The organism is Arthrobacter oryzae (assembly GCF_030812315.1).
Lineage (GTDB): Bacteria > Actinomycetota > Actinomycetes > Actinomycetales > Micrococcaceae > Arthrobacter > Arthrobacter oryzae_B.
This window is the reverse complement of record NZ_JAUSSM010000006.1, coordinates 227,891-282,743: the sequence shown is the minus strand read 5'-3', so window position 1 is coordinate 282,743 and position 54,853 is coordinate 227,891. Positions and strand designations below refer to the sequence as shown.

Genomic DNA, 54,853 nt, shown 5'->3' with positions numbered 1-54,853 from the left:
GACGGTGCCGTTGCTGGCGTCCTGCAGCACGGCCGCGTCCTCGAGCGCCTGGCAGGCGCCCTGGGCGAGGTACTGGAGCATCGGATGCGCGGCGTCGCCCATCAGCACCATCCGGCCGGCCACCCAGTTTTCGATCGGGTCACGGTCGTACATGGGCCAGCGCATGCTGGTGCCCAGGTTCTTGAGCGCTTCCTGGACGGCCGGGACACAATCCTTGTACGCGGCCTCCAGCTCGTCCACTCCCCCGTACTGCTCTTCGCCACGTTCGAAGGAAGAGGACTTGAAGACGGCCACGGTGTTCAGTAGCTCGCCCTTGCGCAGCGGATACTGCACGAGGTGGCAGTCCGGTCCGAGGTAGACGATGACGTCCTCCAGGTCGGCTTTCGGCGTGTTTTCGGTGATCGGCACGGTGCCGCGGTAGGCAACGTAGGCGGAGGAGACCGGCTCGTCGCTGGCCACGAGCGGGCGCAAGGTGGACTTGAGTCCGTCGGCGCCGATCACCACGTCGGCCTCGTAGTCCACACCGGCTGTAGTGTGGGCCACGCCGCGGCCGTTCACTGTTTCCACGCTCTCGACCGAGACGTCGTTGACAAGCTTGACGCCTGCCGCCTCACAGCCTTCGAGCAGGACCCGGTGCAGGTCGCTGCGGTGGATCACGACGTACGGTGCGCCGTAGCGTTCGGCGAATTCCCCGCCGAGCGTCTGCCGGGTGAGCTCCTCGCCGGTGACGGCGTCCCGGAAGACCAGGTGCTTGGGCTGGACACCGATTTCCAGTGCCTTTTCCAGCAGGCCCCAGCGGCGCAGGACGCGGGAGGCGTTGGGGGCCATCTGCAGCCCCGCGCCAACCTCGCCGAATTCGGGGGCCCGTTCCACGAGGGTTACATCGGCGCCATTTTCACGCAGCGCGAGGGCTCCGGCCAGTCCGGCCATTCCCCCTCCGATGACAAGGACATCGGTGGACGTGGCGTGCTCAGACATTGCTTGCTCCTGTTAGTGAAGGTGAGATTGGGAGTTTTGACTTGAGTTTCAGGCCGACGGCGGCCAGCAGCACCGCAGCGATACCGGCTGCCCCGGCGAAGGCCAGGAAGTTGGAATTGACGCCCAGCCCGGCGGCCAGCAGGAGGCCACCCACCTGCGGTGCGACGACGGCGCCGATACGCCCGGTGCCGAGCGCCCAGCCCAATGCAGTCCCCCGCAGGTGTCGGGGATAGTGGCTCGCGACGGCGGCGATGATCAGGCACTGCGTGCCGTGGGTGCCGACGCCGGCGAGGACCAGCATGAAATACACGACGCCGACGGGCGGCCCGATCACGAGTATCACGAGCGCTGCTGCGGCGACGGCGGCAGCGGCGATCGCCGTCGGAATCGGACCGAAGCGGGTGCCAGCCCAGGCCGTGATGACCGAGCCGGCCACCGCCCCGAGGTTGAGGGCCAAGGCGAAGGTCAGGGCGGAGCCCAGGTTGTAGCCGGCCAGCTGCATGAGGTTGGGCAGCCAGGTTCCCAGGCCGTACCAGGCGAAGAGAGTGGCAATTGTCGCCACGGCAAACAGCACACTGACCCCCAGGTAAGGGGCCCGAAGGAGGGAACTGAAGCCGGACGCTTCCTTGACGGCCCGGCCGCTGCTGGCGGTGTTTCCCGGGGCCAGCGTTTCCGGAATGTATTTCAGCCCGAGCGGCACCACGATCACCAAGGCAAGTACGGCCACCAGGAACATCGACTCCCAGCCGAAGGCCGGGATCATCTGAATGCCGGCGAGTGCGGCGATGGAACCGCCGATCGGGACGCCGGACATCATCAGGGTGGCAACGGTGGACCTCCATTTGGCGGGCACCAGCTCGGCCACAAGGGCGTTCGCTGACGGCACCAGGCCGCCGAGGCCGATGCCGGCAAGAAGCCGCAACACGCCAAAGACGGCGGCGTTGGGAGCGAAGGCGCACAGGATGGTGAAGATCGAGAAGATGACGGCGCAGCCCAGGATGGTGCGGCGGCGACCCCATGAGTCGGCCATCCGGCCGGCGAAGATCGCCCCGATCATCATGCCGAGGAAAGCCATGGAACCAATGGTTCCGGCCGTGGCCTTGCTCAGTCCCCAGCCGGTCTCGGAGATCAGCGAGGACTGGACTGTGCCGTAAACGATGAGGTCGTAACCGTCGAAGACCACCAACAGCCAGCAGACCAGAACGGCCAGAGCCGAGGCTTTGGAGAACCGCGGTGCGGTGCCGGGAGTGTCAGCGGCGACGGCCCCGGGTGAAGACCGCCGCGGCTCTGCAGCGGGAAGTGTGTGATTCATCCCACCACTTTCAGGTGAACGCCGGGCGAAGCACCATACAATTCTGTTGTGCAGAAGAAGCCGGCATCGCAGTCCCGAAAGCCCGTGCAAAAGCGGCCCGCCTATTCGATCGAGGCAGTTGACAACGCGCTGCAGCTCCTGCAGCTGCTCCGGGACGGCGGGGCACTGCGGCTCAAGGACGCCGCCGAGGAGCTGGGCGTGGCTCCATCCACCGCCCACCGGCTCCTGGCGATGCTGGTCTACCGGGGGTTCGCCGTACAGGATGAAAACCGCCGTTATGTGCCCGGTCCGGCAGTGGGGGTCGGGCCGGCCGGGCTGAGCTGGACCAGGCTGCTCCGCTCGCTCGCGCAGCCGCACATGGAACTGCTGTCCGCGCAACTCAACGAGACCGTCAACCTCATGGTCCGGGTGGGCACGAAGGTGCGGTTCCTGGCCACCGTGGAAGGGGACAACGTGTTGCGGGTGGGCGACCGGCAAGGGACGGTGATGCCGGCCAACAGGACCTCCGGAGGCAAGGCCATGCTCGCCGAACTGGAACCCCCAATGATCGAGCAATTGTTCCGCAGCCACAACGCAGAAATCGGCGGCGACACCATCCCGGACACCGAGTACCCCGCCTTCAGCCGCGAACTCGAGGCCATCAGGAACAACGGCTTCGCGGCCAACTTCGAGGGCACCGAGGAGGGCGTGAGCGCACTGGGCATCGCGCTGCACAACCGCCACGGCACGGTAGTGGGGGCACTCAGCGTTGCCACGCCTGCCACGCGGTTCCGGAGGGTGTTCGACGACGGTTTGGTCGCCGCCCTGCGCGAGACCTGCCGGCAGCTGGAGATCGACATCGCGGCCAACCCGGCCGAGCCGGACTGAACCCCACACCACCGGGGGCGGGGTCCGCCGTCAGGGGTAATTCTGCCCAGCAGAATATGCTGGGGCTCACACGCGCACATCCGTAGGGTCGAACTACGCCAAAAACTGTTCGGACCTATCGAGGAGGCCAACGTGTCCATCAGCGCCGAGAACACGACCCATGAATCTGTGGCCGTCAGCCACGCGTTGCCGGAGCCGACTCCGGAAGAGGCTGCCCAGCTGGAGCAGCTGTACAAGGACTTTGACAAAGAGAACCTGATTCCGTTGTGGACGGAGATCGGCGATCTGATGCCGATGGTCCCGTCGCCGAAGGCCGTGCCGCATGTCTGGCGTTGGAGCGATCTGTACCCGCTGGCCGCGCGTGCCGGTGACCTGGTTCCGGTGGGCCGGGGTGGCGAGCGGCGGGCCATAGCCCTCGCCAACCCCGGCCTGGCTGGTACCCCGTATGCGACGCCGACGTTGTGGGCGGCGATCCAGTACCTGGGTGCCCGCGAAACGGCGCCCGAACACCGCCACTCCCAGAACGCCTTCCGCTTCGTGGTCGAGGGCGAAGGCGTCTGGACCGTGGTGAACGGGGACCCGGTGGCGATGCGCCGCGGGGACTTCCTGCTGACGCCGGGCTGGAACTTCCACGGCCACCACAACGACACCGATGAGCCGATGGCCTGGATCGACGGCCTGGACATCCCGTTCGTGCATTACGCCGACGCCGGGTTCTTCGAGTTCGGCGCCGAACGCGTCACGGACGAGGCCACCCCGGACATCTCACGCTCCGAACGGCTCTGGGCCCACCCGGGCCTGCGCCCGCTCTCGGGGCTGGATGACACCACCAACTCCCCGATCGCCGCCTACCGCTGGGAACACACCGACCGTGCCTTGGCCGAGCAGCTTTTGCTCGAGGACGAGGGCCACCCGGCCACCGTCTCCCAGGGCCACGCCGCGATCCGTTACTCGAACCCCACCACCGGCGGGGACGTGATGCCCACCATCCGGGCCGAGTTCCACCGCCTCCGCGCCGGCGCCACCACCGAAGCCGTCCGTGAGGTCGGCTCCAGCGTCTGGCAGGTCTTCGAAGGCACCGGCACCGTGATCCTGAACGGCGAAACCAGGACCCTCGCCAAGGGCGACCTCTTCGTCGTCCCGTCCTGGCAGGAATGGTCCCTGCAGGCCGAGAGCCAGTTTGACCTCTTCCGGTTCAGCGATGCCCCCATTTTCGAACGGCTGAACTTCAACCGCACCTACACCGAAGGACGCAACAAGTAATGAGACTCCTCACCCTCCGCACCGGCACCGGCACCGGCCAGAACACCGTGGCTGTCCGCCAGGACGGCGACACCCTGACCGAAATCGACGGCTTCGCCGACGTCGGCGCACTCCTCCGCACCGAAGGCTGGGAGTCCATCGCCGCCGCCGCCAACGGCGCAACGCACCCGTACGACGGCGCGGACCTCGCCGCCGTCGTGCCCTTCCCGGGCAAGATCATCTGCGTGGGCCACAACTACCGCAACCACATCAACGAAATGGGCCGGGAAGTCCCCGAGTACCCCACCCTGTTCGCGAAGTACCAGGAGTCCCTGATCGGGCCGAACGATGATCTGGCCCTGCCGCAGGAATCCGATACGGTCGACTGGGAGTCCGAACTCGCCGTCGTGATCGGGAAGAAGGGCCGCCGGATCAGCGAAGCCGACGCCGCCGGGCACATCGCCGGGTACTCCGTGCTCAACGACGTGTCCATGCGCGACTACCAGTTCCGCACCATCCAGTGGCTGCAGGGCAAGACCTGGGAGAAGTCCACCCCGTTCGGACCCGCCCTGGTTACCAGGGACGAGTTCAGCGGCGGCCTCATGACCACCGCCGTGGACGGCGAGATCCAGCAGAGCACCCCCACCAACGACGTCGTCTTCACCCCGGAGTTCCTGGTCTCCTATATCTCCACCATCATCACGCTGAACCCCGGAGATGTGATCGCCACCGGCACCCCGGGCGGGGTGGGCCACGCCCAGGACCCCAAGCGCTACCTGCAGGAAGGCCAGGTCCTGGTCACCACCATCGAGGGCCTGGGCCAGCTGCGGAACCGCGTCATCAAGGAAGCCTGATGATCGCCCGCACCGACCGGACCACGGACCCGGCGCTCCTGCAGGGACTGCTGCAGGCGCGCCGGGGCACCGCGTTCTTCGCCCGCAAACTCAACGAACTCTCCGACGCGGACCTCGACGGCGATTCGCTCCTGCCGGGCTGGACCCGCCGACACCTCACCGCGCACATCGGCTACAACGCCCGGGCCATCGCGCGGCTGGTTGAGTGGGCGGCCACCGGGGTGGAGACACCGATGTATGCCTCCCCGGAGGCCCGGAACCACGAGATCGAGTTCGGTGCCACGCTCTCGCCGATAGCGTTGCGGCACCTTTTCGACCACTCTGCGGTGCACCTGAACGTCGAATGGCGCGACCTGCCGGAAGACGCCTGGCACCACAAGGTCAAAACGGCCCAGGGCCGGACCGTCCCGGCTGAGGAAACGGTCTGGATGCGCACCCGCGAAGTCTGGATGCACGCCGTCGACCTGGCCAACGGCGCCACCTTCAGCGACATCCCGGAACCCGTACTGGAAGGGCTCCTCACAGACATCACCGGCGCCTGGAAGACCCGCGGCACCGATAAGGACCTGGTGGTAAAAGTGACTGACCGCGGTCTCACGTTCGGGGACACGACGTCGGACTTCCCCACCGTAGTAACCGGACCCCTGGCCGCCGTCGTCGAATGGTCCGCCGGCCGCGGCACCCAAGGCGTCACCGCCACCGGGCACCGCACGGCAGCCACCAGCGGCACGGTTCCTGCCGCCCCGAAGTGGATCTGAGCCCTTCCCCACCTGATATAGCGCAGTAACCCGGCGGCAGATCTCGTGGGCGGCGATCCATCAAGACGGAGGGGTCGCGCCGCCCGCGGTCTGGACAGTGGGGACCGGACTCCGTAAATTTTAAGCAGTCCCACATCTCTCTGGATGGGGGCCTTTGGCGCCGGGTGCACGGCGGCAAAGAGAGCCGCTGTAGCCGAACGGTGGCACATTGATGCACCTGCGGAAAGAGCCCACTCATGGCCACCTCGCACTTCGAACGATTCCTCCTCGATGCCACCGTTCCGGATGAAACTCACTGCCCTTTGGGACCGGATTGTCTTTACGGCCTGTACACAAGCTGGTGCCTGTTGCACAGCATCACACCGGTAGGCGACATCACCTTCCGGACAGCCATGCGGCACCATGGCATCGACCTGCACAATAGCCGGCGGCGGATGACAGGACCGGCCGCCGCAGACTACATCCTGGCCAGCTACCCGGCGACTGCCTGACCGCATCCACCGAAGTAAGGCCTAAAGGCCCTCGTATGCCGTGTCGGCCTGAAGTTAGGTTGGAAGCACCACCGGTCGCGCGGGCACAACGATGTGGGCGCATCCTGTGGCAGGCGGCCCGTCGAATATCATGGAGCCCTTCGCGGGCCGCCGCACAACCCTCTCTTCCCGTCGGCGGCATGGGTGCGGTGCGCCGGCTGGTTCAACCTTGCTCGGACGGCCTGCTACTGCCCGGGTGCCCGGTACGCAGGTGTCTTGCCCACTGCTGCATCAATATCCTCAGGCGTCATGAGCGGAGTGAGGTGCAGATTCACGGCGCCGGTGGAATTGATCATCAGGGAAAGGGCCACAGCGCTGGGCTGATCGGGGATTTCGAAGACCCCCAGGACGTCCGTCTCGCCGAACGCGTAGTAGATGCATTCCAGTGATCCCCCAACGGATTCCAAGGCCTTGACGACAGCGTCCCGACGCTTGGACCCGCCCTCCTCCATCAGGCCTTTGATGCCCTGGCCCACGTAGTTTGCTTGGAAAAAATACTTGGTCATGGCTGACTCCCGTTCTGCTTCTGCCCAGAACACGAACCTATCCGCACGCCCAGAACATCGGATGAGTGAAGGGTTCTGGAGTTCTCCCCGACTGGGGTTGTGGGCTGAGTCTAGGCCACTCCCCGCGAACTGACAACGGTCGTTAGAACAGCCAGGCGGGGCTCCGATTGAACGGAACCGTAAGGCAGCGCCCTCACCTGTTTGGGCGGGGGCGCTGCCTGTTTTGGTCGGCAGTCTTTAGCCGAGGAGGGTGGTGATGAGCCTCAGGGATGAGGCGATGATGGCGATAAGGCCGATGGCGGCGAAGAGGTTGTGCCACCACTTGTTGCGGAGGCTTCCCATCACTGCCGCCTTGTTGCTCATAATGAACAACAGGACGCCCAGTAGCGGGGCGATGAGCACGGTCAGGGATTGGGCGATGACGATGAGTCCCACGGGTGAGGCCTGGAACGAGATGGTGATGGCCAGTCCGAAGGCCAGGATGACTCCTGTGAAAATACGGGCGGTGGGTGACCCTGCCTTGGCCCCGCGGCCAAGGGCGTCGGAGAGCATGGTGCCGCCGGCGGTGGCATTGGCGATCATGGATGAAAACGCCGCGCCCGAGAGGCCAAGGGCGAAGAGCATCGAGCCGACGGGTCCTGCCAGAGGTGCGAAGATCGATGCGAGGGCGCCGATTGAGGTGGCTTCACCTCCTGTCTGGCCGAGTACGGCGGCGGCCACCATAATGACCAGTGCTGTCATGATGCCGGGGGCGACGATGCCCGGGATAGTGTCGACGAGCGTGATGTCGCGGTAGTCGGCGCGGGTGCGGCGGTTTTCCTTGATGCCGTACGAGGTGTAGAAGGCGGCGTTGATGGAGAAGTTGGTTCCGACGAGCGCCACGATAAGGATCTCGCTGCCGGGGGGAAGCGTCGGGACCATGCCTTCCATGGACCGGTACCAGTCGGGTTGGGCAACGACGGTACTTGCGATGAAGGCGATGCCCATGAGGACGACGATGGCGAGCAGGGCTTTTTCGACGATGCCGTAGACGTTGCGGAAGGCCAGGACGAACCCGACGGCGGCTGTACAGACCACTGTCCACAGAACCGGGGAACCTCCGAAGACCAGGGACAGGCCCAGGCCGGAACCGACGGCGTTGCCGACGGAGAACATGAGCGTAATGCCAAAGACGCCGAATCCGGCCAGGACGCCCACCCATTTGCCCAGGTGGTCCTTGATCGAGGTGATCAGCGAGGTGGGTGTTGAGATGCCGAGCCTGACGCTCATGTCGGTGAAGAAGATCATCAGGATGGTGGAGACGGCGATAACCCAGACAAGGGTGTAGTCGTATCGGCTGCCGGCCTGCACGGCGGTGGTGAGGTTGCCGGGACCGAATTGCCAGGCTCCCACCACAAAGGCCGGGCCCATGAGGGCCAGGTAGCCAAGGAAGGTCCGGCGCTTGGCTGGTGGCGCCGGATGTGATGCGCCGTCGGGGGTGACCGTCTGCACAGGTTGTTCCTTTACTGCAGAGGCGATCTTGTTCGGCTCGCGCATTGCGAGTCCTCCTTCTCCAGCTGCGGTGCTGGGGGTCGTCGTTGACCTAATTGGAGAATAAAGCATTTGGATAAGGATGGCGGTTGCCCGCCATCCTTGAGAGATCCGGAGATCCGGAGATCCGGAGATCAGGCGGGAACGGTGACGCTGCCCAGGTTCGCGGACTTCAGGGCCAGGGCGATTTCATCGCCGGCTCCTTCGGCCAAGGGAAGCAGCGGAGGCCGGACCGTGGCATGCTCAAGGATGCCGCGGGCGACGAGGCCTTCCTTCAATGCCACGGTGCCTTCCATGTGGGACCCGCGGTGGTAGACATTCTTGGTCACCGGCAGGAGGCGGTCGTGGATCGCACGGGCGGCCGCGTAGTCCTTGGCCTTGCCGGCGGCGATGAGCTCCACCAGGGGTTCGGGGGCGAGTCCGCCGTAGCCGACGAGCGCGCCGTCGACGTCGAACATGGTGTGCAGCAGGTACTCGTCGTGGCAGGTGAGGATCTGCAGCTCGGGGTAGGTGGCGCGCAGCACGGGAATCTCGGTGTCCCAGCGCTTCATGTTCCGGACACCGTTCTTGGTGGCGAACACGCCTTCCTGTCCCGCGATCTCAAGCTGGGTTTCCAGGTCGTAGGTGGCCTTGGTGGCGTCCGGGTACTGGAAAAGGATCAGCGGCAGCCCCGAGGTCTCGTAGATTTCCTTGTAGCGGGTCTGCGGGGCACCCTTCTGGTAGCCGAAGCGCAGCCAGCCGTGCGAAGGGTAGACGAGTCCGGCCTCGGCGCCTGCGTCAACCGCGCGCTTCGCTTCCAGGGCAGCGACAGTGTTGCCCTCGCCGGTGATGCCGGCGATGATCGGGATCTCGCCGTTGACGGCGTTCTTGAACTCACGAATGACGAGTGCCTGCTCGTCCTGGGTGAGGAAGGTCCCCTCCCCGGCGTGGCCCAGGACCACGAGGCCCTTGACGCCCTCAACGCTGCCCAGCCAGCCACCGAGGCGGTGGATCGCGTCGACGTCGACGCTGCCGTCGCGGTTGAACGGGGTTACAGGTGCGGGAACGAGCCCGCGAAGATCGATGGTCATGAGAGCTTCCTCTGTCTTGTGGTCGGTAGTCCCGCTAGAATGTGAGAACGTTTGCGGGAACGTTTTCATTCTGCGGCGTGGCCCACGTCACTGTCAAGGGGCAAGTTCCGAACAAGAGGAAATAGAGTGTCTACTAAGACCACCCCGAACAGGAGAATGCGCATGGAACCGGCCCCAGGCACGACCGTCACCCTGAGGGACGTCGCGGCCGCCAGCGGGGTGAGTCTTTCGACCGCCAGCCGCGCACTGGACGAGCGCGGCACAGCGTCCCGGTCTGCGGCAGCCGTCCACGTCCGCAAAGTCGCCGAGGAGCTCGGATACCGCAGGAACTCCTTCGCCTCCAGCCTGCGCAGGGGCGAAACCCGCACGCTCGGAGTGCTCGTGCCACGCCTGAGCGACACGGTGATGGCATTGATGTTCGAGGAACTGGAACGCGCTGCCGCGGCCCGCGGATACTTCGCCATGGTGGCCACCAGCGGCGACGACCCGGACGACGAACGCCGCGCGGCGGAAACACTCCTCGACCGGAATGTGGACGGCCTCATCCTGGCCACGGCCCGGCTCGACGACGAGCTCCCCCGGCTGCTGCGGAAACGCGGCGTGGCCCACGCCCTGGTGCTGCGCACCGACGGTGAGAGCCCGTCGGCCCTGGGGGACGATGAAGTGGGCGGCTACCTGGCCGTCCGCCACCTCATCGACCTGGGCCACCGCGACATCGCCGTCGTCACCGGCCCCGCCTTCACGTCCACGGGCATCGCCCGCCTGGCCGGCGCCCGCCGTGCGATGGGAGAAGCAAGGATCGACGCGCGGGACGATTGGCTGATCGCCGCTGGCTACGGCATCGAAAACGGATTCACGGCAGGGGAAACCCTGCTGGCGAAAAGCGCCGGGAAGCGCCCGACCGCCGTGTTCGCCGCGAATGACAACATTGCCATGGGGATCATGGCAGCCGCCCACCGATCCCGCATTACCGTCGGAGCAGGCCTTGCGCTGGTCGGCTACAACGACATACCGCTCTCGGCGAGGCTCCCCACCCCCCTGTCCTCTGTTCGCGTCCCCCTCGACCAGATCGCCGGCACCGCCATAGACCTCATCGTCAACCCAGGCAAGGAACCCCACATACGCCGGGCCATGCCAACACTCATTCCCCGCGAATCCAGCGGCCCGCCCAGGCACGCCTGAGCAACGCGCCCGGGGAGGGTTCCCTCACTGTTCGACCCTTCCGGGAACACAAGCAAAAACCCGCCGCCCCACTTCGGGGACCGCGGGTTTTTGCCAGGCGTGGATCGACTGCTAACCGACCGGAGGAGTCAGGGTGAAGGTCGATGCCTTGTCGCCGAAGTCATCGGTGATCGCGATAGTCGTCGGACCATTTTTGATGTCGAACGCAATCACCCCGCCGTGGACCTGTCCCGCTTGGCTGTCTTCAGTCGGCAGGGCCCCCTCCTCCAGGTAGATACGTTCGCCTTCCTTGCCGTCCGCATCGTATGCCTCGAAGTTTGCAGGGTTGGAGCTGCTGGTTCCGGCCAGCGTCTCCCAGGAGACTTCTACCAGGAGGAATCCTCCGTTGTTCGGCTTCAGGTAGGACTGAGTGGGAATCTCAGTGACATAGACGGAGTCAATGACGCTGACCTTCACCGTGTTCCCCTCGGACACGGTGACCACGAAGGAGTTCGCGTCGTTGGCGGTTCCCGAGGACGGAGCAGGCGCCGCTTCCGTAGCTGCGGGGTCCTTTGCTTCGGCAGACTGTGTCGCCGGGGACTTCTGGAGTTCATCCACCATGGCCGCCGCGGACGCAATGGATGCCAGCGTGACAACGGTTCCCACGATAATGCCGACGACCCAGACGACACCGGTGACGATCCATGCCATCTTCTTGTTCTCCGGGTACCCTTCCAGCGGACGGCCGTCCTTGTCCCTGGCGCTTCCGGTCAGAGTGATGATCAGGTCCACGATGGACCAGATGCCGAATCCGCCGCCGGTCAGCAGCTTGGCGATCCCGGTGCCGATCTTGCCAAGGTAAAAGCGGTCCACACCTAGCCCGCCCAGGAGAAGGGACAGGATCCAGGTGGTGACGAAGGACTTCCCCGGACCATTGGCGTAGGGAACGTGTCCATAGGGGCCCGGGCCGGGTCCTGGCTGGTAGCCACCCTGTCCACCCGGGTACTGCCCTCCGAAGCCGGATGGCGGGATCGGGGGAGCTCCTGCTCCGGCGTCATGCTGGGGCGAATGAGGGTAGCTGGGGTGACTCATAGTTCTTAGATTCCCGTTTCTGTTGGCCGATGGCGCTCATAGCACGGGGAATCCATGATCGGCTGCCCCAAATACCGATGATGCTCCGTAAAGTCTAGACGACGGTTCGGCGCTTGCAGTCCTCAATAACAGCACCCATGGCGGCCTGGCTCCCTACGGCACTTCCGGTTTCACCACTGTGTCGGCGTGACGGTGAGCCACCTTCCACTCCCCCTCTTCGCGGCGGTACACCTGGGTTACGCGGAGGGTGTACGTCCTCGGTTCTCGGTTCACCGAGGCACTCGTGTGCTCGTAGCCAACGGTGTAGGCCACATCCCCGATCACGTCGGCCGCAACTACCTCGTGCGAGTAAGACGTGCAGTCCGAGAAGGAGCTTTCCAACTGGCGGAAAATGTTCCCCACTTCCTCGGGTCCGCTGCCTGACATCCAGGCCCCCAGCACAGTCACCGGCTCCCGACGCGACCAGATCGCAAGCCGGACTCAGGCGGCTTGCAGCCTGCAGGCCCAAGTGTGGCGGCTAGTGCCTGGCGGCCAACTAACGGAGCTGCGTCCCAAACATCGCCGCGGCCCCGAAACCGGCCACGAGGAGGCTCGTCGCCAACCGGCCCTTGGAGATGAACCGGACCGGGCGGGTAGATTCAGCGGGGTTGGCCGGGTTGTACATCACGGGAATGATAGTGCCGATGATCTCCTGGTCCGGGCCGTAGGTATCCGCCTGGCCCAGCCACCGCTGGCCGTGGGCGTCTTGGAACTCGTAGGTCGGGGCGAAGCGGTGCATGCCCTTGCTGGCAGGGCCGTCTGTGCCGTGCATGTTTCCGGTGACCGTGGCCTGCGCCAGTATCCAGCCGCGGAGCAAGCGCCGCCGCCGGAATGACGCGACCAGGGACAGACCCGCTTGGACCAGGCCCAGCACCAGCATCAATCCGGTCAGCAGCACGAACGGCGATGTCATCGGATCCACGCCTCAGCCCCGCCCGAAGAGAGTGATAAACACGAACGAAACAACAGCGAATACCGCGAAGAAAGGGATCATGCAGCCGATCGCGATTTTGTTCTGGGACGACACCTGGAATGACTGGTTCGGGTTGAGGGGGTTGTACGTCACCTCTACGAACGTTCCCGGGACAGGCTGGCCGGCGGAAGACACCTCGGATTCGCCGGCAAACAGTGTCCCGTAGGAGTCGGCGAACTGGTAGGTGGGGAAATAGCGACGGCGGCTGGTCGTACCGCCGGCTCCGTTGCTCCGTCCAGCCACACTTCCGGTCACAATGGCCTGCACCCTTGGCCAGCCGGCCGTCAACCGTTCATGGCGTCCTGCCTTCCGCACAATGCGGACGAATGAAAAGGTGGCACCGCCAACGAACAGCGCCCAGATCAGGTAAGGCTCGATCGTCATGTGTCCCCCAGATTCCAGTCACCAAGAAGTATGCCACCCTACGGACGCCGCCGCGGACCGCAGAACATGAGCTCAAGCGACGAGGCGCCGGCCCATGATAAGGAGCCAGAAGATGATGGCAACTTCGCCGACGAACCCGAATGACCCGAAAACGACCGGGAAGTCCACACTCAAGGCAGTTCCAACGGCGTCAGCGATACACCCGAGCCCGGCAATGGCCAACAGGATGCCAAAGATCCCGGCCATGAAACCGGAACGCACGGCCAGGTAGCCGATCAGCAAGAGATGGATGCCGAACAGGCCAAGGCTGATGAGCCACATGCTGTTGAACTGCTGAATCGCCTGCAGCGCCATCCGGTTGACCGAGGAGGCTGAACGCATTCGCCAGATGACCGGCGGCCAACATGAACAGTCCAGCGAAGATGACGCGGACCCACGCTGCAACAGCGGACAGCCTGCGATTCGTGGGCTGGAAGAGTGCATACCAGGCAGCGGCGACCACGATGTCCAGCAGGGTGACGACGAAGATGCAGGCCATGACAGCACACGCGTTTTCCGCCCTGGACGCGTACATTTACGGCTTGGCAAAACAGGAAAAAGGCTTGCCGTTCGACTCCGGGGAGCAAGCGGCTGCGATGGCACAGTTGATGCTCGCGAATTTGCGCGCCGACGAATATCCCCATCTGGCGGAACTTACGTCCCGGCACGTCCTGCAGCCGGGTTAAAACTTCGCCGACGAGTTCATTTTTGGACTGGATCTGGTCCTTGACGGCCTGGAAAGGGCTCGCGACCCGAAAAGCCATGACGCTCGAGTAGAGGAGTACCGAACGAGGTTGTAAATGCGAACCATTCTCATTTAGAGTGGTGGAATGCTTCTTACAGTCGTCAGTTCCCTCGACACCCTCTGCCGCCAGCGCGCCTGCGAAATGCTGGCTGCAGCGCACCCGGTGGCCGTTCTCGTTGTGCATGACCTGCTGGACGACGGCGTCGTTGTCCGTCGCGTCTTCGGCCCCGACTCGCCTGTGGACCGGGAAGAGAACAGCCTGGAGCACGGGTGCCTGAGCTGCACAGTGCGCCTCGACGTGGTCCCGACCGTTGAACGCCTGCTTGCCCGCGGCGTGGAGCACATCATCATCGCTTTGCCTCCGGCTGTCCCCGCCATGGCAGCCGTCAACGCCCTGAAACAGGGTTTGACCAGCCGTTTCACCGTCGGTTCAGTGGTGCTGGCATGTGCTCCGGACGCCTGCGAGGACCAGATCTGGGACCACCACACCCTGTTCGAGTCCGGATTCACCCCGACGCCGGAGGACCAGCGCACCCCCGGAGAGTTCCTCATTGGTGAACTTGCCTTCAGCGACACCGTCCTGCTGGCCGATCCGCTGCTGTTTCCGGTGAACCCGGACCATCGCGCGCGTGGCGGGCAGCTCCTCGGCGAGCTGGCACCACACGCGCGCATCACTGACATCGCGGACGCCGAACAGCGCGGCAGCCACGACTACGCCGAGGCGATGGGAAGGACCATCCCCGGCTCCGTGCGCATCCCCGCCGGGGCATCCGCCTCACCATTCATCACTGTCACCCAAAGAGTCCGGCGCCCACTCCACGCCGAAAGATTCCGGCATGCCCTGGCAACCCTCGCCGAGGGGTGCTGCTGGCTGCGCGGCCGGCTGTGGATCGCGACAGCCCCGGGGTGCAGGATTGCCATCCAGGGCATCGGACCGCGCATCTGGCTCGAAAACACTGGACCCTGGCTGGCCGATCAGACGGCGAAGCCTTCGGCCGGTCGGGCAACGGACAGCGACGCCTACCTGGATTGGCACCCCGACAACGGCGATCGGGGAACCGTGATCGCGGCAACCGGTGAGCACCTCGACCCGGCGGAATTCGCCCGGCTGCTCGAGGACTGCCAGCTCACCGACGCCGAAATGGACGCCGGCCCCGCCGACCTGCCCGACCCGTTCGACTTCAGCCTGACTTCGTAGCCAGGGCAGGCCGCTCCCCCATCCCAGCCCAACCAAGTAGGAGAAACCCATGAAAGTACGAAACTCACTGCGGGCACTGAAGAAACTACCCGGCGCGCAGATCGTGCGGCGCCGCGGCAGGACCTTTGTCATCAATAAGAAGAATCCCCGGATGAAGGCGCGCCAAGGCTAGGTCCGCTGCGCTCAGCTGTCCAGCGACGATCCGAGGTCGGCCTCAGGACCGGGCACGCCGCCTACCGCTGCGACCAGGCGTTCCCGGGGCCGGCTCAGGTGCTCATCCAGGAATGCACTGGCAGCCGCGCCGTCACCGGACCCGATGAGGTCGAGCAGGTGCTGGTGCTCCCTGACAATACGTTCGGGTTGCACCAGCTCCAGGCCTTGCACCTGTGCCATACAGAGCCTGACCTGCGAAACCAGCGATTCGTACATCCGGCTTGTCCGCGGGCTGCCAATGCTGTCCACGAGAGCCATGTGGAACCGCATGTCCGGGTCGACTATATCCAGGCCGGAATCGGAGTCAATCCGCTCGAGGTCGCGCTGGGCGGCGACGGCGGCCGGCGGCACGGTGCGCGACCCTGCCAGCTCGAGCAACACTGCCTTCTCCAGCCGCCCCCGGGTGAGATAGATGTCCCTGACGTCGTCCGGTCCCAGCTTGATGACCTTTGCGGTCTTGTTCGTGCGCCGTTCCAGCAGGGCTTCGGCGACCAGCTTTTCGATGGCGGCCTTCGCCGTGGGCCTGGCCACCTCGTACCGGGCGGCCACGTCGGTCTCCGTGAAAGACGTGTCCGACGGATACTCCCCGCGCAGGATCCTTGTACGGATATCGTCGGCGATCGCCTGAACGGCGGATACGGTCATCAGTTGCGCTGCCACGGCATTCTCCTCACTTTCGGACCAAACGTTACGCCGATCCGAAAGGCGAGACTACCTGCCAGTCATGTGTACTTGCTAGACAATCTTAGCTTGACCATGTGTACTTGTTAGACAATCCACCCCGATAGTGCCAAAACAACGACCACACCGGAGACCACGAGCATGCTGCAATCCGCCAACATCACCCACGGAACCGAAGATTTCCGCGCCGAGGCCCTTCGGGACGCAGCGCGCCCCGTCCGGATCCTGATTGCACCGGACAAATTCAAGGGCTGCCTCACCGCGATCGGCGTCGCCGACGCCATCCGGTCAGGCATCGAATCCGCTGCAAACGGCACCCGACTGGAAGTCAGCGTCCTGCCACTGGCCGACGGCGGGGACGGCAGCGTCGAGGCGGCGGTCTTCGCCGGCTCGCAGCCGCGAACAGTTGACGTGACCGACGCTGACGGAGGAATCAGTGAGGCGCAGATCGCGTTTGACGGGACAACCGCCGTCGTCGAGGTGGCCGGGACGTGCGGCCTGGCCACCCTTCGGGGACCACTGCGTCCGCTGTCGGCCTCCAGCCGCGGCCTCGGTGAGGCGATTCTGGCAGCGGCCCGCCTCAATCCGCAGCGCATCGTGGTGGCCATGGGCGGGAGCGCCAGCACCGATGGCGGCGCCGGGATGCTCGCCGCCCTGGGCGCGGAGTTCCGGGATGCCCACGGCAACCTCGTGGAACCGGACGGCGGTTCGCTGGACCGGATCACCCAGGTAGACCTTGGCGGCGTTTTCGATTTCGGCGGAACAGCACTCATCGGCGCCAGCGACGTCACCAACCCGCTTCGGGGGCAGCAGGGTGCGGCCCACATTTTTGGGCCTCAGAAAGGGGCGGACGCTGCTCAGGTCTCGCTGCTGGACCGGGGACTGGACGTCCTGGTCAACGCCTGCAGGCAACTCCCGGGAATCGACGCCGATGCCCTCGCCGGCACTCCGGGTGCTGGCAGCGCCGGAGGCATCGGCTTCGGACTGCTGCTTCTGGGCGGATCACTCGTTTCCGGAGCTGACTACTTCCTCGACCTCCTGCGCTTTGATGAGCAGGCGCAGCGGGCCGGCCTGGTGGTGACTGGGGAGGGCCGCCTCGACGCGCAGACATCGGACGGGAAACTCATCTCCGCCGTCTGCGCGCGCGCCGCTGGCACTCCGGTGTGGGCCGTTGTCGGCACCTCGATGCTCGGCGGGTCTGCCGCCGGCCATTTGGGCCTCTCCGGGGTTGTGGCCCTTACGGACATCACCGCCCAGGACACCTCCAAGGACCCTGATTTGGCGGCGGAAGCCCTGAAACAGGCCGGCCGGAACCTCGTCCAGCACGTCAAGACACACGGCAAGGTGTTTGCAGCCGAATAGCCAAAACACACAGCGCCCGGCGGTTGTGGTCAGAGTTGAGGACCACAACCGCCGGCGGGCGTACGCTGGTTTTCAGGCCCTACGACGTGGGGTGCAGCGCCTCTGCATGCGACGCAGTCAGCGCCGCGTCAGCGTCCCGCAGGACCCTGGCCGCCACCTGCAGGCCTTCGATCCGGCCCAGGGAAACGTCCTCGTGCTCGATGTTGACCAGCATGTTGGGGTCCACCTCGTACAGCGCGCGCAGGAACTCGGTCCAGTAGGCGGTGTCGTGCCCGCGGCCGAGGGCCACGAAGTCCCAGGCGGAGTTCCTGGGCCACTCGTTTGCCCACTCGTCGCCGCCGAGGTTGGTGCGGTTTTCATCCGGCGAGAGCCGGCGGAAGCTGTTGTCGAGGACACCGTAGAGCGCGGCGTTCCCGGTGTTGACGCGGACGTCCTTCGCGGCGGCCTGGAAGACCAGCGGGCCGAGTTCACGGACCACGGCGACCGGATCCATCTGCTGCCAGAACAGGTGCGAGGCGTCCAGCTCGACGCCCACATGGGTTGCGCCGGTGAGCTCAATGAGCTTGTGGACATCGGCGGTGTTGAACACGATGTTCTGCGGGTGCAGCTCAAGGGCCACCTTGACGCCATGGTCGGCTGCGAGGCGGTCGGTTTCCTTCCAGAAATCGGCGGCGATGCCCCACTGGTAGTCGAGCACGTCCAAAGCGGCCGAGTTCCAGGCGTTGACCACCCAGTTGACCGTGGTGGCTCCCGGCTCACCGCCGGGCAGGCCGGACATGGTCACCACGCGGTCCTGTCCCAGCCGGTGTGCCAGCCGGATGGAGCGGCGGATGTCCTCGGCATGCTTTTCGCCGATCTCACGCTTCGGGTGCAGGGGGTTGCCGTTGCAGTTCAGGCCTGCGATCGAGACGCCGGTCCCCTCGAAGATCGCCAGGTAGTCGTCGCGGGCCGCGTCGCTTTCCAGGATCTGGTCCATGTTGGGGACGTGGACGGCCGGCAGGAATCCGCCGGTGTTGATTTCGATGCCGGTCAGGCCGAGGTCCGCAATGACCTTGAGGGCCTCGGGAAGGGGTCGATCGTGCAGGATCGCGTTGTAGACTCCGAGTTTCATAGCGTGATCTTCTTTCCGTTGCTGAGGGCGGATTCCGTGACGGCGCCGAGCAGTTCCATGTTGCGCACGCCTTCGTCGAAGCTGGCGCATCGGGGCAGGGATTCTTCTTCGCTAAGGCCTGCAACCTCTTCGAGGAACGCGCGGGCCTGGTAGCCGAAGGCGTCGTTCTGGCCGAAGCCGACTTCGGGGGCGTCCATGGCGAGGCCGCCGGCGATGTAGGGGTGGCCCGGGCCGAGGATCACCTGGCGGTAGCCGTTCTCGTTGCCGGATCCGTCGTTGAGGAAGAGCTGGATTTCCGAGGGCCGGCGCTGGTCGAACTTGGCGGCACCGTTCTCGCAGAACACTTCGAAGTTGAGGCCGTTGGCGTGGCCGGCGGCGACACGGGAAACCTCAAAGCTGCCGGCGCCGTTTTCAAACCCTGCATTGAAAGCTGCATAGTCGTCGTTCTCCACGGCCTCGAAGGTGTCGCTGACGGCAACGTGGTCGTGCCCCATGACTGCTGCGAGGGGCAGGGGCCGCTTATCGATCACCGTGCTGAGGCGGCCGCCGCTGATGGACTTGATGTCGCCGCAGAGGAACTCGGAAACGTAGGCAAGGTGGCTTCCGACGTCGGCAAGGGCACCGGAACCGGGGCCGCCCTTGTACCGCCAGCTCATGGGAGCGGACGGGCTGAAGCCGTAGTCGGTCCAGTAACGGCCGCTGAAGTGCAGCACCTTGCCCAGGACGCCGGTGCGGATGAGGTCGCGGATGTAGGCAATGCCGGGCGTGCGGCGGAAAGTGAAGCCAATACGGGCGATACTGGAGGCGTTGCTGGCGGCGTCGGCCATGGCGCGGGCGTCTTCCAGCGAGTCGCTCAACGGCTTTTCGCACAGCACGTGCTTGCCGGCGGCAAGCAGGCCTTCCACCACTTCGCGGTGGAGGGAGTTGGCGATGACCACGCTGACGACGTCGATGTCGTCGGCTTCGGCGATTGCCTGCCACGACGTGTCGTTGCGCTCGTAGCCAAAGCGGCGGGCAGCCAGCGAGCCGAATTCGGCGTTGACGTCGCCGATCGAGACCAGCCGCACCGGCGGAAGTACGGGGCTGTAGAGGGCGGATGCCGTGCGGTACGCGGCAGCGTGGGCCTTGCCGGCCATGCCTGCACCGATGACGGCGACGCCGAGGCTTTCAGCCATTGATTTCTCCTTTGAAATTCGGCCAGGCCCATCGCCTGTCCGAAAAATTGTAGCGCTACAAAATGTTCACTGGAAAAAGCGTAGCTTTGTCTTTATGTCCTGTCAATCATCGTGAGGCTATCCTCGATAGCGAGACACGAAAGGCTCTCCCATGCCCCTGAACGCCCCCAAGTCCCGCCGGCCCACGATCTATGACGTCGCCAAAAGTGCCGGCGTCTCCCCGTCGCTGGTGTCGCTGGTCCTGCAGAACCCGACGAAAGTCAGCGACAAGCGCCGCGAGGCGGTGCTGGCCGCCATGTCCGAGCTCGGTTACCGGCCCAGCCGCGCCGCAACAGCCTTGGCGAGCAGCCAGACCAAAAGCATCGGGCTGGTGATCGACGACTTCCGGAACCCGTGGTTCGTCGATCTCTTGCGGGGCATGGAATCCGCGCTATCGGTGCACGGCTACCAGGTCACCGTGGCGGACTCGCGCCCCGGGCAAAACCGCATCAAAGAGGCGACGGACGGCCTGCTCGCCATGCACGTCGCGGGCCTGGTGATCGCCGCCGAACCGAGCGAGGCCATGCTCTCGGGCACCTGGGTTCCCACCGTCGTCGCAGGCTGGCGCAACGGTGTCCCGGCCGGCGCCGACCTCATCACGAACGACGACGACGGCGGCGGCCGCCTGGCGGCAAACCATCTGCTGGAGCTCGGCCACACCCGCATCGGGCACCTTTCCGGCTCGGATGGCGCGGCGGCGCACCGGCGTGAGGGTTTCCGCGCACGTATTGTCGAGGCGGGGCTTGAGGTCCGGATCGCGGGGGAATCCCACGGAACGTCGGAGGAGGACGGCTACGCGGCCGCATGCTGGGTGCTGGACCACCAGCCCGACACCACTGCCTTGTTTGCCGCAAACGACACCATGGCACTCGGTGCCCTGGCGGCCGCGAAGGCCAGGGGCCTGTCAGTGCCGGACGGGCTGTCGGTCATCGGCTACGACAACTCCCAGCTGGCAAAATCCCGGTATCTCGACCTTACGTCCGTAGACAACCGGAGCGACCTTGTGGGAGTCGACGTCGCAGACACGCTCCTGGCACGGATTCAGGACCCCGCCCTCGGCCCCGGGCGCAAGCTGATCGAGCCGGCCCTGATCGTGCGGGGCACGACGGGCCGCGTCGCTGGCTGACGCGCCTTCCGGCTGACCGACCCGGACCCGGACCCGGACAGGAGTTTTTGTCCAGATAACGCGCCCAAATCGCGATTTTGCGGTCGTTATCTGGACAAAAACTCCTGGGACCGGGGGTTCGGCAGGCCTTGCTAGGGTGGAAGCATGAAATCCAGCCTCGCCGCCCTGTCCACTGCCGCCCTCATCGTTGTGCTGACCGGTTGCGGCCAGGTTCAGGAAGCAACCGAAAAAGCCGTAAGCGACGGAGCATCCCAGGTTGCCACCGCGGCCGCCGACCAGGTCAAGGGCCAGATCTGCGCACTCGTGGAAGACGGGCTCGTGAGCGTCAAGGACAAGGAACTGCTGGGCGGCCTTGTGGCCGGCGCGGAGACCGCGGGCGTGCCCTCGGAGATCACCACTCCCCTGCGGCAGATCGCCGAAGCCGGCGACCAGGTGCCCGCTGAATCGGTCACGGCACTGAAGGACGCCTGCGCCGCCTAAGGCCCGCCGGTTCAAAAACTGCGCCCGCCGGGGGCAGCGGGTTCAAAAGAAAGAAATGCCTTAGCGTTTGCCCTTCTTGCGCGAACCCTTCCCGCGGCCCTTGTCCGGATTGGGGGCGTACCGCTGGGCGACCTTGGGCTTCTTGACGCCCGTCCCCCGCCGGTCCGGCTTCGGCTCCTTCTTGGGCTTCTCAACCTGCGCCGAAGGCTGGCGGGAGCTCTGTGCGGTCCGCCCGCGGACAATCCCGATGAACTCCTCAATCACCTCATCAGCGGCGTGGTCCTTGGTCTCGCTGGGCCAGGCAAGCGCAATCTGCGTGGTCGGGGCGCCGGTGAGCTTCCGCGCCACGGTGTCCTTCACGTTGAAGTGGCGGGCCACGGACATCGGCAGGATGGCGAGCCCCGCGCCGGAGGCAACCACCTGCAACGCCGTTTCCGGTCCGCCAAGCTCGGCCACGTCCAGGAACGTTTCCGCGGCAAGGTCCGCCAGAGCCACCTCTTCGAACACCGAAATTTCGTGGCCCTTGGGGGCAACCACCACGGGCTGCTCCTCATACAGGGGAATCACGTTCAGCCCCTCGCGCTCCACCGGGAGCCGCACGAAACTGAGGTCCGCGGCGCCGTCGCGCAGGACTGACAGCTGCGCGCCGTCGTCGGACATAAAGGCGTGCAGCGGAACATCCGGCATCCGCTCTTCCCAGCGGCGGATCCATTTTCCCGGCGTCACGCCGGCAACGTACGCGAAGCGCAGCTCCCGCCCTTCCGGTTCCGAAGGTGCGGGTGCTTGCGGGAATTCTTCTTCAGCGGACACACGTTCACAGTACCGCCAGAGGCGGAAGATGGCCCCGCGCCTGCGGGTGGATGGCGCCGGCCTCGTGCCTGGTGGCACTCCTTGGGACACCGTTGCTGCCGTATTGGTGCCGTGTTGGTGCTGTGTTGGTGCCTTGCAGGCGGACCGCCGGATACCCTTGAAGTATGACCTCTGCAAACTCCCAGTCCATGAAGCCGGCCACCGTTGCCAAAAAGCTTGGCATCTACCTGCCCGCAACACCCCAGGAGTTCCAGGATTCGGTTATCACCCGCGCCGATTTCGCCGAGCTCCAGGCCAACCCGCCGGAGTGGTTGGCCGAACTCCGCCGCAACGGCCCGCACCCCCGTCCGGTGGTGGCACAGAAACTGAACGTCTCCATCAGCGGCCTGGCCCGCGGCGGCGTCGAGGAAGCACTCACGACGGCGGAAATCACCGCGCTGCTGCAGGCACCCCCGGCCTGGCTGGTCGCCGAGCGCTCCACACACGCTGCAGTCCGCGCCGAAGCCCAGCGTGTGAAGGATGAGGCCGCCAAAAAGGATGCCAAGAAAGCCCGCGCCAAGGCCGAGTAGGTATCTGCCGCAAGAATCCCGGGCTTGTCCGCGGATCCGCGCTTTGAGGGCAAGGGTCTGCCTACAGGCGGCCTGCAGCTGACCTGGCGGATAGGGAAATGGCGGGTAGGGAATCTAGCGCACGGGGCGCAGTTCGTCCGGGTCGCCCCGGTGGAACATCCGCCGCGGTGCGACGCCTTCGAAGAGCACCCACACCGTGGAGGCATCCTCGGTCATTGCGTCCACGATGCCCGAAGCCGTAACCCGGTTGCCGCGCACTATCGACACCTTGTCACCGGGGCGCAGCTCGGACCAGTCGGTTCCTGTCGGCAAGGTCCCGGCTTCGGAGTCCGCGGCTTGTCCGTGCGGGATCTGCGGCGCCGCCCCGAACAGCCACGCCGAAACGTCGCTGCGCAGGACAAGATGGGGTCCGCCCGTTGCGCTCACGCTCCCGGTGGGCACGTAATAGCCGCGGCCCGCACCCGACCCGCCGGCCGCTCTGTCCAGGGCATCGATGAGTTGCCTGGTCAGGTGCCCCTGGGGACCAAGGGCCCGGAGCTCGTCGAGCTCTTCCGGGGTGAGCCGTCCCAGCACAGCAGCTATATCGGCCATGATGGATCCCTTCTAGCGGATGGTGCCTGAGGAACCACACTAGAAGTCCGGCGTTAACGGCGGATGAAATCCGGACGGCTAACAGCGAACAAGTTCCGACGGCTCCTGGACCCGTCCGCCCCGGGCCGCGCGGAGCCAGCGACAAACCAGGAACCTCACATCCGGCGCGTTCGTCGGGGACAACAGGGGCCAGTCCCTCGTTGAAGTCTTTAGACCCTGCCGCCCCCGCCTCCGCCCTCGAACCCACAAACAGCGGCGCACGAGTTGCCCGCCCGACGAAACGAGCCACCCCTGCTGATTGTCCTGACCGGAATTGACGGTGCCGGAAAGACCACTGCTGCGCGCGGAGCCGTAGAAGCCGCACGCCGGGCCGGCAGCAAGGCGTTGCTCCTGCGCAACCATGCCGGACGCCGGAACCTGACGCAGTGGTCGGCCCGCACCGGAGTTCCGCTCAACCCCCACCTGGCGGATGCCCTGGAGACCGTGATCCGGACCTTCAATGTGCTGGTTTCACATGCCCGCGCCCATACTTTTCCCGGCTTGGTAGTGATGGACCGCCATCTCTACTGCCAGCTTGGGCTGCGCAGCGTTCGAGGACTTCGACACGGCCGGTTCGTTCCCTGGCTCCTGCGGCGCCTGCCCGCACCGGACCTCGTGATTCATTTCGACATTGCACCGGAGCAGGCGCTGGAACGCATCCTGCTCCGCGGAACGGACACCGAAACGCTCGAGGAACTGACGGCGCTCAGCGACGGCTACCGTGCCCTTCCGGAGTACCCCGACTTCCACCGGATCGATGCAGGCGGCGCCCCGGACGAGGTGCTGGACGCACTCACTGACGCGATCAACGGCGCAGCCGCCGGGGCTGGATGGATCAGCGCGAAACAATCGACGCCACTGCGCTGACGAAGAGGGGCAAGGCCGCCACGGCTGCCACGCTGAGAACCCCGCGCCCCGCCCAGTCAATAGCATTTCCGCGGCGGGCGGCACTTGGCGGGCTGACAGCAGGTGCACCGTTGCCGGCACGCACCCGCCTGGCCCGAACGACGGCAGCCAGCTGGGTCCACACCATGACCAGCAGCGCACCGATGCCGAGCACCACACCTGCGGGCACGAACAGGACGGCCGCCAGCAGCGGCAGATAGTACTTCCAGTTCTGTCGGGACGGTAGCGGAAGGCGCCCGCTGAACGCGCCCGCCACTGCGGCCACGACGGCACCGTGGAGGACGGCCAGCGTGGAGAAGAGCGCCACGGACAGCCAGCCCGGCCCCACAATCGCAAAGTCGATATTGTCGGCCCGGAACGGTTCCACGGAGGCGCCGAAGACCAGGAGAAGCAGCACTCCAAGCACGGGCCCCGCCCACCTTCCGGAGGGCAGCCAACGGCGGAGCAGCACATAGATGAACGCGGCGGCGAAGCCCGCCGGGAGTCCCCCGAAGAACAGCAGGGCTATGCTGCCCTCAATGGTGGGAAAGCCCACGTTGGCCTGGGCCTCGGTCAGCCGCCCCTGTGCCGACGACGGCGAGGTGGCGGCCAATACGCGCATCGCCAGCCTGCCGCCGGCCCATGCCACCAGGATCCCGGATGCGAGGGCGGCCACCGTTGCCACGTTTGCCCACCAAAGGTAGCGGCGCAGGGCGGAAACCTGGGCATCCACCACAACATCCCGCGCGGGCACTGATGAAGGCACGGCGAAATCCGCCGTCGAAGCGGGCCCCAACTGCATCCTTACGGAGCGTCCTCCCCAGGCGATGACCATTGCCACCGCAACAAACAGCAAGAGCGTGCAAACAACCACGACTGCCAGCGCCACGCGTCATCACCACCAAGGTAAAGGTGGACTCATTGTGCTCCCACGGAGAACAGATGGACAGGGCCCCCATGGTTAGTCAATGCGGCGCTGGCCCAGGAAACTGACCATGTGGGGGTCCCGATGGTCGAAGAACAACGACGCATCGGTGTCCATGGCCGCGATGAGCGCCAATTTTCAGCGCTCAGTTCGAAGTTGAAGACGTCGAGGTTTTCGGCCATCCGTTCGGGTCGCACGGACTTGGGGATGACCACAACGTCATCACCAGCTGGAGCATCGCCCAGCGGCCATCCGAAGGTGCCGCCTCAGGACAGGGAGTCACTCCTTGGGCATGACGATCCACAACGCGATGTAGACCAATTCACCCACACCGAAGAGGCCAAACAGCACAAAGCCAATGCGGACGAGGGCTTTTGAAATGCCGAACCTGGCTGCGAGGCCGGCGCAGACGCCGGCTATCATCTTGCCATTCCTGGGCCGAACCAAAGCTGCAGTCATGCCGCCACAGTACGCTGGCGCAGAGGGCGGGTCCAGAGCCCGGAGCCGTTCGTCCCGCTCTCAGTCCTGGTGCAGCTGCACGAAGTTCCCGCAGCCGTCGTCCAGCACCGCCGAAATGCCTGTTGGGTCCTCGGTCGGTTCCGCCTGGAAGATAACCCCCAAGGCAGTTAGCCGCTTGTACTCGGCCCGAACGTCGGGGACGCCGAACACGATGGCCGGCATCCCGGCGTCGTGCAGGCCGTTCATGTAGTTGGCCCCAATGGGATTATCGCTGGGCTCCAGCAGCAGCCCCACGGAACCGGAATTTCCCCCGTTGGAGCCGGGATCCTTCACGATGTACAGGTTGTATTCGGGCATGACCATGAGGGTCTCAAAACCCAGGGTCTCCGTATAGAACTGGTGGGCCGACGCCGGATCCTTGACGTGGATGCTGCACATTTTTAGTCGCATGGTGCCTAGGCTACCCGTGCGGGGCCCACCTCGGAACGGAAACGTCCGGTAAAGGACAGGGCCCGGGACCCGTCGGGAGTCCTGCCCATTGACGGCCGGGCCTGCCGGGATTCCAATTGAATTAGCGGAACCCAGCCACCCCGGTCAGGTTCGGTTGGAGGTGGAACGGTGTCTGTCATCACGGAATCGGTCCCCATGGGACCCCTGCAGCTGGCCGTCTGTGCCGTCGTTGTGGTGTGCGGCGTGGCCGGTGCGGTCTTTGCGGCGCGGTACCACGCCAGGCGCGACGCCGGGCAGCTCGACGCCGTCTTCTGGGACGCCTTCGCAGGCCTGGTCATAGTGTTCCCCGCCGTCCTGATCCCCTCACTCGCATCCCCGTGGCTGGGTCTGGCAACGGGTTCCCTCGCCGCATTCACTGCGGTGGCATCGTTTGTGTGGAGTCCCCGCGTGCTGACCTGGCAGGAAGAGCGGCTGCACCGGGCCGCCACACACCAGGAACTGGAGGCGGCCGCCGCACGGCACCGGACGGCGCTGGCCCGATGGCAGCGTTACGAGCTAGATCCTGCGTGCTGTATCGATTTCCCGGCCATGACCGACGTACGCCGGCCCGAAACTGCGGCTCTGATCAAAGCCATGAAAGAGGCCGAACGCCTTCGGGCCGTCGAACCCGCGGGCTACGTTCCCGCCGTCGCCCGGCTGGAACATGCCCTGGGTCGGGCGGAAGCCGCAGCAGGCGTCCCGTCCCTTTGAGTCGCCTTGATCCGCGGCACATTAGCCGCCGGGACGTTAACCGGTGTGTCGGTGACATTGGGACGGCCCGAGCCGGCGGCGGTAGCATCCCATAATGGAGCCTTTAGTCACGGACACACGAGACCAGCACGGCAGGTTGCGATCGGACCGGGGAGTCTGGCGGCAGGCCACCACGCTCGCAGCCGCCGGCGAACTCACCGCCCGGTGGCTTGAATCCCGGAGCGAATACCAGCCCGGCACCTTTGCGCCCAGCTTCGACGAGGAGACCCGGCCCATTGCCGCCGACCTTGCGGAAATCAACCGGAACGGACTCTTCACGAAGGAATCCCAGCCGGGCGTCCGCTTCGACGACGGCCATGCACAGCGCCAGTACGTGACCGGCTTCTGCAGCGCCGCGGCGGCGGCCGAACTCATGGCCCTGTCCACCAGGTCCGAGCTCATCACCATCGGCCATGCCCCTGGCGAAACGAGCGCTGCCGCGGTACCGGTCACGTTCGACGGCGCCGACGTGGTTACGGTGCTCGGGTCCAGTGAAAACCCCGTGGACGACGACCAGCTCAGGGACTGGTCGGATGAGACCAACGAAACGCTGGCCCTGGTACTGGCCGATTCCTGGTACGTGGAGGTCCTGGACCCCGTGTGGGGACGGAACGATGTGCTGCTGCCGGAGGTGCTGTCAGCACTCCGGCAACAGCAGTGAGGCCTACAGGTCCACGGTTCCGCTCTCACCGACGCTCATGCGGCTGTGCGTCACTTTGGACTTGATCCACTGAAGAACGGTTGCCGCCCTGCCGCCGGGGCTGGTCCAGTACTCCGCCGAATCCGAGTCGACCCGCAGCAGGACTACTTCCGGCGTGTCCGGTCCGTCCGGGAACCAGGCCTCAACCACTTGGTTCCACATGTCATGGATCTTTTGCCTGTCCGTGACCACTTCCGCCGTTCCGGCCACCGACACCCACTCGGTGTTCTTCCCGAAGGACACGTTCACCCGCGGATCGGCGCGGACGTGCGCCACCTGGGAAGTTTCCGATGACGTGAAGAACCACATGTCGCCGTCGTCCTTTACTTCCTGGACGGCAAGCGGCCGGCTGACGAGGGCGCCTTCTTCGTTGATGGTGGTCAGCATCCCGATGCGCGAATCGTTGATGATATCCGTGACTTTGCTGATGTTCCCAGTGTCAGACATGCTTTCACCCCGTTCTGGTCCAAGCTGGGGAACTTCCCCGCCGGGCCCAGCCTATTAGTAAGCGTGCTTACTTTCAACGGCGGGCTAGATTTGGCCGGCCCGATGCACACGGCCTGATTCGGCACCTGATTTGGCGCGCCTGATTTGGTGGGGTGCACTGAACAGGAAACACTTACGGAGGACAGGCACGGCACTAACCCGCCCAGCCGCCTCAGCCTCAGCCACCGCACCCAAGCCCAAGCCCAAGGAGCAGTCATGACCACGCCGAACACCACGCCCAAGCCAGCGCGACCGGATTGGCTGATGCCGGTCATCGCGTCCGTTGTGACCGGCGCGATCGGCATTGTCCTGGTCGCCTTGAACGGTCTCTACTGGATGTGCGCTGTCATTGCCGTGGTGGATGCGATCGGCATTACGACGATCATCAGGGCCTCGCGGGCGCGCGCCAAGAACCAGCGCCTAACCTCAGATCCCGTCTGACCCTCCGATCCCGTCTGACCCTCAGATCCCGCGGGCCAGGACTTGCCCCTTGAAGAACTCCGGGCGGAGCCTGGCCATCACCAGCATGAGCACCGCGCCCAGCACGATCACGCCCATGCCGAGGATGAACACCAGCCCCACCCCGCCCACGGAGGACCCGGAACCGTAGTCGGGATCCATGGAGTCATAGGCCGTCTTGACGAACATAACCAGCAGGATGACGCCGCCGAGCAGGGGCGCCAGCAACTTGAACAGGAACGCGCGGGCTCCGCTGAAGGCCTGGGCACGGAAGAACCAGACACAGGCCAGGGCCGTGATGCCGTAATAGAAGCAGATCATCATGCCCAGTGCGGTGATGGTGTCCCAGAGGGCATTCTCGGACGTGGTCCTGGTGATCACGTAGAATCCGGCAGCCGCCACGCCCGCAGCCACCGTGGCGTAGCTCGGGGACTTGTAGCGGGGGCTGACCCGGCCGAACTTCAGCGGGAGCGCCTTGTAGTGGCCCATGGCCAGCAGGGTCCGGGCCGGCGACACGAACGTGGACTGCAGGGAAGCGGCCGAGCTGCTCAGGATGGCCAGGGACATGAGGATGGCGAACGGACCCATCACCGGACCGGCGAGCACGGCGAAGATGCTTGACTGGTTTTCGGGGTTTCCGGCGCCCAGGCCTTCCTCTCCGATACCTGCGAAGGACAGTGTGGCCAGTGCCACCGTCATGTAGATGACTACGATCACCAGCACCGTGACGGTCGCGGCCCGGCCGGGCGTCTTTTCCGGATTCCGGGTTTCCTCGTTCATGGTCAGCGTGACGTCCCAGCCCCAGTAGATGAAGATCGACAGCGACACACCGGCGGCGAAGGATGAGAAGGAATCCACGGCGAACGGGTTGAACCAGTCCGGTGAGATGGCCGTGGCATCGAAGGCCGAGCCGTTGGCAACGTGGCTGAACGCAGCCACCGCGAACCAGCCGAGCACCAGGAGCTGGAACGCCACCAGCACATACTGGACTCCCTTGGTGGCCTCCATGCCGCGGTAGGAAACCCAGCAGGCCAGCGCGATGAACACCAGGGTGGTGGCGATATTGAGGGGCAGGTTCTTGCTCAGCTCGCCCAGTTCAGGGTTGCTGAAGAGCTGGGCCAGCATGAGGTAGAAGAAATCCACGGCAACGGCGGCCAGGTTGGACAGCACAATGATGGTGGCAGCGATCAGGCCCCAGCCGCCCATCCAGCCGATCCACGGCCCAAAGGCGCGCGTTGCCCACGTGAAGGAGGTTCCGGCGTCGGGCATTGCGTTGTTGAGTTCGCGGTAGCCCAGCGCAACGAGCAGCATGGGGATGAAGCCCACCAGGAAGATCGCCGGGAGGTGGACACCAACCTCAGATACGGTGGGACCGAGGGCTGCCGTAAGGGTGTACGCCGGGGCAATGCAGGACACCCCGATGACGACGGCGCCAATCAGCCCCACCGATCCGGCTTTCAGTCCCTTTTCACTCAGGGTTTTGCGTGCGGCCTTGCCCGGCTGGGTTGCGGTTGACATGCGGGTTGCCTCTCAGGAGGATTCATTCGACGTTGAATGGTTGGGGCGCCCGGTTCCGGCGGCAGGCGGCCGCCGGAACCCACTCCCTACGCCGGGGCCGTAACCCTGGCGACGGCGACCACGCGGGCGGCGGTCAGCTGCCCCATCCGAATGGCTCCGTCCACGTGTTGGTAGCCCTCGGCAGCGAGGTCGGACGAGCTCCAGTAGATGGGCCCCACCGGCTGGTGCTGGTCTTTGCCGTAGCGGTGGAGGCCGCCGAGGTCGTAGCTGGAGGCGTAGGCCCCGCGCGTCCATTCCTCGGAGCCCCAGTCGGACTCGTAGTACACCTCAGGCTCGAGTGCCTTGTCCCCGAGGAAGGCCGCGATGGATTCGAGGATGGTGCGGCGGCGGTCTTCGGCACTGAGCTCAAAGACGGCGTCGGCTTTCTCATCGGAAATAAAGCCCACCAGCGTTCCCCGGGAATCGCCGTGGTTGGTGTTGTCGTAGACCTCCTGCACCAGCGAGCCGGCGCTGAAGCAGGTCCCGGACAGCCCGTCCTCGCGCCAGAAGGGCGTCTTGTAGACGGCGTGTACCTTGATGACCAGGCCCAGCGACTGGTGCTGGTGCATCTGGTGCTGGCGGCGCGGCAGCGGCGGGTTGAAGGAGACGCGCGAATACAGGTTCGGCGGCACCGCCATGATCACGTAGCGCGCGTTGACGGTGGCCCGTTCCGACAGCACGGTGACGCGCGGGCCGCCGTCGCGCTCTTCCGTCCAGTTGATGGTGCGCACGGGGCTGTTAAGCACGACGTCGTCACCCAGTTCCCGCGCCTGCAGCAGAGAGACCTGCTGCATTCCGCCAACCACACGCTTGTCCAGGATGAAGTCTTCATCCGTCAGGTGGGTGAACGATCCCGCGGAAGCCGCCATCAGCACGGCCTGCAGCGCGGAGAATGCGTGCGCGGGCTTGGTCAACATGCCGCCTGCGATGAACAGGCCGATGTTGTTGCACGCCTCTTCGTCCGGGGAGTTCTGGCGGAGCCAGTGGTGGAAGGAAATCGTGTCCAGCTCGCGCGCCTTGGGGTGTGCCCAGGGTTCGGTGGGTCCGATTTCTGCCGCCAGCCCGTCCAGCAGGCCAATCAGCTTGTCCATTTCGGCCGCGGTGGTTTCACTGACCGGAAAGGAGTCCCCGGTGTAGCGGGTTTTCTTCCCGTCCGCGCCAACATAAATGGATTCGCCGTCGCGGTAACGGGAGTAGGTTTCCAGGCCCAGTTCGTCCAGGAGTTCCAGGAGTACCGTCTGGTCCGGCGAGACCCACTGGCCGCCGATTTCCAGCATGGCGCCGTCGATTGTGTCGGTCCACGTGCGGCCGCCCACGCGGTCCCGCGCTTCCAGCACGGCGACACTGAGGCCGGCCTTCTTCAGTTCGCGGGCTGCCGTGAGGCCCGAGGGGCCGGCTCCTACGACAACGACGTCGCGATCAAGTTCCAGCATGATGTCCTCTCTGTGGCCGCCGGAGTGATGCGAACCACTAAATGAATGCCATTCATTTACGAAAACTATAGCGGGTTCCGCGACGTCACGGAAGTGGTCAATGGAATAATGCTGGGGACCCCGCCAGCAGAAAGGCCGACGATGCCGGCAACCGCACGCCCAGCCACGGACTCCCGCCAGCCCGAAATCCCGGCCAAGCGCCGCGCGGGAAGGCCGTCCTCGGCGGTACTGGACCAGGCGGTCATCACGTCTGCCGCGCTGCGGCTGATCGGCAAGAGCGGCTACGACGGCCTCACAATGGCCGCACTGGCGCGCTCACTGCACGTGGCGCCGTCGGCCCTTTACAACCACGTGACGTCCAAACGGGACGTCCTCGTCCTGGTGGAGGACCACCTGGCGTCCTTGGTGGACGTGTCCGCCTTCGGCGCGGAACCGTGGGACGAGGCCGTGCGGCAGTGGGCGTGGAGCTACCGGGACGTCTTTTCCAAGCACACTCCGCTGATCCCGGTCATCGCGGTCCTGCCGGTTACGGATGCGCCGCAGACCCTGGCTATGTATGAGAGCGTCAGCGAGGGACTGCGCCAGGCCGGGTTCCCCCAGGAGCGCATCGTCTCCTCGATCGTGGCGTTGGAGTCGTTCATCTTCGGCTCGGCCTACGATGTCACGGCTCCGGCGGACATCTTCGATCCGGGCAGCATGGCGGAATCCACGCCGAACTTCACGGCAGCGGTGCGCAGCCTCGCGGAACAGGGCCACGAAAAGCCCGCGGACGTCGCCTTCAGCCTGGGCCTGGAGGCGCTGATTTCCGGGCTGGGGGCACTGCGGAGGTAGGACCGGCTTTCGCCTTCCGATCAGTCGACTGGGCGGACGCGGGGCAGCCGGAGAACGGTGTATCCGTCGCTGTGCAGGAACATGGCGCGGCCACGGCCGTCATTCTGGACAACCCAGAACACACTGCCGTCGAGTGCGAGCATGTCCACCCGGCCGGACGCGACGAGTTCTCCGTGGCGGTGGATCTCTACCTCATCCTTGCGCGAAAGCTTCATCCAGTTGGGCATCGGCTCCAGGGCGCGGGCTCCAGCGCGGGGCGGGCGGGCTGGGTGCCGTGGGCTGTTCGAGGCCCGGGCCGGTGCGTTCAAACCGGGTGCATTCAAAACAATGGTCATGGTGTCCTCAGGAAGTCGCTTTGTGGTGGGTGCGGCAAGGGGCGGCCGCGCACCAGTGAAGGTCGCGTGCCGCCCCTTGAGTGCGGAGTGGCCGGTTGCAGGGCAGCCGGTTGGCGGAGAGCCGCCAACCGGCCGGGATTCCGCGTTTGAGGTGCGTGCTAGAAGTGCCCGCCGTCGGCTTTCACTGCCAGGACCGGGCGGTCGGCCTGCATCAGGATGCGCTGGGCGTGGCTGCCCAGGATGAATTTGCCCACCTGCGAGCGGTGCCGCAGGCCAATAACGATCAGCGACGCATTCGCTTCGCGGGCAATATCCAGGAATTCGTCGGCCAGATCATGGTGGTAGGGCGGCTGGATGACCTTTGCCGTGACGCCGGCTTCCGCCGCACGCTGGGCGGCCCGGGCCAGCACATCCTCCCCGGCCACGGACTTGTCCACTAACGCACCCTCCCGGGCTGAGTTGACGATCACCAGGTCCTCATTGCGGAGGGTCGCTTCGGCGATGCCCGCCGTGAGTGCGGCCTCGCCCGCTGGGGTGGGAACGAATCCTACGATGATGCTCATACCTTCTCCTTGATTTTGGCCGGTGCAGGCTCGGCTGCAGCGGAGGCCCTGCGCTTGGCCAGCATGGCCCTGACACCCGGAAGCACAGCGACCAGGACGAACACCACAATCAGCGTGGCCGAGATCGGACGGCCGAAGAAGCCCATGGGGTCGCCGCCGAACACGAGCAGTGAGCGCCGCATGGAGCTTTCCAGCAGTTCCCCGAGCACAAACGCGAGCACCAGCGGCCCCGGTTCGAAGCCGAACTTCTTCATCAGGTAGCCGACGATGCCGAAGACGACGACGAGCGTGACATCGAACATGCTGTTGTTGATGGTATACGCGCCCAGCAGGGTGATCAGCGCGGTGACGGGTGCCAGGATGGCGGCCCGGACTCGGAGGATCTTCACGAAGATGCCCACGAGCGGAAGGCTCATGATCAGCAGCAGGATGTTGCCGATGTACATGGAGTTCACTACGCCCCAGAAGAGCTCCGGGTTCTGTTCCACCAGCTGCGGTCCGGGCGTGACGCCCTGGATGAGCAGGGCGCCGAACATCAGGGCCATGGTGGCGTTCGCGGGGATGCCAAGGGTCAGCAGCGGGATGAAGGACGAGGTTGCCGCGGCGTTGTTGGCCGTTTCCGGGCCGGCGACGCCCTCCGGGGCGCCCTTTCCGAAACGTTCAGGCTGCTTTGCCCGCTTCTTCTCCATGGCATAGGACGCCATGGATGCGATGGTGGCCCCGCCGCCGGGGAGGATGCCAAGGAAGAATCCCAGGATGGAGCCGCGCCCGATCGCACCGGATGCCTGCTTCAGGTCCTTCCGTGACGGCCAGACGTTTGCCACCTTGGAGGGTGCTTTCGCGGCCCGGTGGCGTTCCTCGAGGTTGTAGAGGATTTCGCCGAGGCCAAAGATGCCCATCGCGATCGGCACGAAGTCGATGCCGTCAGCAAGGGGCAGGCTGCCGAACGTAAAGCGGCTTTCACCCGTGAAAATGTCCCTGCCGACACTGGCAAGCAGCAGTCCGAGGGCAGCGGCGACAAGCGCCTTGGCCTTGGACCCGCTGCTGATGGTGGCCACCAGGAGAATGCCCAGCATCGCCAGGGCCGTGTACTCCGGCGGCCCGAAATCGAGTGCGAAGCTGGCCACGACGGGCGCAAGGAACGTCAGGCCGATGATGGCCGCGGTGCCGCCGACGAATGAGCCGATGGAGGCCAGTCCCAGTGCGGTCCCGGCCCTGCCCTGCTTGGCCATCTGGTAGCCGTCGAAGACGGTAACCACGGAGGACGCTTCGCCGGGCAGCCGGAGGAGCACCGACGTGATGGTGCCGCCGTACTGGGCGCCGTAGAAGATTCCGGCCAGCATGATGATGGCGGTGACCGGCTCGACGTTGTAGGTAAGCGGAAGGAGGATGGCGATGGTTGCCGCGGGCCCCAGTCCGGGCAGCACGCCGATCAACATGCCGATCACGACGCCGATCAGGCAGTACAGGAGGTTGGTGGGCTCCAGGACAACCGCAAATCCGTTGATAACGGGATTCAGAAAATCCACGGGGGTCTCCTAGAAGAGGTGGGGGACGGAGGTGCCGAGCGCCAGGACAAAGATGCCGTAGAACGCCGCGACGACGATGGTGCTGATGAGCAGCGTTGACCGCCAGGTCTCGCCGCCCAGGAAACGCATCCAGATGATGCAGAGCACCAGTGCGGGCAGTTCAAAGCCGATCAGCGGCATCAGGGCCACCATGGCGGCGAGGCTGACCAGGCCGGTCAGTGGGGCAGCGGACATGCGGGTGAACTTCTCCGCGTCCCTGTTGTGGCGCCCCGCAATGAGCTGGAACAGGCCCAGGGCCACCATGACGCAGCTGATGATGAAGGGCCACAGCCCGGGCTGCGGTGCTGACGGAGTGCCCAGGCCCATCGCGATGGACAGGACCATTGCACCGATGCCGACGCCGAGCACCACCAGGGAGGATGCCGCGTTGGCAAGGGGGCCGGCAGCCGGCGGCTTCTCCTCTTCCCATTGCGCCGCAAGCTGCTCCGGCGTCAGGTCATCCAGGACGTCGTCAGGGAGCGAGCGGGGGGCATCCCCGCCGGAGGCAGCGCTCTCGCTGCTGCCTCCGGCGGGTGCTGCGGGTGTTCCTGTCACAGGAGTCACTTGTTTCCGCTGAGGCTGATGTCGTACTTCTCCACCAGCTCCTTGTACTTCGCCGCGTAGGCCTTCCACTCGGTGACCACTTCCTCACCGGAGATTTCCTTGGGCGTCAGCAGGTTCTTTTTGTTGAACTCCTTGTAGGCGTCCGACTTGAAGGTTTCCTGGAACGCTGCGAGCAGCTTGTCCTTGACTTCCTGCGGAGTGCCCTTCGGGGCGGCCACGGCGCGGTACTGCGCAACCGGGACGTCGTAGCCGGCTTCCTTTGCCGTGGGCGTATCGGGCAGGAAGCTGGTGCGCTCCTCCGAAAAGACAAGGAGCGGCGCCACCTTTCCGGCCTCGATCTGCGGCATCGCTTCGCCGAGCTGGATGGTGGCGAGCTCAACCTGGTTGCCGAGGACGGCCGTGAGGGCTGGCTTGCCGCTGTCAAAGGGGATGTCCGTGCCTTTGACGTCGGCCTGCTTGAAGAGCACAGTCTGGGCCAGCTGGCTGCCGGTGCCGACGCCCGTGGTACCGAAGGTGACGTTGCGTCCGGCGTCGGCCACATCCTTGAACGTCTTGAACCCGGACTGGGTGCTGGCCACCAGGACGTAGTCGTCTTGGGACAGGCCGGCAATGATGTCCAGGTCATCAATGTTCACGGCTTCATCGGCGGAGACTGCCAACGGAGTGATGGTGATCAAAGAGGCGTTGAGCAGGACCAGCTCCTGGCCGTCTGCGGGCTTGCCGGCCACTTCCTTGGTGGCCAGGGCACCGTTGGCCCCGGGCTTGTTCACCACGGGCATCGGCTGGCCGAGGGTCTTGGAAGCACCTTCGGCCAGGGCGCGGGCGATTAGGTCAGTACTTCCGCCGGCGGCCTGGCCAACGGAGAGGTTGACGGGTCCTGACGGGTATTTGGATGAATCGGCCGTGCCTCCGCCGGCAACGTTGCCGCAGGCAGTCAGGGCCAATAGCGTAATGGCCGAAGCCGTCCCGAGAACGGCTCGGCGGGTGGGGAAGTGCATCATTGGAACTCCTCGTTAGCACTGTGGGGCATCTGCCCCGGGCGTTTGTGAACCGGATCACGGCCGGTTAGCTGTATCGAGTGTAAGAAGCCACTATGATGCATGTCTAAGCCCGAATATGCATCGAGTGATACCCGGAAGGCATCATGTTTACTTTTGACCAGCTTGCAGGATTCATTGCCGTAGCGGAGGAACTCCACTTCGGGCGAGCTGCCGAACGCCTCAACATGACGCAGCCGCCCCTGAGCCGCCAAATCCAGAAGCTGGAAAAAGCGGTGGGGGCAGAACTACTGGAACGCGACAACCGGAAGGTACAGCTCACGGCCGCAGGCCGGGCCTTTTTGGACGAAGCCCGCCGGCTGATGGCACTGGCGGACCGCGCCCCCATTACAGCCAGGCGGATCGCCTCCGGGCGATCGGGCCTGCTGCGGATCGGCTTCACGGCAGCCAGCGGCTTCAGCATCCTCGGCCCCCTCCTGGAGGAAATCGCAGCCACCCTCCCCGACGTCGACATCGACCTGCAGGAGTTGGTCACCGGCGAGCAGATCGCCGGGCTGCAGTCCGGCGAACTCGACCTCGGCCTTGCCCGGCCACCCTTTGACAACGAGGTCTTCGATTCCCATCTGCTGTACCGCGAAGCGATGGTGCTGGCAGTGCCGTCCGGCCACGCATTGGCGGACCTCAGCAGGGACGTCACCGAACAGGATCTCCGGGACGAGCCGCTCATCATGCACTCATCAACCCAGGCACGGTATTTCTACGACCTCGTGGTCCGGATGATCGCCATCCAGCATGCAAACGTGGTCCACACCGTCAGCCAGATTCTCACCATGGTGTCCTTGGTCGCCGCCAAGCGGGGTGTCGCATTCGTGCCTCACTCGGCAACCTTGTTGGGCGTCCACGGCGTCGAATTCCTTCCGTTGAAAAGCAGCGTCGACGATCCCGTGGAACTGCACGCCATCTGGAACCGCACCATCACCAACCCTGCACTCGCCCGGGCGTTGAGGTCTTTGGACTTCCAGGAGAACTGACGCGGCTACAGGGCACGCGATGCACGGATGGTATCAATGCATACAAAAATGAACTTAGACATGCATCATCAGGCTCCCTAGGCTGAAGGAGAAGACATCAACTGCCGCATCGACGCGGCACCGACATGGAGGACTCATCGTGGCCAAACATTCACCCCAGGAACTTGCCAGCGTTCTCAAAGACGGGCTGCTCTCCTTCCCGGTGACCTCGTTCGACTCGCAGCTCCAGTTCGACGAGGAGAACTACCGCAAGCACCTGGCTTGGCAGGCCAGCTTCCCGGTGGCAGGCCTCTTCGCCGCCGGCGGCACAGGCGAGGGCTTCTCCCTCACACCGGCCGAATCGGCCCGCGTGGTCCGCGCCGCCGTCGAGGAAGTGGGGAACATCGTTCCCGTCCTTGCCTCGGCCGGAGGTTCCACCGCCCAGGCCATCGAAAACGCCCAGGCCGCCGAAGCAGCCGGCGCCGACGGCATCCTGCTCCTGCCGCCCTACCTGACCGAAGCTGACCAAGGCGGCCTGATTGACCACGTCAGCGCGGTCTGCAGCTCCACCTCGCTCGGCGTCATCATCTACAACCGCGCCAACGCGATCTACAAGGACACCACCGTAGCCACCCTGGCCGACCGTCACGAGAACCTGATCGGCTTCAAGGACGGTGTGGGCGACCTCGAACACGACGCCCGCGTTTACGCCAAGCTCGGCGACCGGCTGTTCTACCTCGGCGGCCTGCCCACCGCGGAAACCTTCGCCCTGCCGTTGCTGCAGCTGGGCATGAGCACCTACTCCAGCGCCATGTACAACTTCGTCCCGCAGTTCGCCCTGGACTTCTACCAGGACGTGCGCAACCACGACCGCGTCGCCGTCAACAAAAAGCTCAACGACTTCGTGATCCCGTACCTGGACATCCGCGACAGGGTCAAGGGCTACTCCGTGTCCATCGTCAAGGGCGGCCTGGACGCCATCGGCCGCTCGGCCGGAGGAGTCCGCCCGCCGCTGCAGAACCTGGCACCGCAGGACCTTGCCGACCTCAAAGCACTCATCGCCACCGTCTCCTGATCCACCATCTCTTAGGAGTAACCACAGTGACACTCACCGGACATTCCCTCATCGCAGGGCAGGCCGTCGCAGGCGAAGGCAAGACAGCCTTTGGCTTCAACCCCGCGAGCAACGAACAGCTTGAACCTGCGTACACCCTGCTCACCGAAGAGCAGCTCAAGACCGCCACTGCTGCGGCCGCCGAGGCGTACGCGTCATTCAGCACCCTCGATCCCGAGACGCACGCCGGCTTCCTGGAAGCCATCGCCAGCAACATCGAGGCCATCGGCGACGAGCTCATCATCCGGGCCGGCCAGGAGACAGGCCTTCCCGCCGCCCGGCTGCAGGGCGAACGTGCCCGCACCACCGGTCAGCTCCGCCTGTTCGCCTCCGTGGTCCGCCAGGGCGACTTCCGCGGCGTCCGCATCGACCCGGCCATGCCGGAGCGCACGCCACTCCCCCGCGCCGACATCCGCCAGCGCCAGATCCCGCTGGGTCCGGTGGCTGTCTTCGGCGCCAGCAACTTCCCGCTGGCCTTCTCGACGGCGGGAGGGGACACCGCCTCGGCCCTCGCGGCCGGCTGTCCCGTGGTCTTTAAGGCCCACAACGCCCACCCTGGCACCAGTGAGCTCGTCGGCCAGGCCATCGCTAAGGCCGTCCGTGACTCCGGGCTCCACCCCGGCGTCTTCTCCTTGATCTACGGCCCCGGCGCCAGCATCGGCCAGGCCCTTGTGGCGGACCCGGCCATCAAGGCCGTGGGCTTCACCGGCTCCCAGAGCGCCGGTATCGCCCTCATGCGCACCGCGGCGGCACGCCCGGAGCCCATCCCGGTCTACGCGGAAATGTCCTCGCTCAACCCGGTCTTCGTCTTCCCCGGCGCCCTGAACGGCTCCGCCGAACAAATTGATGCACTGGCGCAGCAGTACGTCACCGCTGTCACCGGCAGCTCCGGACAGCTCTGCACGTCCCCCGGACTGCTGTTCGCCCCGGCCGGCGAAGCAGGCGACAAACTGGCTGCCGCCGTCGGACGGGCAGTATCCGCCTGTGCCGGCCAGACCATGCTGACCGAAGGCATCGCCGCGTCCTGGAACGCCGGCGCCACAGCGCTCGGATCCGCCGACAACGTGACCGTCGTCGGCCAGGGCTCGGCCGGTCCCACCGAAAACGCTCCGGCGCCGACCATCTTCGGGACCGACATCGCCGATTTTGTCAGCAACCACGTGCTGCACGCCGAGATCTTCGGCGCCGCGTCCCTCGTCATCCGCTACAGCACCGTGGAAGAACTGGTCGCGGCCACCAACCGGCTCGAGGGCCAGCTCACCGCGTCCCTGCAGCTCACCGAAGAGGACTACCCGACGGCGGCCCAGCTCATCCCTGCGCTCGAGCAGAAGGTGGGGCGGATCATCGTCAACGGCTGGCCCACCGGCGTCGAAGTGGGCCACGCCATGGTCCACGGCGGCCCCTTCCCCGCAACCTCCGACACCAGGACCACCTCCGTGGGAACACTGGCGATCAACCGTTTCCTGCGGCCGGTGGCCTACCAGAACCTGCCCCAGGAACTGCTTCCATCACCGCTCCAGGACGCCAACCCCTGGCACCTGAACCGCCGGATCGACGGAACGGTCGAAGCCGCAGCCGACGCAAAGGACGAGGTCAACGCATGAGCACCCAGCCCACGATCGCCAAGGTTGAGGTAGTTCCTGTCGCGGGCTACGACAGCATGCTGATGAACCTCAGCGGCGCACACGGACCATTCTTCACCCGCAACGTGGTGATCATTACCGACTCGGACGGCCGCTCCGGCCTCGGCGAGGTCCCCGGTGGCGAGAAGATCCGCACCACCATCGAGGAAGCCGGGGCCTTCATCTCCGGCAAGCCGGTGGCCCGCTACCGTTCCCTGCTGCGCGAGATCGCGGCGGAGTTCGCAGACCGTGACGCGGGCGGCCGCGGGCTGCAGACCTTCGACCTCCGCACCACCGTCCACGCCGTCACCGCCGTCGAATCGGCCCTGCTGGACCTCCACGGCCAGTTCCTGGGCGTCCCGGTCGCGGAACTGCTCGGCGACGGGCAGCAGCGCAGTTCGGTCCCCATGCTCGGCTACCTCTTCTTCATCGGCGACCGCCGGCGGACGGATCTGCCGTACCTCGTGGAGGATGCCCCGGCAGACCGCTGGGAGAGGCTGCGGCGGCAGGAGGCCATGACACCTGCAGCGGTGGTTGCGTTGGCGGAAGCCGCGCAGGAACGCTACGGGTTCACCGACTTCAAGCTGAAGGGCGGCGTGCTGTCCGGCGACGACGAGGTGGACGTCGTCACCGCACTGGCCAAGCGCTTCCCCGAGGCCAGGGTCACCCTCGACCCGAACGGCGGATGGCTGCTGGACGAAGCCATCCGGCTGGGCAAGCGGATGCAGGGCGTGGTGGCCTACGCCGAGGACCCCTGCGGCGCCGAAGGGCGCTTCTCCGGGCGCGAAGTGATGGCGGAGTTCCGCCGCGCCACCGGGCTAAAGACTGCCACCAACATGATTGCCACGGACTGGCGCGAAATGTCCCACGCCATCCGCAGCAACGCCGTTGACATTCCCCTGGCGGACCCCCACTTCTGGACCATGCACGGTTCTGTCCGGGTGGCGCAGCTGTGCCATGAATTCGGGCTCACCTGGGGCTCGCACTCGAACAACCACTTCGATATTTCGCTGGCCATGTTCACGCACACCGGGGCAGCCGCACCGGGCGAGATCACCGCGCTGGACACGCATTGGATCTGGCAGGACGGGCAGGGGCTCACCAAGGAACCGCTGCAGATCAAGGACGGCGCCATCGAGGTTCCGAACGTTCCCGGGCTGGGCATCGAGCTGGACCGCGATGCCCTGGACAAAGCACACCAGCTGTACTTGGAGCGCGGCCTGGATGCCCGCGACGACAGCATCGGCATGCAGTACTACATCGACGGCTGGGCCTTCGATCCGAAGCGCCCCTGCCTGGTGCGCTAACTCCTGGTTCGCCCAGGTCCCAACTTCCGCACGGCCGGCCCTCCCCCCCCCGCAACAGGGAGACGGCCGTGCGGAAACCCACCTCGGTGGTGCTTACGATTCATGCAACACCTAAATAGACAGCTAAATAGAAGGGCGCATTTTGGGCGGCGTTGTCTCCGGAATACTGATCATCTCCGCCGTCATTGCCGTGGGCTATTTGGCAGCCAGGCTCCGGATTCTGGGGCCTGAAATACAGGGCGCCCTGACCCGCACCGCCTACTACGTCACCAATCCGGCACTGCTGTTCACAGTGGTTGCCGGCAGCGATATCCGGGCCGCACTCGGGACGGACGCCCCGCTGGCGCTGCTCTCGGCAGCGATAGTGGGGCTCCTTTATTGCCTGGCAAGCTTCCTGTTCTTCCGCCGCCCGGCAGCCGAAACTGCGGTGGGCGCCATGGCCAGCAGCTATGCGAACGCGAACAACATCGGCATCCCGGTGTCCCTCTACGCCGTGGGCACGGCACAGCACGTTGCGCCCGTGCTCCTCGTGCAGATCCTGGTGATGGCGCCCTTCTACCTCACGGTGCTGGGCGTGGCCTCCGGCTCCAAAATCTCCTGGAAGAAGCTTCTTCTTCAGCCCTTCGCCAACCCGATGATCATCGCCTCCGGCCTGGGCGCCGCCGTCGCACTGACGGGCTGGACCGCCCCTGAGCTGCTGCAGAAGCCCATCGACATGCTGGCCGGTGGAGCCGTTCCGATGGTGCTGCTTGCCTTCGGACTGTCACTCGCCGGGCGGGCCCCGCTGCAGAAGGGTGACGGCCGCACTGAAACCCTCGTGGCCACGTTCCTGAAGATTGCCGGGATGCCGCTCGTTGTGTGGGTCCTGGGCCGCTTCGTCTTCGGGCTGGAGGGGCAGCACCTGCTGGCGAGCGTCATCATGGCTGCGCTGCCCACTGCCCAGAACGTGTTCCTTTTCGCGTCACCCTACGGCCGAGGAATGACCGTTGCGCGCGACGTGATCCTCTGCACCACGCTGTTGAGCATCGGCGCGCTGCTCGTGGTCGCCTGGTTGGTTCACTAGCTCCTTGGTTCAGTGTCTCCGGGGCGGCCTTACTGTCATACCCCCGCGGCAGACTTAGTTCATGGAAGCCGTGGGGGATTCTGCAGCAGGAGGGGCATTGCGGTGGGCCAAACTGCCCGCTGCCGGTTCCGCTGTTCAGCCTCCTGCTGTTCAACCGCCGGCTCCTCAACCGTTTAACGCGCGCGTCCGCGGCCTTCGCAGTGTCCCTGCGGGACGCCAGCATCCACTTGAAGCAGCGTCCGACGGCGGCGGGTCCGGTGATCTCGCCAGGAGCCTTGAGCTGCTCAAGGGGATCGGTTCGACGGCGGCCGAGGACGCCGCGCTGTTGAGCTTCCGCGAGGCTGCGGACTTCGCCGGCCACGTCGAGGAAGTCTCCCGGGTAGTCGAATACCTGCAGATCGTCGCGGCCGGGGCAGTGGACCGGACCCGGCGTGAAGCCGCAGCGGCAGCGCGCTCGGCCGCAGTCGGCTCAGGAGCGGCGGGGTCAGCGGGCTCGGGCGGGGCTGGCCGGGCTGCCGGCTGGGTCACGGGATGGGGCGCAGAAACGACCGAAACGGCCGAATCGGGCGAAAAGGCCGAGACGGCCGCTTCGCCCCAGGCGCCGGCCGCCGCCGGCCAAGCGTCAACCGTTGCGGGACCGGACCCTGCCGATGACGGGTGCCGGAACGCTGCGGAGTTCCTCCGGTCCAGGCTGCGGATCAGTGTCGCCGAGGCCCGGCGCAGGATGGCTCTCGCGGCCGATCTGCTGCCCCGTGCCGGGTTCGCCGGTCACACCGGGCCTACGGTGCGGCCCGAACTCGCCGCCGCTGTTACCGCCGGGACCGTCGCGTCCCGGCCCGCGACCATCATCACCCTTGCCCTGGAGCGGGTCCGGCACCACGCCGACGAGGACACCACTGCCCGGATGGAACATGCCCTGACCCGCACCGCGGCCGAAAACGACACGGACTTCCTCACCCGCGTCGCCCGGCAATGGACCGACGCGATCGACCAGGACGGATCCGAACCCTCCGAAGAGGAACTCCACCGCCGGCAGGGCGTATTCCTCCGCCGCGCCCGCCGCGGACTCCACCATCTGGAAATCTTCGCCACCCCGGACCAGTACGAATCACTGCTGACCGTGATGAACACCGCCACCAACCCCCGCACCCGGGCAGGCGGCACCGACGGCGCCAACGCGGAGGGCGGCGGTACCCGAGCAGACGGAACCGCCAGGCAGGACACCAGCGAAGGCCCGGACGCGGCCGCCAGCAGAGAAGCTGCCCAGGACCAGGACCTGGACCTGGTTCAGGGCCAGGATCTGGACCGGCGGACCCGGCCGCAGCGGCTCCTGGACGGCCTCGTCGGCGCCTGCAAAGCGGCCCTGACCACCGGCGCACTCCCGGCCGCGGGAGGACTCCGCCCGCAGGTCATGGTCACCATCGACTACCGCGACCTCCTGGACCGCCTCGAGCACACCACCGCCCAAGGACCCCGCCACCGCACCCCGGCCGCAGGCACCGGAACAAGTACCAACGACAGCCCCTCCATCGGCGGATTCCCGGCGAGCATCCCCGGCATCCCGGGCACCGGGTCGTTCACGTTCACCGGACCCATTCCGGCCTCCACGGTCCGGAAGATCGCCTGCGACGCCGACATCATCCCCGTCCTGCTCGGCAGCGAAGGCCGCATCCTGGACATCGGCCGCACTTCACAAGGATTTTCCCCCCGCACATCCGCAAAGCCATCACCGCCCGCGACCAGGGCTGCGCGTTCCCCGCCTGCACCATCCCCGCCACCTGGTGCGAAGCCCACCACATCACCTACTGGTCACACGGCGGACCCACCGGCACCGACAACGGAACTTTCCTCTGCTCCCATCACCACCACCTCATCCACAAAGAAAACTGGACCATCCAGGTCAAAACCGGCATCCCCTGGTTCATCCCGCCACCCCACATCGACCCACACCAAAAACCACGCCGCAACCACGATCGAACATGAGGTCGACACTTGTAATACAAGTTTATAACTTGTACGCTAAGTAGGAGGGCAATGTAGCCCGGACGTCCTGCTTTCAAGGAGCACTCATGAGCACCGTAGACCTCATCCGCCACGTAAAACTTTCCACTGCGAGACTCCCTCTGGCCGTGCCGATCAGTGACGCCAAGGTGTTCACCGGCCGCCAGAAGCCCATGACGGAGGTGGCCTTCCTCTTCGCAGAAATCACCACGGAGCAGGGACACAGCGGCATCGGCTTCAGCTACTCCAAGCGCGCAGGCGGACCCGCCCAGTACGCGCACGCCAAGGAGGTGGCCGAGGGCATCATCGGCGAGGACCCCAACGACATCGGCAAGATCTACACCAAGCTCCTCTGGGCCGGTGCTTCCGTGGGCCGCTCCGGTGTAGCCACCCAGGCACTCGCCGCCATCGACATCGCCCTCTATGACCTCAAGGCCAAGCGCGCCGGCCTGCCGCTGGCCAAGCTCCTGGGTTCCTACCGCGACTCCGTCCAGACCTACAACACGTCCGGCGGCTTCCTCAACGCTTCACTTGACGAGGTCAAGGCACGCGCCACCCAGTCCATCGATGAAGGGATCGGCGGCATCAAGATCAAGGTCGGCCTCCCGGACAGCAAAGAGGACCTGCACCGCGTCGCCGGAATCCGCGAACACATCGGCTGGGACGTGCCGCTCATGGTGGATGCCAACCAGCAGTGGGACCGCGCCACCGCCCTGCGGATGGGCCGGCAACTGGAGGAGTTCAACCTCATCTGGATCGAAGAGCCGCTGGACGCCTACGACTTCGAAGGCCACGCCCACCTGGCCAACGTCCTTGACACCCCCATCGCCACCGGCGAGATGCTGGCCTCCGTCGCCGAGCACAAGGGCCTCATCAACGCCAACGGCTGCGACATCATCCAGCCCGACGCACCCCGCGTAGGCGGCATCACCCAGTTCCTGCGCCTTGCCGCTCTGGCGGACGAGCGGGGACTGGGACTCGCGCCGCACTTCGCCATGGAGATCCACCTTCATCTCGCCGCCGCCTACCCGCGCGAACCGTGGGTGGAGCACTTCGACTGGCTGGACCCGCTGTTCAACGAACGCCTCGAAACCAAGAACGGCCGTATGCTGGTTCCGGACCGCCCGGGCCTTGGCGTGACCCTCAGTGACCAGGCCCGCGCCTGGACCACCGAGTCCGTGGAGTTCGGCGCGTAACCTTGAACGCATGAGCCGGAACCTGACCGCGGACCTCGCCGCCGATCTTCGCACACGCATCGTTGACGGCGTCATCCAGCCCGGCGACAAGCTTCCGAGCGAAAACACACTGATCGGGGAGTTCGGCGTCAGCCGCACCGTAGTCCGGGCCGCCCTGACCCGGCTGCAGGCCGAAGGACTCGTGGAAACCGAACGCGGGCGGGGCAGCTTCGCGCTGACCCCGCCCCCGCACGGCGATCCGCCAGCGCCGGGAGGCCGGCCGGTGGCCAGCATGGAGGACCGGCTGCACCTGCTGGAGTTCCGCATCGGCGTCGAGACCGAGGCCGCCGCCCTGGCTGCCCGCAACCGGACGGACCGGCAACTGAAGGCCGTGCTTAACGCCTTGGAAGAGTTCACCGCAAGCGGCGACCACCCGGCGCATGCCATGAAGTCCGACTACGAATTCCACAAGGCAATCGCCGCGGCGTCAGGAAACCCGTTTTACTCGGACTGCCTCGTGTCGCTGGGCCAGACAATGATCGCCATGCCCCGCACTCGGCTAATGACCGGCGTCGAACACTACGCCCGCGACCACTTCGAACAGGTGGTCCACGAGCACGAGTCCATCTATGCGGCCATCGCGGAAGGCGACGAACCGTCGTCGTCGGCTGCCATGCGCAGCCACCTGGCCAACTCGAGGCGGCGGCTCCGGGCCGGACGCCAGTAGGCGTGCCGGTCAGAACGTCTCGATTAACCTGAGAAGCCGCAGGACGGCGGGGTTGGCCGTTTCTTCGTTCCACGCCAACTCGAGGTCCACCCGGTTCAGCTCCTGGATGCCGTGCCGTCCGTCGATCTCGTGGAATTCCACTCCCGCGGGGGCAAAAGCCATGGCCGAGGCGGGGACAAGGGTCACCCCCAGGCCAGCCTGGACAAAGGCCAGAAGAGCCGGCACCTGGCTGGCATACTGGGTGATGTTGGCATGGGCTCCGGCGCTGGCGAACAGCCGGAGCACCAGGTCGTGGAAATACCGGGCCTCCTTGGTGGAATACATCAGCAACGGCAGCCGGTCCAGCGACCCAAGCGGCAGCGGCTCCCCCTTAGGCGCCGCCATGTTGCCCAGCAGTGAACTCCCTTCGGGCAGCGCCACCACCAGACGGTCCTGCATGAGGGGCCGGGACACTACGCCGGGCCGGGCGACGATGGGCCGCAGCAGGCCGATGTCCACATTGCCCTTCACCAGTCCGTCCATTTGGTCGGTTGAGACCAGTTCCCGGAGCACAAAGGACACTCCCGGCATCCCCTCCGCAGCGCGCCGCAGCATCAGGGGCAGTGCACTCTGCCCCGCTATGGCCGTGTAGCCGACCGTGATGGCCCCTGCTTCACCGGAGGACACCCTGCGGACATCGAGGTCAGTCTTGATACACATGTCCAGGATCTGCCGTGCCCTCGGAAGCAGGGTGGCACCAGCGGCGGTCAGCTCCACTTTCCTGCTGGTGCGGCCGAAGAGCTGGGTTCCCAGCTTCTTCTCGAGCATCTGGATCTGCCGGCTCAGCGGCGGCTGAGTCATGTTGAGCCGCTCAGCGGCTGCGCCGAAGTGGAGCTCTTCAGCGACGGCCACGAACGCTTCTAACTGGGATAGGGAGAACATTCATACCTTTACTGAATTGTTGAGTGCACAAATTAGCTTGGACTTGGATCGATGACTCCCCTTATGGTCGGTGAACGGAGCAGGTAAATCAACCCCCGAGCCAACCAAGGAGCACAGCGCAGTGGACCAGGCATACGATCCCGCCCAGTACGTCAACCAGGCCAGGATCACCGGCGTCTCCATCACGCCGGTGGCATTCAAGGACCCGCCACTCCTGAACACCGTTGGCGTCCACGAACCGTTCGCGCTGCGGGCCATCGTGGAGGTCCAGACGGACGCTGGCGTCTCAGGGTTCGGTGAAACGTACGGCGATGCCGGCCACATTGCCCGGCTCCAGCTCGCAGCAGCGGCCCTGCCCGGGACAGACGTTTTCAACATCAACGGGTTGCGCAGCCGGATCGCCCAAGCCCTGCAGCAGGACAACATCCAGGGCGGCCACGGCATGAGCGGCATGGTCACCGGTTCGAGCACCAATGACCGCGTGCTGTCCGCGTTTGATGTCGCAGCCTTGGATATCCAGGGCAAACTCCTCGGCCGGCCGGTCAGCGACCTCCTCGGCGGCGCCGTCCGTGACTCTGTGCAGTTCAGCGGATACCTGTTCTACAAGTGGGCGGGCCACCCCGGCCAGGAAGACGACGCCTGGGGTGCGGCCCTGGACCCTGCCGGGATTGTGAAGCAGGCGCGGACAATGGTGGACCGCTACGGTTTCAGCGCGCTCAAGCTGAAGGCCGGCGTCTTCGCGCCGGAAGAAGAGATCGCGGCCATCCAGGCCCTCCGCGCGGAATTTCCCGACCTGCCCCTCCGCATCGATCCCAACGGCGCTTGGACAGTGGAGACCTCCATCCGCGTGGGCAAGGAACTGCACGGCGTTCTGGAGTACCTCGAGGACCCCACCCCCGGCATTGAAGGCATGGCGGCCGTGCGCAGTGAAGTCGACATGCCCCTCGCGACGAACATGTGCGTGGTCAGCTTCGAGGATGTGGCGCCTGCCGTGGCTGCCGGCGCAGTGGATGTCATCCTCTCGGACCACCACTTCTGGGGCGGCCTCCGCCGCACCCAGTTCCTGGCCGGCATCACCGAGACATTCGGACTGGGGCTGTCCATGCACTCAAATTCACACCTGGGAATCAGCCTCGCCGCCATGGTCCATCTGGCTGCTGCAACCCCCAACCTCGACTACGCGTGCGACACCCACTGGCCGTGGAAGGACCCATCGGAGGATGTCATTGCCAACGGCGTGTTCACATTCAAGGACGGCGCCGTCAAGGTCCCCACCGGCCCGGGCCTGGGGGTCGAAGTGGACCGTGACGCGCTGGAACGCCTGCACCGCCAGTACTTGGACTGCGGAATCAGGAGCCGGGACGACACCGGTTACATGCAGCGGCTCCACCCCTCCTATGAGCTTCAGAGCCCCCGGTGGTAAACGCCGCGAAGCAAGCTTCGGACGGCCTGGAATCACTGAAGATCGTGGTTACGGACCCCATCATCAGCCGCTTCGAGGACCGGTTAAGGGCCGACGGCGGCGCCCACCACTGGGACATGGCTGCGGCTTGGACCCCCGAACGCCGGCTTAGCGCCCTGGCGGGCGCCGACGTCGTGGTTTGCTCCTCCCTCGGCCCCGCGGAAGCGGAGGCTGCAGGCCGCGTTCGGCTGGTCCATGTCACAGGCGCCGGCTACGACAAGATCTCCTTCCCCCATCTGGCGCCGTCGGCTCAGGTGGCCAACACCTTCCATCACGCTCGGCCCATCGCCGAGCACGTCCTGATGGTCACGCTGATGCTTTCGCGCAATGTTGCTGCCGCCGACCGGGAGATCCGCCAAGGGCAGTGGCGGACCATTGCCACGGCCGACGACGTGCCGTTCCATCCCGTCCTCGCCGACCTGACACTGGGGCTGGTGGGCCTGGGTTCCATCGGTGCCGAGGTTGCCCGCGTCGCCGGAATGATGGGAATGAAGGTCCGCGCTGTCCGGCGCAATCCTTCGGCCGCCCTGCCGCAGGGAGTCCGCCTCGACTGGGTGGGCGGAAACCACGAGCTCCATGGGCTCCTGGCCGCGTCCGACGTCGTAGTGGTGACCGTGCCGCTGGATTCCGCCACAGAGGGGATGATCGGGGCAGCGGAACTGGCCTCCATGAAACCCTCAGCGTTCCTTATTAACGTCGCACGCGGTCCCGTGGTGGACCAGGCAGCCCTGTACGCGGCCCTCAAGGAACGGCGCATCGCCGGAGCGGGCCTTGACGTCTGGTGGGGGTCGCCCACGGACGGTGTGGTTCCTCCCGCGGAACTGCCCTTCGCTTCCCTGCAGAACACCGTACTGACCCCGCACCATTCCGGTCATGCACGCATCACATTTGAACACCGGGCGGCGGACATCGCCGCCAACATCGGCCTGCTTGCGCGAGGCGGGGAACTCCTGAACCTGGTGCCGCGGCCCGTTCGCGTGACATAGCCCGCTCCGGCAACAGAGCCCGCTCCGGCAACAGAGCAATTTCCCGGCTACGTTGCCGCCAGGACCAGCTGCCCGACCAGCAGGGCACTTCCCAGCGCCGACGCGCCCAAGGCCAACGTTTTCAGGCGGGCGGCATTGAGGAAACGATTAACGAATCGGGATGCCGCGTATCCGCCAACGGCCGCAGGAACCATCCACAGCGCCAGGGAAAGAATCTCTGCGGTGACCGCGCCGGTCATCCACAGCATCACCATCGAAATCGACGATCCCACCATAAAGAAGGCGCTCATGGTGCCGCGCAGCCGGGGGCCATGATGTCCTTGCCAAACCAAGGCCATGGGCGGGCCGCCGATGGAGGTGGCCGTACCCATGATGCCGGAAGCCGCACCGGCAGCGATCAGGTTGGCGCGTACGGGCCGGGGCGCCCAGCCCCGGCCCGCGAGCACCAGACCGGTCAGCACGACGGCCACCACCACCCATGCGAGGCCTTCCCTGGACAGTGCCGTCACCAGCCACGCACCAAGGAAACTCCCCGGAATCCGGCCCACCAGGGCCCAGCCGGTGCCCCGCAGGTCCAGGCTTTGCCGTTCCCGCACGGTCACCATGATGGTGACAAGGAGGGCCAATAGGATCAGTGTGGCCGGAAGCAGCGCCGGATCCACCATCGCGATCACCGGCGCCGCCAGCATGCCCATGCCGAAGCCGCTGGACGCCTGCAGGCATGCGGCCAGGAAGATCACTCCGGCGATGACGGCATACTCCGCACCAGTCACTCGGTGCCCGTCACTGGGCGGGGACAGCGGCAGCCGCAGTCGCGGTTGCCGCGGCGCCGGCAGTGGCAGCTGCCGTGGCGCCGGTCAGGCCCTTGATGGAGTCGAGCGGAAAATGGCATTCGGCAACATGCTTCGTGCCGTCAGGGGCGGCCAGGACCTGCGGTTCCGGCGACACTTCAGCGCAGATGTCCTGGGCTTTCCAGCACCGTGTCCGGAAGCGGCAGCCCGACGGCGGATCCAGCGGGGAGGGCAGCTCGCCTTGGAGGACAATCCTGTCCCGCTTGGTTCCGCTGACGTCCAGCTTCGGGGAAGCCGACATCAGTGCCGCCGTGTAGGGGTGCCGGGGATGGTCGAAGACTTCCTCGGTGGCACCTGTCTCGATGATCCGTCCGAGATACATCACGGCCACCCGGTCCGCCACATGGCGGACCACGGTGAGGTCGTGCGAGATGAAGATGTAGGAAACACCGAGCTCCTTCTGGAGCTCATTGAGCAGGTTCAGGACCTGTGCCTGGACTGAAAGGTCCAGGGCCGAGACCGGCTCGTCGAGGATGATGACATCCGGGTTCAGTGCCAGGGCACGGGCAATTCCGATGCGCTGGCGCTGGCCGCCTGAGAATTCCTGCGGCGACTTGCGTGCATCGGAGGGACGCAGGCCCACCATGTGCAGCAATTCGCGGACCCTGGCTTCGCGTTCCCTGGATGTCGGGTAGAGACCCCGATGGGTGGCCCACGGCTCGGCGATGATGTCGCCGGCGTTCATCCGGGCGTTCAACGAGGCAAACGGGTCCTGGAAGACCATCTGCACGCGCCGCCGCCAGCTCAGCAGCTCCTTGCCACGAAGCCCGAAGGGGTTGGTTCCCTCAAAGCTCACAGTCCCTTCATCCGGTGATTCCAGCATCATCAGGGTCCGCGCCAGCGTGGACTTGCCGCAGCCGGACTCGCCCACCAGTCCGAGGGTCTTCCCCCGGCCCACCGTCAGGCTGATCCCGTCCAGGGCCTTGAGCCGCGTGTTGCCGCTTGCGCTCTTGGCCACATGGAATGTCTTGGTCAGCCCGTCAATTTTCAGAAGCGGCTCAGACATTATTGATCTCCTCGCTGAAATGGCAGGCAGCCGTGCGGGCAGGCCGCGGCTCCTTGCCGGAAGGGATGTTCACGGGGGTTCCGGCGACGGGATTGCCGGTGCCGGCGTTACCAGGAGCTCCGGAGTTGCCGGCGACCGGGGTGCCGGCGACCGGGCGGAGCGCGGGCCGCTCGGCCCGGCAGATGTCCTGCACCAGCGGGCAGCGGGACTGGTAGACGCAGCCGTCGGGAATGTCGTGGAGCTCGGGCGGGCTGCCTGCGATGGACTTCAGCTGGGCGCCCCGCTCCAGGTGGGCGGGCACCGATTCGAGCAGCCCCTTGGTATAGGGATGGCGCGGGTCGGCGAAAACCTGGGAAACCGGTCCGCTCTCCACTACGTTCCCGGCGTACATGACAGCCACGGAGTCGGCTTCCTCGGCCACCACCGCAAGGTCGTGCGTAATGAGGATGACGGCCATTTGGCCCTCCTCCCGGAGCTTCCGCAGGAGCTGCATGATCTGCGCCTGGACTGTGACGTCCAGGGCGGTGGTGGGTTCATCGGCGATCAGCAGGCGCGGGTTGAGGGCCACGGCCATCGCGATGAGGATGCGCTGGCGCATGCCTCCGGAGAACTGGTGCGGGTATGAATTGATCCTCGATTCGGGCTCCGGGATTCCGACGCGTTTCATCAGGTCAATCGCCTCAACCCGTGCTTCCTTGGCGTTGAGGCCGCGGTGGATGCGGAAGGCCTCACCCAGTTGCGTGCCCACCGTATAGACGGGGTTCAGCGCAGTCAGGGCGTCCTGGAATACGATGCCCAGCTCAGGCCCGGCAAACTTGAGCCGTTCCTTGGGGCTTAGCGCGGCGAGGTCGGTGCCGTTCAGGATGATCTCACCGTCGGCCAGGTCGCAGACGGGATCCATGATCCCGGCGAGTGCCTTGGCTGTCATGGATTTTCCGCAGCCTGATTCCCCGAGCAGCGCCAGTGTCTCTCCGGCGCGGGCCTCGAAAGCAACGCTGTTTACGGCGCGCACTGTGCCGCGGTGAGTGCGGATGTCCACCGCAAGGTCGCGGACCTGCAGGACGACGTCGTGTGCCTTCGCCTGTCCTGCTGCTGTGCCGGCGCCTGCGGCCGCGGCCGCGGCACGCGAGCGTTTGGCGGGCGCTTGGTCGGTAGCTGTTTTCACGGCTTTGCCTCCTTGGCTGGGATGCGGGCGATCAGCCGCTTGCGGGGAAGTGCCAGGCGCCAGCGCTGGGCAGGATCTGTGGCGATCCGCAGCCAGGCGGCCAGGACGTTGGCGGCGATGGTGGTGACCACGATGGCAACGCCGGGGAAGATCGAGAGCCACCAGGCGCTCTGCAGGTACTGCCGGCCCTGGGAGACCATCAGGCCCCAGCTGACGTCCGGCGGCTGGATGCCGATGCCCAGGAAGCTCAGCGAGGACTCGGCGAGCATCACGTAGCAGAACTCGAGGGTGGCCAGCGTCAGGAGCGTCGGCAGCACCACGGGGATGACATGCCGGACGATGATCGCATTGGGCTTGGCACCGAACGTACGCGCCGCGTCAACAAATGTCCGGCTTTGGAGCTCCGCCGATTCGGCGCGTGCGGTGCGCAGGTATATAGGGATGCGGGTGAGGGCCAGGATCAGCACGATGTTCGCCGCGCTGGGGCTAAACACATAAAGCACGACGACGGCGAGCAGCAGGGACGGGAAACTCATGATCACGTCGGCGATGCGCATGGACACGTTCTCCCGCCAGCCCCTGTGATAGCCGGCCCACACGCCCCACAGGGAGCCCACGAAGAGGGCCACAGCCACCGCGGGCAAAGCGACGGACAACGTGGTCCGGCTCGCCACGACCAACCGGGCCAGCATGCTGCGGCCCAGGGAATCGCTGCCGAGGAAGTATTCCCAGCCGTACGCCAGCGTAAATGGTGCTTTGTTGGCGAACAGCAGATTCTGTTTGGTGGCCAAATCGCCCATCAGCGAGGGGCCCACGAGGGCGGTCAGGCCGATGAAGACCAGGATCAGCGCAGAGACGGTGGCGAAGCGGTCCCTGAGCAGGAGACGGAAGAGGCTCAGCTTTCCGTCCTGTTTTCCGTCCTGTTTTCCGTCCTTCCTTTCGTTCTGTTGTTCGTGGGCCACCGGCAGCTGCTCCGGCGTCGAGCCCTCAGTCAGTGAACTCTTCATGGCTACTCCTAAGCCTTAACCGTGACGGGACGGACGCGCGCGTCCAGCAGCGCGTACCCCATGTCGATGAGGATGTTCAGGGCAAAGATCGCGACGGCGGTGAGCAGGACGGCTGCCTGCAGGACGGCGAAGTCCCGCTGCAGGATCGAATCGATCATGAGCTTTCCGATCCCCGGCCAGCCGAAGATGGTCTCCACCACCACGGCGCCGTTGACGAGGCCCACGGTCAGGTCGCCGGCCACCGTCAGCGCAGGGGCGGCCGCATTGCGGAGAGCGTGGTGGGTGACCACCCGGAGTTCGCCTGCCCCGCGGCTGCGGGCCAGTTTGATGTAGGGCTCCGAGAGGGCCGAGACCATGGAGCCGCGGACAATCTGGACCAACACGCCGAACGGCCGCAGGAGCAACGTGGCGATGGGCAGCACCCAGGCGCCGGCTCCCGACACACCTGATGTCGGAAGCCAGCCCAGGGTGATGGCGAAGACCCAGATGCCAACGATTGCCAGCCAGAAATCAGGGATCGAAGCGGCAGCCATGGACACGAAACTTGAGATACGGTCCGCGATGCCGTTCGGCTTCAGCGCAGCCCAGCAACCGACCACCAGGGCCAGCAGCACGGCCAGCACCATGGTGGTGGCGGCCAGCTGCAAGGTAGCCGGGAAGGCGCGCAGTGCCATGGCTGCGGCATCCTGGCCGGTGCGCAGTGACTGTCCGAAGTCGAGCCGGAGCACTCCGCCGAAGTAGTCGGCCATCTGTACCAGCAGCGGCTGGTCCAGTCCGTTGCGCGCGGTGAAGTCGTCGCGCATCTGTTGGGTGGCGTTCAGCGGGAGGTACAGGCTGGCGGGGTTGCCCGTCATCCTGGCCAGTGCGAACACACCAACAATCACCACCACCAGCGGCAAAGCGCTGGAGACGATCCGCTTTCTCAAGTAGATCAGCATGGTTGTCCTTCTCTCCGGGAGG

59 protein-coding genes and 2 pseudogenes (1 of these 61 only partly in view) are annotated in these 54,853 nt (G+C 65.7%); 29 read left to right on the top strand and 32 right to left on the bottom strand.

Annotated elements, in window-relative coordinates:
- A protein-coding gene (locus tag J2S97_RS14240) for an FAD-dependent oxidoreductase (protein WP_307050510.1) crosses the window boundary here: on the bottom strand, positions 1-978 show its 5' portion. 279 nt of this gene lie to the left of the window's left edge; 978 of the gene's 1,257 nt are visible here — the first part of the coding sequence; the start codon lies at positions 976-978; its stop codon lies off the left edge, out of view.
- A complete protein-coding gene (locus tag J2S97_RS14235) occupies positions 971-2,290 on the bottom strand; it encodes an MFS transporter (RefSeq protein ID WP_307050508.1) in 1,320 nt (439 codons plus the stop codon). Before J2S97_RS14235 ends, J2S97_RS14240 begins: the two co-directional genes overlap by 8 nt.
- Positions 2,291-2,338: 48 nt before the next feature.
- Between J2S97_RS14235 and J2S97_RS14230 the strand changes: the two genes are divergently transcribed.
- The 5 genes from J2S97_RS14230 to J2S97_RS14210 all read left to right on the top strand — a co-directional run bounded on the left by J2S97_RS14230 (position 2,339) and on the right by J2S97_RS14210 (position 6,502).
- Positions 2,339-3,157 (top strand): IclR family transcriptional regulator, encoded by an 819-nt coding sequence (locus J2S97_RS14230; RefSeq protein ID WP_307050505.1) that lies wholly within the window; start codon positions 2,339-2,341, stop codon positions 3,155-3,157.
- 132 nt (positions 3,158-3,289) lie between these two features.
- Positions 3,290-4,420 carry a cupin domain-containing protein gene (locus J2S97_RS14225; protein ID WP_307050503.1) on the top strand — a complete coding sequence of 377 codons (1,131 nt, stop codon included), beginning with the start codon at positions 3,290-3,292 and terminating at the stop codon, positions 4,418-4,420.
- Positions 4,420-5,253, top strand: a complete 834-nt coding sequence (locus J2S97_RS14220; protein ID WP_307050501.1) for a fumarylacetoacetate hydrolase family protein — start codon at positions 4,420-4,422, stop codon at positions 5,251-5,253. Before J2S97_RS14225 ends, J2S97_RS14220 begins: the two co-directional genes overlap by 1 nt.
- Positions 5,253-6,011: a maleylpyruvate isomerase family mycothiol-dependent enzyme gene (locus tag J2S97_RS14215; protein WP_307050499.1), complete on the top strand. Its 759-nt coding sequence runs from the start codon at positions 5,253-5,255 to the stop codon at positions 6,009-6,011. Before J2S97_RS14220 ends, J2S97_RS14215 begins: the two co-directional genes overlap by 1 nt.
- Positions 6,012-6,247: 236 nt before the next feature.
- A complete protein-coding gene (locus J2S97_RS14210) occupies positions 6,248-6,502 on the top strand; it encodes a hypothetical protein (protein ID WP_307050497.1) in 255 nt (84 codons plus the stop codon).
- A gap of 224 nt (positions 6,503-6,726) precedes the next feature.
- Here the strand turns inward: J2S97_RS14210 and J2S97_RS14205 are convergent, their stop codons facing one another.
- From J2S97_RS14205 to J2S97_RS14195, 3 genes are all read right to left on the bottom strand, one after another.
- Positions 6,727-7,047, bottom strand: coding sequence for a GYD domain-containing protein (locus J2S97_RS14205; protein WP_307050495.1), 321 nt, complete (start codon positions 7,045-7,047; stop codon positions 6,727-6,729).
- 237 nt (positions 7,048-7,284) lie between these two features.
- Positions 7,285-8,583: an Nramp family divalent metal transporter gene (locus J2S97_RS14200; RefSeq protein ID WP_307050493.1), complete on the bottom strand. Its 1,299-nt coding sequence runs from the start codon at positions 8,581-8,583 to the stop codon at positions 7,285-7,287.
- 128 nt (positions 8,584-8,711) lie between these two features.
- Positions 8,712-9,647 (bottom strand): dihydrodipicolinate synthase family protein, encoded by a 936-nt coding sequence (locus J2S97_RS14195; protein ID WP_307050491.1) that lies wholly within the window; start codon positions 9,645-9,647, stop codon positions 8,712-8,714.
- Positions 9,648-9,809: 162 nt separating this feature from the next.
- On the opposite strand from J2S97_RS14195, the gene J2S97_RS14190 reads away from it, so the two are divergent.
- Entirely contained in the window at positions 9,810-10,829 is a 1,020-nt protein-coding gene (locus tag J2S97_RS14190; RefSeq protein WP_307050487.1) for a LacI family DNA-binding transcriptional regulator, read from the top strand.
- A 111-nt stretch (positions 10,830-10,940) separates the two neighbouring features.
- Here the strand turns inward: J2S97_RS14190 and J2S97_RS14185 are convergent, their stop codons facing one another.
- From J2S97_RS14185 to J2S97_RS14165, 5 genes and pseudogenes are all read right to left on the bottom strand, one after another.
- On the bottom strand, positions 10,941-11,900 hold the full coding sequence (locus tag J2S97_RS14185; RefSeq protein ID WP_307050485.1) for a TM2 domain-containing protein: 960 nt from the start codon (positions 11,898-11,900) through the stop codon (positions 10,941-10,943).
- A 153-nt stretch (positions 11,901-12,053) separates the two neighbouring features.
- Complete coding sequence (locus tag J2S97_RS14180; protein ID WP_373460560.1) at positions 12,054-12,326, bottom strand: nuclear transport factor 2 family protein; 273 nt, start codon at positions 12,324-12,326, stop codon at positions 12,054-12,056.
- A 109-nt stretch (positions 12,327-12,435) separates the two neighbouring features.
- Positions 12,436-12,852: a DUF3592 domain-containing protein gene (locus J2S97_RS14175; RefSeq protein ID WP_307050483.1), complete on the bottom strand. Its 417-nt coding sequence runs from the start codon at positions 12,850-12,852 to the stop codon at positions 12,436-12,438.
- A gap of 12 nt (positions 12,853-12,864) precedes the next feature.
- The gene (locus J2S97_RS14170; protein ID WP_307050481.1) at positions 12,865-13,296 is read right to left on the bottom strand and encodes a DUF3592 domain-containing protein; all 432 of its coding nucleotides are present in this window, start codon (positions 13,294-13,296) and stop codon (positions 12,865-12,867) included.
- A 72-nt stretch (positions 13,297-13,368) separates the two neighbouring features.
- Positions 13,369-13,834 (bottom strand): annotated as a pseudogene (locus tag J2S97_RS14165) (DUF4386 domain-containing protein).
- Here J2S97_RS14165 and J2S97_RS14160 point away from each other — a divergent pair.
- The 3 genes from J2S97_RS14160 to ykgO all read left to right on the top strand — a co-directional run bounded on the left by J2S97_RS14160 (position 13,719) and on the right by ykgO (position 15,450).
- Positions 13,719-14,021, top strand: a complete 303-nt coding sequence (locus tag J2S97_RS14160) for a hypothetical protein (RefSeq protein WP_307050476.1) — start codon at positions 13,719-13,721, stop codon at positions 14,019-14,021. The pseudogene J2S97_RS14165 and the gene J2S97_RS14160 sit on opposite strands and share 116 nt — an antisense overlap.
- A gap of 144 nt (positions 14,022-14,165) precedes the next feature.
- Positions 14,166-15,278, top strand: coding sequence for a GTP-binding protein (locus tag J2S97_RS14155; protein WP_307050474.1), 1,113 nt, complete (start codon positions 14,166-14,168; stop codon positions 15,276-15,278).
- A gap of 49 nt (positions 15,279-15,327) precedes the next feature.
- Positions 15,328-15,450 (top strand): type B 50S ribosomal protein L36, encoded by a 123-nt coding sequence (gene ykgO, locus J2S97_RS14150; protein ID WP_307050472.1) that lies wholly within the window; start codon positions 15,328-15,330, stop codon positions 15,448-15,450.
- 11 nt (positions 15,451-15,461) lie between these two features.
- Here ykgO and J2S97_RS14145 read toward each other — a convergent pair whose 3' ends face one another.
- Positions 15,462-16,151 (bottom strand): GntR family transcriptional regulator, encoded by a 690-nt coding sequence (locus J2S97_RS14145; RefSeq protein WP_307050470.1) that lies wholly within the window; start codon positions 16,149-16,151, stop codon positions 15,462-15,464.
- Positions 16,152-16,313: 162 nt separating this feature from the next.
- Between J2S97_RS14145 and J2S97_RS14140 the strand changes: the two genes are divergently transcribed.
- Positions 16,314-17,534 (top strand): glycerate kinase, encoded by a 1,221-nt coding sequence (locus J2S97_RS14140; RefSeq protein ID WP_307050468.1) that lies wholly within the window; start codon positions 16,314-16,316, stop codon positions 17,532-17,534.
- A 79-nt stretch (positions 17,535-17,613) separates the two neighbouring features.
- Here J2S97_RS14140 and J2S97_RS14135 read toward each other — a convergent pair whose 3' ends face one another.
- A complete protein-coding gene (locus J2S97_RS14135) occupies positions 17,614-18,645 on the bottom strand; it encodes a sugar phosphate isomerase/epimerase family protein (protein ID WP_307050465.1) in 1,032 nt (343 codons plus the stop codon).
- On the bottom strand, positions 18,642-19,820 hold the full coding sequence (locus tag J2S97_RS14130) for a Gfo/Idh/MocA family protein (RefSeq protein WP_307050463.1): 1,179 nt from the start codon (positions 19,818-19,820) through the stop codon (positions 18,642-18,644). Before J2S97_RS14130 ends, J2S97_RS14135 begins: the two co-directional genes overlap by 4 nt.
- Before the next feature lie 151 nt (positions 19,821-19,971).
- Between J2S97_RS14130 and J2S97_RS14125 the strand changes: the two genes are divergently transcribed.
- The gene (locus J2S97_RS14125) at positions 19,972-20,985 is read left to right on the top strand and encodes a LacI family DNA-binding transcriptional regulator (RefSeq protein WP_307050461.1); all 1,014 of its coding nucleotides are present in this window, start codon (positions 19,972-19,974) and stop codon (positions 20,983-20,985) included.
- Positions 20,986-21,129: 144 nt separating this feature from the next.
- A complete protein-coding gene (locus J2S97_RS14120; protein ID WP_307050459.1) occupies positions 21,130-21,465 on the top strand; it encodes a hypothetical protein in 336 nt (111 codons plus the stop codon).
- A 60-nt stretch (positions 21,466-21,525) separates the two neighbouring features.
- On the opposite strand, the gene J2S97_RS14115 is transcribed toward J2S97_RS14120, so the two are convergent.
- Positions 21,526-22,275 carry a LysR family transcriptional regulator substrate-binding protein gene (locus J2S97_RS14115; protein ID WP_307050457.1) on the bottom strand — a complete coding sequence of 250 codons (750 nt, stop codon included), beginning with the start codon at positions 22,273-22,275 and terminating at the stop codon, positions 21,526-21,528.
- 164 nt (positions 22,276-22,439) lie between these two features.
- Between J2S97_RS14115 and J2S97_RS14110 the strand changes: the two genes are divergently transcribed.
- Positions 22,440-22,844 (top strand): DUF5997 family protein, encoded by a 405-nt coding sequence (locus J2S97_RS14110; RefSeq protein WP_043479868.1) that lies wholly within the window; start codon positions 22,440-22,442, stop codon positions 22,842-22,844.
- Positions 22,845-22,958: 114 nt separating this feature from the next.
- Here the strand turns inward: J2S97_RS14110 and J2S97_RS14105 are convergent, their stop codons facing one another.
- Positions 22,959-23,435 carry a hypothetical protein gene (locus J2S97_RS14105; protein ID WP_307050454.1) on the bottom strand — a complete coding sequence of 159 codons (477 nt, stop codon included), beginning with the start codon at positions 23,433-23,435 and terminating at the stop codon, positions 22,959-22,961.
- A 291-nt stretch (positions 23,436-23,726) separates the two neighbouring features.
- On the opposite strand from J2S97_RS14105, the gene J2S97_RS14100 reads away from it, so the two are divergent.
- The gene (locus tag J2S97_RS14100) at positions 23,727-24,341 is read left to right on the top strand and encodes a thymidylate kinase (RefSeq protein WP_307050605.1); all 615 of its coding nucleotides are present in this window, start codon (positions 23,727-23,729) and stop codon (positions 24,339-24,341) included.
- Here the strand turns inward: J2S97_RS14100 and J2S97_RS14095 are convergent.
- The 3 genes from J2S97_RS14095 to J2S97_RS14085 form a co-directional block, all read right to left on the bottom strand.
- Positions 24,310-25,248 (bottom strand): hypothetical protein, encoded by a 939-nt coding sequence (locus J2S97_RS14095; protein ID WP_307050452.1) that lies wholly within the window; start codon positions 25,246-25,248, stop codon positions 24,310-24,312. The two genes, J2S97_RS14100 and J2S97_RS14095, sit on opposite strands and share 32 nt — an antisense overlap.
- A 315-nt stretch (positions 25,249-25,563) precedes the next feature.
- Positions 25,564-25,743 carry a PspC domain-containing protein gene (locus J2S97_RS14090; protein ID WP_214952027.1) on the bottom strand — a complete coding sequence of 60 codons (180 nt, stop codon included), beginning with the start codon at positions 25,741-25,743 and terminating at the stop codon, positions 25,564-25,566.
- 60 nt (positions 25,744-25,803) lie between these two features.
- The gene (locus tag J2S97_RS14085; protein WP_307050449.1) at positions 25,804-26,193 is read right to left on the bottom strand and encodes a VOC family protein; all 390 of its coding nucleotides are present in this window, start codon (positions 26,191-26,193) and stop codon (positions 25,804-25,806) included.
- Positions 26,194-26,361: 168 nt separating this feature from the next.
- Between J2S97_RS14085 and J2S97_RS14080 the strand changes: the two genes are divergently transcribed.
- Positions 26,362-26,943 (top strand): hypothetical protein, encoded by a 582-nt coding sequence (locus J2S97_RS14080; RefSeq protein WP_307050447.1) that lies wholly within the window; start codon positions 26,362-26,364, stop codon positions 26,941-26,943.
- A gap of 94 nt (positions 26,944-27,037) precedes the next feature.
- Positions 27,038-27,643, top strand: coding sequence for a DUF6919 domain-containing protein (locus J2S97_RS14075; RefSeq protein ID WP_307050445.1), 606 nt, complete (start codon positions 27,038-27,040; stop codon positions 27,641-27,643).
- Positions 27,644-27,646: 3 nt separating this feature from the next.
- On the opposite strand, the gene J2S97_RS14070 is transcribed toward J2S97_RS14075, so the two are convergent.
- Positions 27,647-28,129 (bottom strand): pyridoxamine 5'-phosphate oxidase family protein, encoded by a 483-nt coding sequence (locus J2S97_RS14070; RefSeq protein ID WP_307050443.1) that lies wholly within the window; start codon positions 28,127-28,129, stop codon positions 27,647-27,649.
- 255 nt (positions 28,130-28,384) lie between these two features.
- Between J2S97_RS14070 and J2S97_RS14065 the strand changes: the two genes are divergently transcribed.
- On the top strand, positions 28,385-28,609 hold the full coding sequence (locus J2S97_RS14065; RefSeq protein WP_307050441.1) for a hypothetical protein: 225 nt from the start codon (positions 28,385-28,387) through the stop codon (positions 28,607-28,609).
- Positions 28,610-28,630: 21 nt separating this feature from the next.
- On the opposite strand, the gene J2S97_RS14060 is transcribed toward J2S97_RS14065, so the two are convergent.
- Positions 28,631-30,145, bottom strand: coding sequence for an APC family permease (locus J2S97_RS14060; RefSeq protein WP_307050439.1), 1,515 nt, complete (start codon positions 30,143-30,145; stop codon positions 28,631-28,633).
- Between the two features lie 86 nt (positions 30,146-30,231).
- The gene (locus tag J2S97_RS14055) at positions 30,232-31,617 is read right to left on the bottom strand and encodes a flavin monoamine oxidase family protein (RefSeq protein ID WP_307050436.1); all 1,386 of its coding nucleotides are present in this window, start codon (positions 31,615-31,617) and stop codon (positions 30,232-30,234) included.
- Positions 31,618-31,758: 141 nt separating this feature from the next.
- Here J2S97_RS14055 and J2S97_RS14050 point away from each other — a divergent pair, with 141 nt between their 5' ends.
- A complete protein-coding gene (locus J2S97_RS14050) occupies positions 31,759-32,448 on the top strand; it encodes a TetR/AcrR family transcriptional regulator (protein WP_307050434.1) in 690 nt (229 codons plus the stop codon).
- Positions 32,449-32,468: 20 nt separating this feature from the next.
- On the opposite strand, the gene J2S97_RS14045 is transcribed toward J2S97_RS14050, so the two are convergent.
- The 5 genes from J2S97_RS14045 to J2S97_RS14025 form a co-directional block, all read right to left on the bottom strand.
- Positions 32,469-32,783, bottom strand: a complete 315-nt coding sequence (locus J2S97_RS14045) for a hypothetical protein (RefSeq protein ID WP_307050432.1) — start codon at positions 32,781-32,783, stop codon at positions 32,469-32,471.
- 158 nt (positions 32,784-32,941) lie between these two features.
- Positions 32,942-33,346, bottom strand: a complete 405-nt coding sequence (locus J2S97_RS14040) for a universal stress protein (protein WP_307050430.1) — start codon at positions 33,344-33,346, stop codon at positions 32,942-32,944.
- The gene (locus tag J2S97_RS14035; protein ID WP_307050428.1) at positions 33,343-34,875 is read right to left on the bottom strand and encodes a tripartite tricarboxylate transporter permease; all 1,533 of its coding nucleotides are present in this window, start codon (positions 34,873-34,875) and stop codon (positions 33,343-33,345) included. The genes J2S97_RS14040 and J2S97_RS14035 overlap by 4 nt, the downstream gene beginning before the upstream one ends.
- Before the next feature lie 9 nt (positions 34,876-34,884).
- Positions 34,885-35,469, bottom strand: coding sequence for a tripartite tricarboxylate transporter TctB family protein (locus J2S97_RS14030; protein WP_307050426.1), 585 nt, complete (start codon positions 35,467-35,469; stop codon positions 34,885-34,887).
- Positions 35,470-35,474: 5 nt separating this feature from the next.
- Positions 35,475-36,479 (bottom strand): Bug family tripartite tricarboxylate transporter substrate binding protein, encoded by a 1,005-nt coding sequence (locus J2S97_RS14025; protein WP_307050424.1) that lies wholly within the window; start codon positions 36,477-36,479, stop codon positions 35,475-35,477.
- Positions 36,480-36,622: 143 nt separating this feature from the next.
- Between J2S97_RS14025 and J2S97_RS14020 the strand changes: the two genes are divergently transcribed.
- The 9 genes and pseudogenes from J2S97_RS14020 (at position 36,623) to J2S97_RS13985 (ending at position 46,495) form a co-directional block, all read left to right on the top strand.
- Positions 36,623-37,507 (top strand): LysR family transcriptional regulator, encoded by an 885-nt coding sequence (locus tag J2S97_RS14020; protein WP_307050422.1) that lies wholly within the window; start codon positions 36,623-36,625, stop codon positions 37,505-37,507.
- A 139-nt stretch (positions 37,508-37,646) separates the two neighbouring features.
- Positions 37,647-38,561 (top strand): 5-dehydro-4-deoxyglucarate dehydratase, encoded by a 915-nt coding sequence (gene kdgD / locus J2S97_RS14015; protein WP_307050420.1) that lies wholly within the window; start codon positions 37,647-37,649, stop codon positions 38,559-38,561.
- 26 nt (positions 38,562-38,587) lie between these two features.
- Positions 38,588-40,204: an aldehyde dehydrogenase (NADP(+)) gene (locus J2S97_RS14010; RefSeq protein WP_307050418.1), complete on the top strand. Its 1,617-nt coding sequence runs from the start codon at positions 38,588-38,590 to the stop codon at positions 40,202-40,204.
- A complete protein-coding gene (locus J2S97_RS14005; protein ID WP_307050416.1) occupies positions 40,201-41,529 on the top strand; it encodes an enolase C-terminal domain-like protein in 1,329 nt (442 codons plus the stop codon). The genes J2S97_RS14010 and J2S97_RS14005 overlap by 4 nt, the downstream gene beginning before the upstream one ends.
- 142 nt (positions 41,530-41,671) lie before the next feature.
- Positions 41,672-42,592: an AEC family transporter gene (locus J2S97_RS14000; RefSeq protein ID WP_307050415.1), complete on the top strand. Its 921-nt coding sequence runs from the start codon at positions 41,672-41,674 to the stop codon at positions 42,590-42,592.
- A 61-nt stretch (positions 42,593-42,653) separates the two neighbouring features.
- Positions 42,654-44,240, top strand: a pseudogene (locus J2S97_RS13995) (DUF222 domain-containing protein); the annotation flags it as partial.
- Positions 44,129-44,575, top strand: a complete 447-nt coding sequence (locus J2S97_RS23995) for an HNH endonuclease signature motif containing protein (protein WP_373460564.1) — start codon at positions 44,129-44,131, stop codon at positions 44,573-44,575. The pseudogene J2S97_RS13995 and the gene J2S97_RS23995, both read left to right, overlap by 112 nt.
- An 86-nt stretch (positions 44,576-44,661) precedes the next feature.
- Entirely contained in the window at positions 44,662-45,789 is a 1,128-nt protein-coding gene (locus J2S97_RS13990) for an L-talarate/galactarate dehydratase (RefSeq protein ID WP_307050412.1), read from the top strand.
- A 10-nt stretch (positions 45,790-45,799) separates the two neighbouring features.
- Positions 45,800-46,495, top strand: coding sequence for a FadR/GntR family transcriptional regulator (locus J2S97_RS13985; protein ID WP_307050410.1), 696 nt, complete (start codon positions 45,800-45,802; stop codon positions 46,493-46,495).
- Between the two features lie 9 nt (positions 46,496-46,504).
- On the opposite strand, the gene J2S97_RS13980 is transcribed toward J2S97_RS13985, so the two are convergent.
- Positions 46,505-47,416 (bottom strand): LysR family transcriptional regulator, encoded by a 912-nt coding sequence (locus J2S97_RS13980; protein WP_307050409.1) that lies wholly within the window; start codon positions 47,414-47,416, stop codon positions 46,505-46,507.
- 121 nt (positions 47,417-47,537) lie between these two features.
- On the opposite strand from J2S97_RS13980, the gene J2S97_RS13975 reads away from it, so the two are divergent.
- Positions 47,538-48,839 carry a glucarate dehydratase family protein gene (locus tag J2S97_RS13975; RefSeq protein WP_307050407.1) on the top strand — a complete coding sequence of 434 codons (1,302 nt, stop codon included), beginning with the start codon at positions 47,538-47,540 and terminating at the stop codon, positions 48,837-48,839.
- Positions 48,833-49,864 (top strand): 2-hydroxyacid dehydrogenase, encoded by a 1,032-nt coding sequence (locus J2S97_RS13970; RefSeq protein WP_307050405.1) that lies wholly within the window; start codon positions 48,833-48,835, stop codon positions 49,862-49,864. Before J2S97_RS13975 ends, J2S97_RS13970 begins: the two co-directional genes overlap by 7 nt.
- A gap of 47 nt (positions 49,865-49,911) precedes the next feature.
- Here J2S97_RS13970 and J2S97_RS13965 read toward each other — a convergent pair whose 3' ends face one another.
- Genes J2S97_RS13965 through J2S97_RS13945 form a run of 5 tightly spaced genes read right to left on the bottom strand, consistent with a single transcriptional unit; the run spans position 49,912 to position 54,831 of the window.
- Positions 49,912-50,637, bottom strand: coding sequence for a sulfite exporter TauE/SafE family protein (locus tag J2S97_RS13965; protein WP_307050404.1), 726 nt, complete (start codon positions 50,635-50,637; stop codon positions 49,912-49,914).
- A 10-nt stretch (positions 50,638-50,647) separates the two neighbouring features.
- On the bottom strand, positions 50,648-51,721 hold the full coding sequence (locus J2S97_RS13960) for an ABC transporter ATP-binding protein (protein ID WP_307050402.1): 1,074 nt from the start codon (positions 51,719-51,721) through the stop codon (positions 50,648-50,650).
- The gene (locus J2S97_RS13955) at positions 51,714-52,886 is read right to left on the bottom strand and encodes an ABC transporter ATP-binding protein (RefSeq protein WP_307050400.1); all 1,173 of its coding nucleotides are present in this window, start codon (positions 52,884-52,886) and stop codon (positions 51,714-51,716) included. Before J2S97_RS13955 ends, J2S97_RS13960 begins: the two co-directional genes overlap by 8 nt.
- A complete protein-coding gene (locus tag J2S97_RS13950; protein WP_307050398.1) occupies positions 52,883-53,893 on the bottom strand; it encodes an ABC transporter permease in 1,011 nt (336 codons plus the stop codon). The genes J2S97_RS13955 and J2S97_RS13950 overlap by 4 nt, the downstream gene beginning before the upstream one ends.
- 8 nt (positions 53,894-53,901) lie before the next feature.
- Entirely contained in the window at positions 53,902-54,831 is a 930-nt protein-coding gene (locus J2S97_RS13945) for an ABC transporter permease (protein WP_028272355.1), read from the bottom strand.
- Between the last annotated feature and the right edge of the window lie 22 nt (positions 54,832-54,853).

Excerpts from the sequence above, each read along its gene's own strand:
- J2S97_RS14235 (WP_307050508.1), bottom strand. The coding sequence starts at position 2,290 with ATGAATCACACACTTCCCGCTGCAGAGCCGCGGCGGTCTTCACCCGGG.
- J2S97_RS14220 (WP_307050501.1), top strand. The coding sequence starts at position 4,420 with ATGAGACTCCTCACCCTCCGCACCGGCACCGGCACCGGCCAGAACACC.
- J2S97_RS14215 (WP_307050499.1), top strand. The coding sequence starts at position 5,253 with ATGATCGCCCGCACCGACCGGACCACGGACCCGGCGCTCCTGCAGGGA.
- J2S97_RS14210 (WP_307050497.1), top strand. The coding sequence starts at position 6,248 with ATGGCCACCTCGCACTTCGAACGATTCCTCCTCGATGCCACCGTTCCG.
- J2S97_RS14205 (WP_307050495.1), bottom strand. The coding sequence starts at position 7,047 with ATGACCAAGTATTTTTTCCAAGCAAACTACGTGGGCCAGGGCATCAAA.
- J2S97_RS14200 (WP_307050493.1), bottom strand. The coding sequence starts at position 8,583 with ATGCGCGAGCCGAACAAGATCGCCTCTGCAGTAAAGGAACAACCTGTG.
- J2S97_RS14195 (WP_307050491.1), bottom strand. The coding sequence starts at position 9,647 with ATGACCATCGATCTTCGCGGGCTCGTTCCCGCACCTGTAACCCCGTTC.
- J2S97_RS14190 (WP_307050487.1), top strand. The coding sequence starts at position 9,810 with ATGGAACCGGCCCCAGGCACGACCGTCACCCTGAGGGACGTCGCGGCC.
- J2S97_RS14185 (WP_307050485.1), bottom strand. The coding sequence starts at position 11,900 with ATGAGTCACCCCAGCTACCCTCATTCGCCCCAGCATGACGCCGGAGCA.
- J2S97_RS14180 (WP_373460560.1), bottom strand. The coding sequence starts at position 12,326 with ATGTCAGGCAGCGGACCCGAGGAAGTGGGGAACATTTTCCGCCAGTTG.
- J2S97_RS14175 (WP_307050483.1), bottom strand. The coding sequence starts at position 12,852 with ATGACATCGCCGTTCGTGCTGCTGACCGGATTGATGCTGGTGCTGGGC.
- J2S97_RS14170 (WP_307050481.1), bottom strand. The coding sequence starts at position 13,296 with ATGACGATCGAGCCTTACCTGATCTGGGCGCTGTTCGTTGGCGGTGCC.
- J2S97_RS14160 (WP_307050476.1), top strand. The coding sequence starts at position 13,719 with ATGACGCGGACCCACGCTGCAACAGCGGACAGCCTGCGATTCGTGGGC.
- J2S97_RS14155 (WP_307050474.1), top strand. The coding sequence starts at position 14,166 with ATGCTTCTTACAGTCGTCAGTTCCCTCGACACCCTCTGCCGCCAGCGC.
- ykgO (WP_307050472.1), top strand. The coding sequence starts at position 15,328 with ATGAAAGTACGAAACTCACTGCGGGCACTGAAGAAACTACCCGGCGCG.
- J2S97_RS14140 (WP_307050468.1), top strand. The coding sequence starts at position 16,314 with ATGCTGCAATCCGCCAACATCACCCACGGAACCGAAGATTTCCGCGCC.
- J2S97_RS14135 (WP_307050465.1), bottom strand. The coding sequence starts at position 18,645 with ATGAAACTCGGAGTCTACAACGCGATCCTGCACGATCGACCCCTTCCC.
- J2S97_RS14130 (WP_307050463.1), bottom strand. The coding sequence starts at position 19,820 with ATGGCTGAAAGCCTCGGCGTCGCCGTCATCGGTGCAGGCATGGCCGGC.
- J2S97_RS14125 (WP_307050461.1), top strand. The coding sequence starts at position 19,972 with ATGCCCCTGAACGCCCCCAAGTCCCGCCGGCCCACGATCTATGACGTC.
- J2S97_RS14120 (WP_307050459.1), top strand. The coding sequence starts at position 21,130 with ATGAAATCCAGCCTCGCCGCCCTGTCCACTGCCGCCCTCATCGTTGTG.
- J2S97_RS14110 (WP_043479868.1), top strand. The coding sequence starts at position 22,440 with ATGACCTCTGCAAACTCCCAGTCCATGAAGCCGGCCACCGTTGCCAAA.
- J2S97_RS14105 (WP_307050454.1), bottom strand. The coding sequence starts at position 23,435 with ATGGCCGATATAGCTGCTGTGCTGGGACGGCTCACCCCGGAAGAGCTC.
- J2S97_RS14090 (WP_214952027.1), bottom strand. The coding sequence starts at position 25,743 with ATGACTGCAGCTTTGGTTCGGCCCAGGAATGGCAAGATGATAGCCGGC.
- J2S97_RS14085 (WP_307050449.1), bottom strand. The coding sequence starts at position 26,193 with ATGCGACTAAAAATGTGCAGCATCCACGTCAAGGATCCGGCGTCGGCC.
- J2S97_RS14075 (WP_307050445.1), top strand. The coding sequence starts at position 27,038 with ATGGAGCCTTTAGTCACGGACACACGAGACCAGCACGGCAGGTTGCGA.
- J2S97_RS14070 (WP_307050443.1), bottom strand. The coding sequence starts at position 28,129 with ATGTCTGACACTGGGAACATCAGCAAAGTCACGGATATCATCAACGAT.
- J2S97_RS14065 (WP_307050441.1), top strand. The coding sequence starts at position 28,385 with ATGACCACGCCGAACACCACGCCCAAGCCAGCGCGACCGGATTGGCTG.
- J2S97_RS14060 (WP_307050439.1), bottom strand. The coding sequence starts at position 30,145 with ATGTCAACCGCAACCCAGCCGGGCAAGGCCGCACGCAAAACCCTGAGT.
- J2S97_RS14055 (WP_307050436.1), bottom strand. The coding sequence starts at position 31,617 with ATGCTGGAACTTGATCGCGACGTCGTTGTCGTAGGAGCCGGCCCCTCG.
- J2S97_RS14050 (WP_307050434.1), top strand. The coding sequence starts at position 31,759 with ATGCCGGCAACCGCACGCCCAGCCACGGACTCCCGCCAGCCCGAAATC.
- J2S97_RS14045 (WP_307050432.1), bottom strand. The coding sequence starts at position 32,783 with ATGACCATTGTTTTGAATGCACCCGGTTTGAACGCACCGGCCCGGGCC.
- J2S97_RS14040 (WP_307050430.1), bottom strand. The coding sequence starts at position 33,346 with ATGAGCATCATCGTAGGATTCGTTCCCACCCCAGCGGGCGAGGCCGCA.
- J2S97_RS14025 (WP_307050424.1), bottom strand. The coding sequence starts at position 36,479 with ATGATGCACTTCCCCACCCGCCGAGCCGTTCTCGGGACGGCTTCGGCC.
- J2S97_RS14020 (WP_307050422.1), top strand. The coding sequence starts at position 36,623 with ATGTTTACTTTTGACCAGCTTGCAGGATTCATTGCCGTAGCGGAGGAA.
- J2S97_RS14005 (WP_307050416.1), top strand. The coding sequence starts at position 40,201 with ATGAGCACCCAGCCCACGATCGCCAAGGTTGAGGTAGTTCCTGTCGCG.
- J2S97_RS13990 (WP_307050412.1), top strand. The coding sequence starts at position 44,662 with ATGAGCACCGTAGACCTCATCCGCCACGTAAAACTTTCCACTGCGAGA.
- J2S97_RS13985 (WP_307050410.1), top strand. The coding sequence starts at position 45,800 with ATGAGCCGGAACCTGACCGCGGACCTCGCCGCCGATCTTCGCACACGC.
- J2S97_RS13980 (WP_307050409.1), bottom strand. The coding sequence starts at position 47,416 with ATGTTCTCCCTATCCCAGTTAGAAGCGTTCGTGGCCGTCGCTGAAGAG.
- J2S97_RS13960 (WP_307050402.1), bottom strand. The coding sequence starts at position 51,721 with ATGTCTGAGCCGCTTCTGAAAATTGACGGGCTGACCAAGACATTCCAT.
- J2S97_RS13950 (WP_307050398.1), bottom strand. The coding sequence starts at position 53,893 with ATGAAGAGTTCACTGACTGAGGGCTCGACGCCGGAGCAGCTGCCGGTG.
- J2S97_RS13945 (WP_028272355.1), bottom strand. The coding sequence starts at position 54,831 with ATGCTGATCTACTTGAGAAAGCGGATCGTCTCCAGCGCTTTGCCGCTG.